Raw genomic sequence first — 57,671 nt, forward strand, 5'->3', positions numbered from 1 at the left:
CATGCGACTAAAGATGAAAAAGATACTACCAGGGCCCGTGCCAATGCTCTTCGGGAGTTTTTAACAAATTCTGGTAAACCAAACAAATTTGATCAGAAAGAGTTAAAAGAAGTTTTTGATCTGTGCCTCAGTTGTAAAGCATGCAGTAGTGAATGCCCTAGTAATGTGGATGTAGCAATATTAAAGACAGAATTTCTGTATCAATACCAAAAGCAGCATGGAAGTAGCCTACGAGACAGGTTATTTGCGCATAACACACGTTTTAATAAAATAGCAGCTACTTTTCCTTGGTTGTCAAATAAACTTATGAATAATCAGTTATTTGGGAAAATGATCAAAAATAGCTTTGGAATTGCTTCAAAAAGAAAATTTCCAAAAGTATCAAGTATCAATTTCGATAAGTTTTTATATCTAACTAAAAATGAAAAAGTTAGACATAAAAAAATAATTCTTTTTATTGATGAATTTACCCAATATACAGACATAGAAGTAGGTAAAGATGCTATTGTATTGCTGACGCGTTTAGGATATAATATAACCTTATTTTATGGTGAAAGTGGCCGTACCTACCTCTCAAAAGGATTTCTAAAGGCCGCTAAAAGGCTTGCGGTTGATAATGTTGACAGATTAAAAGATCTTATTTCTGATGAAGTCCCTCTAATTGGGCTGGAACCATCAGCTATTTTGTCATTTCGCGATGAATATAAACGATTAGTAGATCGTAAAAATACCAATAAGTATATTTTATCAAACTCTTTATTAATAGAAGAATTCATAGTAAAAGAAGTTCATGAAGGTACTATAACGCCAGATCAGTTCACAAAAGAAAAACAGCAGGTAAAAATTCATGTTCACTGTCACCAAAAAACATTATCAAATCAAAAATATACGTTTGATATGCTGAACCTACCTAAAAACTATACGGTAACCCTTATAAATTCAGGTTGCTGTGGTATGGCGGGATCATTTGGTTATGAAAACGAACATTATGACGTCAGTATGGCAATAGGATCATTAAAACTATTCCCTGCTATCAAAAAAACTGCCTCTGATGTTATTATTGCAGCCAATGGAACTAGTTGCCGTCATCAAATATTAGATGGTACAGGACGTATAGCAAAACATCCGGTTACCATACTTAAAGAAGCATTGCTATAATCGGTATTTAATTTTTGTTTCTCTAATTTAAAAATTACATTTGCTCAAAACGAATAAAAAATGGCAGGCAATTCCTTCGGGAAGTTATTCAAGCTCACAACCTACGGAGAGTCACATGGCATAGCTATAGGAGGCGTCATTGATGGTTGCCCGGCAGGCTTATTGGTTGACCTTAATGCTGTTCAGAATGAGTTAGATCGCCGAAAACCGGGACAATCTGCTATTGTAACTCAACGAAAAGAGTCAGATACAGTACATTTTCTTAGCGGCATTTTTGAAGGGAAAACAATGGGGACGCCTATTGGTTTTGTGATATACAATGAAGACCAAAAATCAAAAGATTATGCTCATATAAAAGATACTTACCGCCCGAGCCATGCTGATTATGTGTATGATCAAAAATATGGTTTTCGAGATTACAGAGGTGGTGGTAGAAGTTCCGCCAGGGAAACGGCGAGTAGAGTAGTGGCAGGAGCAATAGCAAAGCAGCTACTTAAAAAAGTTAAGATTACTGCGTATGTATCCGCTGTTGGAAAAATAGCACTAGACATGCCCTATGAAAACCTTGACTTTTCTAAGACCGAAGAGAATACTGTCCGTTGTCCTGATACTGCCGTAGCTCTTGATATGGAAAGATACATTAAGGAAATACGGAAACAAGGCGATACAGTAGGCGGAGTTATTTCTTGTGTGATACAAAATGTTCCGGTAGGACTAGGCGAACCGGTTTTTGATAAACTACATGCCGATTTGGGAAAAGCGATGCTATCTATTAATGCGGTGAAAGGCTTTGAGTATGGCAGTGGTTTTATGGGAGCCACTATGAAAGGAAGCGAGCATAATGATCTGTATAACAAAGATGGTACTACCAAAACCAATTACTCAGGAGGTATTCAAGGAGGTATCAGCAATGGAATGGACATTTATTTTAAAGTTGCTTTTAAGCCTATAGCTACACTAATTCAAGAACAAATTACCATCAATGACAAGGGAGAACAGGTACAAATGAAAGGGAAAGGGCGACATGACCCTTGTGTAGTGCCAAGGGCGGTCCCTATTGTAGAAGCTATGGCTGCATTGGTGCTGGCAGACCATTATTTATTAAATAAATCGATAACATTATAACTACAGATAGATGAAAAAAATAGCATTGCATTGGCAAATCCTTTTAGGAATGATCGCAGGCGTATTGTTTGCATTTTTAATGACCCAATTTTCTTGGGGACCTAAATTGGTTACCGATTGGGTAAAACCATTCGGCACTATTTTTATAAATGCCTTAAAGTTAATAGCCGTTCCACTTATTTTAGCATCTTTAATCAAAGGGGTCTCTGATTTAAAAGATATTTCCAAGCTTTCAAAGATGGGAGGACGAACTATTGCTACTTATATAATTACAACAGTAATAGCAGTGTCTATAGGATTGACAATCGTTAACCTTGTCAAACCTGGAAAATCTATTTCAGCAGAAACCCGTACAGAGCTTATGGAAAACTATAGAGGAGACGCTGACACAAGAATAGCCCAGGCGGAAAAACAAAAAGAGGCAGGACCTTTACAGCCTCTAGAAGATTTAGTACCAAGCAATATTTTTAAAGCAACAACTGATAATGGAAATATGCTTCAAGTAATTTTCTTTGCTATTTTTTTTGGCATAGGCCTTATTCTTATCCCTGAAGCAACATCTAAACCTGTAAAAGCTTTTTTTGACGGGTTTAATGAAGTGATCCTTAAACTTATTGATATCATTATGCTAGCTGCTCCATACGGTGTTTTTGCATTGTTAGCTGCTTTAGTTGTAGAGGCGCCAAATACAGATTTGTTTGTAGCCTTATTGTGGTATGCATTATCAGTAGTTATTGGATTAATTTTAATGATAGTTGTCTACATTTTCATTGTTTATCTGTTTACGGGAAAAACACCAAAATTCTTTATTAATGGGATTGCTCCGGCGCAATTATTAGCTTTTTCAACAAGTTCTAGTGCAGCCACATTACCTGTAACCATGGAACGTGTTGAGGAACATTTAGGGGTAGAAGAAGAAGTTACCAGTTTTGTGTTGCCTATAGGGGCAACCATCAATATGGATGGAACTAGCTTGTATCAAGCAGTTGCAGCTGTTTTTATTGCACAGGCTTTTGGCATGGAACTAAGTTTCGCAACCCAATTAGGTATTGTTGCCACAGCTACGTTGGCCTCTATTGGTTCAGCTGCGGTTCCGGGAGCAGGGATGGTAATGTTAGTTATTGTTTTGGCGCAGGCGGGCATACCGGAAGCCGGATTGGCACTTATTTTCGCAGTTGACAGGCCATTGGACATGTGCCGAACTACCGTGAATGTAACAGGTGATGCAGCCGTTTCTATGTTGGTAGCAAAATCAGTAGGGAAGCTAGGCGACCCACATGTTAAAAACTGGGATGATCACTACAAAAAGTAAGGTTATAAGAAACGGGCTTTTAGTTCGGGGGTAGGGATCATACAATGCTCTTTTTTGCCAAACCATTTGTATCGGTTTTTTGCGATAATATCATAAAACCAATCTCTTAAGGATGTCGGTAATAACCATTTAAAAACCCTCAATATACTCCATAAGCCTCCAAATTCTTCAGCAATTTCTAAAGCGGCAGTAGAACGGGCATAATATGCAATGCCCGGGTCAATTAAAATAATGGAATCAATGACTGATGTGTCTATGCTCCGTTCTTTTACCAATTGTTCTCCGACTTCACTTTGCAATGCTGCGAACAAAAAGACCTCTTTTTTGTCACGTTTCAGAATAAACCTGACGGATCCGTTGCATAAATTGCACACACCATCAAACAATATTATTTTTTTTCCTTTAGGGATGCTTATCATAATACATTATTTTTTTGTTTCAACAAGCTCTAATTGTCCAACATCAATACTGGTAGTAAACAAACCATAATTTACTATGGCTTTATTTTTTTTAATAATGTCAATACTTCCGATAGCTTTTCCATCAGGAAGCCTCACACGGTCACCAATTTTCAATACAGGCCTTGGCTTATTAATTTCTTCTCGTACGGCTTTTGTTTTTTCTTGTTTTTTCTTTTTTCGGATGCCTGCTATCTTTTTGGTAACCTCTTGGCTTATTTCTTGTTTTTTGATTTTAGCCTCTTTTTTTTCTTTTGGAGTATTTTTTTTACGTTTACTATTTTCTGTTTCTATAATTCGTAAAAATTCTGCAATAAGCGGGCGTCTCTTTTTATCATAAAAATAACGTTCGGATATAGTGTTGATTTTATTTCCAAGAACAATCATCCGCTGATTGTTGTCAAACAATTCCTGATAATTTTCAAGTTTGTTTTTAATTTTTTCATTTAATATTTCTAACCGTTTTGACTCTTCACGGGCCTTTACTTCTTCTTCTTTAAGAGAAGAAGAAGTCTTTTCCATTTTGCTGCGCTCTTTTTGTAGTTTAGCGATAGTAGCATCAAACCGGACTTTTCCACGCTCAATTTTCTTTTTAGCTCGATTTATGAGACCGTAGGGGATACCATTTTTTTGCGCTACCTCAAATGTAAAAGAACTTCCAGCTTGGCCTAAAACTAATTTATAGGTAGGTTGCAATGTCTTGTTGTCAAAAAGCATGTTAGCATTCGTGGTATGAGGCAATTCATTTGCCAACATTTTCAGATTTGCATAATGCGTGGTAATGATCCCAAATGCATTTCGATGATAAAATTCTTCTAAAAACGCCTCTGCAAGGGCACCTCCCAATTCAGGATCACTTCCTGTACCAAATTCATCAATTAAGAAAAGTGTTTTGTCATTACACTTTTTAAGGAAGTAATTCATGTTCTTAAGCCTATAACTATAGGTGCTCAAGTGGTTTTCTATGGATTGGTTGTCGCCAATATCGGTAAGGATACGGTCAAATAAACAAAAAGTACTTTTAGTGTGTACAGGTATCAGTAATCCACTTTGTAACATAACCTGAAGTAACCCAATAGTTTTAAGTGTAATACTTTTTCCTCCGGCATTTGGGCCTGATATCACAATAATCCGGTTTTCTGACGATAGTGAAATGTCTTGAGGAAATGTCTTTTCGCTTTTTTCTTTATTAGTTAGATAGAGTAGTGGGTGGTACGCAGAAATAAGGTTCAGTGTTCTTTCTTCTGTAATTTTTGGCAATAATCCGTTCATTTTAGCTGCATAGGTGGCCTTTGCGGCTACTAAATCGATCGAACTTAGAAAATATTGGTATTTTTCCAATAATTCAACATAGGGTCGAAGAAAATCAGTAAGTACTTTTAATATTCGGTTGATCTCTTCTTTCTCTTCGTATTCTAAGTTATTTAATTCATGGGCATACTTCAAAGTTGTTTCCGGCTCTATGTAAACAATACTTCCTGTTTTAGAACTTCCCATGATGGCGCCTTTCACCTTACGCCTGTACATGGCTTTTACTGCTAACACCCTTCGATTATCGACAACTGTCTCCCGAATATCGTCCAGAAAGCCGGCCGTATGGCTTGTATTCAAGACCTTCACAAAGCTTTCACTTATTTGCCCCCGGACTTTATTAATTGAATTCCGAATGTCTGAGAGCAGTTCAGAAGCGTCGTTTTTGATTTCCCCAAATCGGTCTATGACGCCTTCTATTTCTTTAATAATAGCTTTTGTGTAAGGGATATCCTCTGCCATTTTATGCAATTCAGGATAATATTCTTTAAATTTTTTGTAGAATACAATATGGGTGTTTGCTGTTTTTGACAAGAAGGCAATTTTTTTAAAACCATCTGTCTCAATATGTGTATTTTCAATTTGTATAAGCTTAAGCTCTATAGAAATATCATCATAGCCATGAGCCGGAATACTGTTATTGTTTTCAAAAGAAGAAAGGTATTCAGATGTTTGTGATAGGGCACTCAACATTTCTTCCTTTTTGGTAAAAGGAACTAAATCCTGTGCTTTTTTTTTGCCTAAACCAGTGGAGCATAACATTGATATATGTGCTTTCACAGTATCAAATTCCAAGTCTTCCAAGGTTTTTTGATGAATCTTGTTCATTGTGGTTTTTAACCCTATTTTTGAGAGATACAAAAGTAACGTTTTTTCAATGAATGTACGAATACACCCTAGTTGGAAAGAATACCTACGGCCTGAGTTTGAGAAACCTTATTTCAATAATTTAGCAACATTTGTAAAGAATGAATATGCTACAAACACTTGCTACCCCTCCGGGAAACAAATTTTTGCAGCATTTGATCATTGTACTTTCGATGCTGTCAAGGTAGTTATTATAGGCCAGGACCCTTATCATGGGGCCGGGCAAGCCAATGGGTTGTGTTTTTCAGTAAACACCGGCTTTCCACACCCCCCTTCATTGGTGAATATTTTCAGAGAGATTGAAGATGATTTAGGAATTCCGTACCCATGGAGTGGAAATTTAGAAAGATGGGCAGATCAAGGGGTGCTATTGTTGAATGCAACACTTACAGTAAGAGCAAATCAGGCCGGAAGTCATCAAAATAAAGGCTGGGAACTGTTTACAGATGCTGTGATCAAAGTTGTATCCGACAATAAACAAGGAATTGTGTTTATGCTTTGGGGCGGGTATGCTAAGAAAAAAGGAAGTGTTATTAATAAAAACCAACATCATGTATTGTATTCAGGACACCCTTCTCCTTTAAGTGCCAATAGGGGTTTGTGGTTCGGAAACAAACATTTTAGTCAGTGCAATGCATTGTTAAAGCAGAACGGAAGGCAGGAAATTCAATGGTAAAAAAAAGTGCTCGGTTGTAAAAACAACGTCGCACTCATTTTTCTTTTTAATTATAAGTACATTGATTAATAGCGGTATAAAACTATAAAACTAAGAAGGGACTTTTTAAAATACTCGATGAAGCCATTCGTTTTTTAGTTAAACGTCTATATGAGAACTAGTATAGATTAATTAGTTTGAAATGAAAGTTGAAGCAGCTACTTTTTTATCAATTAAATTCAGTCTAAAAAGTTGTTCTTGTACTTGGAGTATGGTGTCGCTTTCAATTTGGTTTTGGCTCCATTTCGTTATGGAAAGCCATTTTTTTATATCATAGATGTCTTGGTGATATGCATTGGCGAGCGTTCGGTCTATAGATGGGATGTTTTTAAATTCAGAGGTATAACTGTTTATAATACTAAGTATATATGAGATTAATGCTCTATTGGTTTTTATAAATTCATTATTTGCTGCTATTACAAAACAAGGCCAGGGAGTAGGGCAGTCTGCAATTCTTCTAAAGGTTCCATTGTCTACCAAAGGCTTTGTTGTAAAATGTTCCCACATAAAATAATCAGCTGTTCCATTTTTTAAAGCAGTAATAGCTCCATCAATAGTATTGACTACTTCAAAATTCAAAGAGGCCGTATCCCATCCTTGCTGAGAAGCGTTAATATATGCCATAAGATGGCTTCCGCTTCCATAGCGGCTTATAGCAGCTGTTTTACCCTCAAGATCGGTAATTTGTTGATGATCTGAATTTTTATCTACATGAATACCCCAAAGAAGGGGAGAAGCTATATATTTCTGAACAATTTTAGAAGGGTTGCCATTTGTGATATCTTTTACAATGCCTTCTGTAAGAATCACAGCCAGATCGATGAAACCCTCACGGAGTAATTGGCACATTTTCCCGGTTCCTTCAGGAATATCAATCCATTCAACTTCGATACCATTTTGTTCAAATGCTCCTTCATCTATGGCGAAATGCCATGGAAAGTTAAAATGTTCTGGCACACCAGCTATCGTTATCTTCTTCAAAGTTGTTTAGTATTTAAAAAGTAAGACCTCACAAGTTTCATAAGTGATAAGGTCTATTATGTTTATAAAACCAATTTATCTAAGGTATATTTTATAAGACGGTCTATAGCAACATAGGGTTCCTTGGAAAATGTTTTGTTAGATCGATTTGCTAATACACAGTTCATTGATACGGCACGGTGCCCTAAAAGCTTAGCTAATCCATATATCCCAGCAGTTTCCATTTCCAGGTTCGTGATTTTCAACCCATTAAAATCAAAGGATGCAAAAGTATCATTTGAATATTCGTCATCAAGAGTGCTTCTTAGTTTACGTGACTGAGGACCATAAAACCCGGGTGCCGTAACAGTAAATCCCATATGTATTTCAGGAGTCTTTAATTTTGCGCCAAGCTTTTCATCATATTTCACTATATATGGGTCTGCTTTTGCCGGGTGCCAGTTAGCATATTCTTTAAATGCTTTTTGCATTTCAATTTGTTGTACATGTCGGCTATCATAAAAATAAAGGAGTCCATCAAGCCCCATGGCATATTCACTCATAACAAATTGATCAACACCGATAGCCGGTTGCAGCGCCCCGGTGGTTCCTATCCTGATAATATTTAATGGAGTGTGGTTTTGTTTGGCTTCTCGTTTGTAGAGATCAATATTTACCAAAGCGTCCAGTTCATTTAAAACAATATCAATATTATCTGTTCCAATACCAGTAGAAACAACAGAAATACGCTTGCTATTAAGTGTTCCGGTATGCGTTATAAACTCCCTTTTGCCTTTTTTAAGCTCAATGGAATCAAAATATTTAGAAACTTTTGAAACCCTATCAGGATCTCCTACAAAAATGATAGTATCAGCAATATCTTCGGGATGGAGGTTAAGATGGTAAATGCTCCCATCGGGGTTCAATATCAGCTCTGATTCAGGGATTTGCATGCTATAGTTTCAGTAGCTTGTGAGTGTCTTCGTGATATAAAAACCCATATTTTGGAGCCCCTCCTAAATAAGTATCATTATTTTTAATAATAGGATAATAATTCGTACTTTTCTTAAGAACAGCAAGGCCTTGCTTGTTCAATTGAACTGGATTGAATGATTTAAAAAGCGGCTTTAACGCTTCCGTTACTTTTAAAAACTGTGCTTCTCCATATCCGTAAATTCCTTGGTTTTTCAGTAGGTGCGAAATAAGTTTTTCTCTTGATTGAAAATCGTTTTGGGCTACTGTTTCCAATAGTTGGTTTTCAATGTTATTAAGTCCATTTTTCACTGTGGGAAAACGTAATATATGTGCTTTCATTACCTCCGGGAGGTATTCAAATTGAGAGGAGTTAAATTGTGTAAAGGTCTCTATTCTGATGGGATTGTCACCACAATATAATTGCCAAATATAATCGGCATATTCAATGTCATCCTGTGATAGTTCAATCCGGTTTTTATATAACTGTAATAATTTTTTGTTGCTTAGCTCTGATAAAGGGGCAGATATTCCTTTTTTATTGGCCTCTGCATAGTGAATCAAAGATACTTTTCTGTTTTTACGGTGTTTTTTTAACCAGCTAATAAGCGCAATCATATTGATCTGTGAAAAAAGGCTTTGCTCAAACCATAGAACAATTTCTTCTTCTTTTTTATGATTGCATAGCGCCTTGTATTCTTTAAGGTTTAAGTCAACGAAAGCCCGCTTAGTAATTTTATAGGCTTTGTTTAAAAATTGATAACGAACTTTCCAGAAGGGCTCACTACCAACATCAGCAATTGTTTTGCCTTCGCTCAGCATTTCACGCCATGTTATAATTTCACCTTCAATGTTTAGTTTTTCTAGTTTAGAGGTAAGGGCATCTCCGCTTGTAATGTGAAGAATTTTGCTCATTTTTGTCTAAATTGTGGTTGTAAATGTAAAAAATTATACGGTTTAATCAACTTTTTTGAACCTAAATTTAACCTCCAACACGTTTTACTTTATATCCTAACGATTGTAAGATAGCAATTATTTTATCTCGATAATTTCCTTGGACAATAATGTCACTTTCTTTCACAGAACCACCTACACCACACTTAGTTTTGAGCAATTTAGCCAACTTTTTTAATGCTTCTTCACTCCCTTGAAAACCTTTTATGATTGTCACAGTCTTACCTCCGCGTCCTTTATTACTAAAATGCGCTTCCAATCTTTGATCGGCATTTGATAGCGTATTACTTTCATCTGTTTCTGAGGATGATTCAGGTGTAAAATTATCATCTGTTGAAAAAACAAACCCACTTAAATCTTCCAGACTATTTAATTTCTTGGTCATCAGCTATTATTTAATCAATCCTAATTCAATAAGGCGTTCATGCAAAAAGGCTCCCGCAGTAATGTCATCATATAACTTAGGGTGTGTTTCATCAATGCAATTTTCAAGGCAGTCGAGGGGCATTTCACTTACCGGGTGCATAAAGAAAGGAATAGAATAACGGGAAGTTCCCCAAAGTTCACGAGGAGGGTTTACCACTCTATGGATAGTAGACTTTAGTTTGTTATTTGTATGGCGTGATAGCATATCACCTACATTAATCATTAATTCATCCGCTTCAGCGATGGCATCAATCCATTCTCCTTTATGGTTCTGCACTTGCAGCCCACGACCTTGCGCCCCCATCAATAATGTGATAAGGTTGATGTCTCCATGCGCAGCCGCTCTTACTGCATCCTTTGGCTCTTCCGTAATAGGAGGGTAATGAATAGGTCTTAATATGGAGTTTCCATTCTTGATCCATTTGTCAAAATAAGTTTCTTCTAACCCTATATGCAATGCCAATGCACGAAGTACATACTTTGCTGTTTTCTCAAGCATTTTATACGCATCTTTACCTACTTCATTGAATTTAGGCAATTCATTGACTATAACATTCGGAGGGTACTCGCTGGCCAAGCGGCTACCATCTTCTATATATTGGCCAAAATGCCAAAACTCTTTTAAATCTCCTTCTTTTCGCCCTTTAGCATGTTCTTTTCCAAAAGAGGTGTAACCACGTTGTCCGCCGATCCCTTCAATTTCGTATTGTTTTTTAACAGCATCCGGAAGGTTAAAAAAGGCTTTTACCTGATCGTATAAATCGTTTACCAACCGGTCATTCAAAAAATGCCCTTTTAGCGCTACAAACCCAATAGTCTCATAGGCTTCTCCTATTTCGCTTACAAATTTCTTTTTTAATTCGGGAGCATTACTTATAAATTCCCGAAGATCAACGCTTGGTATCTTATTCATAATAATGTGTTAGTACAAATACAATAGACTACAAAAATAATGAAATTACAAATGAGATGCATGTTTGTGGAAGATATGCACAAAACATTCCTTTTATTTTCTAAATTTACTCATTACAAATTTTAGAGAATGAATAACAATATTTCTGAACTGGGGTTTCGTTATGACAGAAAGGGTATTAGTGAGGATACCTTGTTATATTTATATGAGGCATTGTTAAAACCCCGTTTGATAGAAGAAAAGATGCTTATTTTATTACGGCAGGGGAAGATATCAAAGTGGTTCAGTGGAATAGGACAGGAAGCTATTGCCGTAGGGGTGACGGCTGCTTTGAGAGAAGACGAATACATTTTGCCGATGCACCGGAATTTGGGGGTATTCACTACCCGAAAGATTCCTTTAAACCGATTGTTTTCCCAATGGCAGGGAAAGGCAAATGGATTCACTAAGGGTCGCGATAGAAGTTTTCATTTTGGCACACAAGAATATAAGATCGTGGGGATGATTTCACATTTAGGGCCGCAATTGGGAGTAGCGGATGGCATTGCACTGGCAAGTAAACTCCGAAACGATCCAAAAGTATGTGCTGTATTCACAGGTGAAGGCGCCACAAGTGAAGGTGATTTTCATGAAGCATTAAATATAGCTGCTGTGTGGGAATTACCGGTGCTTTTTTGTGTTGAAAATAACGGCTATGGCCTTTCCACGGCTACCAATGAGCAGTACCGGTGTAATCATATAGCTGATAAAGGAATTGGGTATGGCATGGAATCGCATATAATTGACGGGAATAATATTCTGGAAGTATACACCACGGTTTCTGAACTCGCAAAGAGTGTACGAAAGAATCCTAGGCCAATACTTTTAGAATTTAAAACATTTCGTATGCGTGGACATGAAGAAGCTAGTGGTACCAAATATGTCCCAAAAGCGCTCATGGACGAATGGGCTTCTAAAGACCCAATCGCAAACTATAAAAATTACCTGTTTCAAGAAGGGGTTTTAACAAAAGAAAAAGTAATTGCGATAGAAGATGAACTTAAAAACGAAATAGAAGTAAACATACAAAAAGCTTTTGAGGAAAAATCTATAAGCTCTTCTGTAAGTTATGAGTTAGGTGATGTTTACAAAAGTTCTGTATATCAAGAAATTAAACATTCTTCATCGCAAAAAAACATACGTTATGTAGATGCTATTTCAGAAGGATTGCACCAATCCATGGAGCGCCATAAAAACTTGGTCATTATGGGTCAGGATATTGCAGAATATGGAGGTGTTTTTAAGATAACCGAAGGATTTTTAGAGGTTTTTGGGAAAGAACGTGTGCGTAATACGCCTATCTGTGAATCAGGTATTGTATCTGCAGCTATGGGATTGTCTATAAATGGCTACAAAGCCGTAGTAGAAATGCAGTTTGCCGATTTTGTTTCCAGTGGATTTAACCCAATTGTCAATTATCTGGCAAAATCCCATTATCGGTGGGGCGAAAAAGCGGATATAGTAATACGGATGCCTTGTGGTGCAGGAGTGCAAGCTGGGCCTTTTCATTCACAAACCAATGAAGCTTGGTTTACCAAAACACCTGGATTAAAGGTGGTTTACCCTGCATTTCCTTATGATGCAAAAGGACTGCTAACTACTGCTGTTAATGACCCCAATCCGGTCTTGTTTTTTGAGCACAAAGCATTGTACAGAAACGTTTATCAAGATGTGCCTGAAGATTATTTTACACTACCTTTCGGAAAAGCTGCTAAGCTAAAAGAAGGAGAACAAGTATCAATTATTTCTTATGGGGCTGGAGTACATTGGGCATTGGAATTATTAGAAAAATATACTGACATACAAGCAGATGTGATTGATCTAAGGACTTTACAGCCTTTAGATATGACAACAATATACCAATCGGTACAAAAAACAGGAAAAGCCATTATTTTACAAGAGGACACTCTTTTTGGGGGTGTTGCAAATGATATCGCTGCTATGATTATGGAAAATTGCTTTGAGTACCTTGATGCCCCTGTGCTACGGGTAGGTAGCCTAGAAACCCCTGTTCCATTCGCAAAACCTTTAGAAGACCAGTTTCTGCCCAAGAAACGTTTTGAAAAAGCGCTTTTAGAATTAATAGCGTATTAATATCCGCTTAGCAGTTTTAAAAAAGATGATTCATCTTTTTTTTTGTAAATTTAACAAGTAGAGTAAACTCAAATCTTATGAAAAAAATCAAATTTTTAATACCTGTGATGGTTATTGTATGTTCATGTTCTGTTTCAAAGGTAGAACGAAGCGCCCGCAATACGATTGACGGAAACTGGATACTCAATGATATTACGTATAGTAGCACAGGAACCTTTAATATAAAAATGTTCAACGATATCGATGCTTCTTGTCTTGAAGGGAGTAATTGGTTTTTCCGGTCAAATAACAGCACGGGGACTTATGAAGTTACTAATACAGGTTGCCCGACAGGTATAAGATATATACGTTGGGCAGCAGTGGAGACCACAAAAGGTAGCGGGTCTTATGATTTTACTTTTAAGTTTACCGATGAAAACAAAAGAGACCTTCAAAAAAATACAGGCTACCGCTTACAATTAAAATACTTGGACGATAACCGGATGCGGTTGTCACAAACGGTAACTTTTGAAAATAAACCTTTTATTATATCAATGAATTTTAATAGAAAATCCTACTAAAAACATGAAAAAGCAAGTATACAATACTGTATTTTTATTTATATCACTATCGCTTGTTATGGGATGTGGTGCAGTTCAGAACGCAAATAACAAACAGAAAGGAGCTGTTATAGGAGCCACTTCAGGAGCCGTTATAGGAGGGGTTATAGGTAACAATGTCGGGAAAGGTAATACAGCACTCGGAGCTATTATTGGAGGTGTTGTTGGAGGCGCTGCAGGGGCTTATATTGGAGACCGGATGGACAGGCAAGCAGAGAAGATAGAAGAGGAACTCCCCGGTGCTGAAGTAACACGTGTAGGAGAGGGGATCAATGTTACTTTTGATGAATCCAGTGGAGTTTACTTCGAAACCAATAAACACGAATTAAATGCAACCTCAAGGGCAACTATTGATAAATTGGCAGGTATTTTTAAAGAATATCCCAATACCAACATTCTGATAGAGGGCCATACAGATAGCTCAGGAAGTGAAGAATACAATCTTGTTTTATCTCAAAAAAGAGCCCAGTCAGTAGCAGATTATATGGTGAATTCAGGGCTTTCCCCAATCCGTTTTGCCACAAAATGGTATGGAGAGACGCAGCCCAAATACACAAATGACACAGCAGAAGGCCGTTCCGGAAATAGACGGGTAGAGATTGCTATTGTAGCTAATGAACAATTAAAACAAGAGGCCATAGATAAAACCAAGCAATAAAATGAAAACGAACATTCTATTATTAACAGGTATTTTTCTTATTACGGTAATTGCTTGCAAAGAAAAACCAAAAACAGATGTAGCGACTGTAAAAATAAAAGGTGAAGAGGTAACCTATGCAACTGACTCCACTACAATGAACGGGTATATTGCTTATGATGAAAACAAAGAGACAAAACGCCCGGGCGTACTTGTTATCCATGAATGGTGGGGGCATAACGACTATACCCGAAAACGTGCAGAAATGTTGGCTGAACTTGGATATGTAGCTATTGCGATAGATATGTATGGCGATGGAAAACAGGCAAATCATCCACAGGATGCCGCAAAGTTTGCAGCAAGTGTAATGGGAAACCTCCCGGAAGCAACAGCTCGTTTTAATGCCGCATTGGAAGTGCTGAAAAACAATCCTAATGTAGACACAGACAAAATTGCTGCAATTGGTTATTGCTTAGGAGGGAGCATCGCGTTGACGATGGCCAATAACGGAGCTGACCTGGATGCAGTAGCAGCATTCCATAGTGGGGTACAACTCCCTGTAATGCCTACGGATAGGTTAAAAGCTAATGTCTTTGTGGGCAATGGTGCAGAAGACCCATTTATTGCTCCGGAAACAGTTGCTGATTTTAAAAGAGCTATGGACAGTGTTCAAGCGGATTATGAATATGTAGCCTATGAAGGTGCCGTGCATGCGTACACGAATAAAGAGGCAGATTCACTCGGTAAAAAATTCAACTTGCCATTAGCTTATCAAAGAGAGGCTGATGAAAAAGCATGGAAATCACTTAAAAAACTACTTGAAACGAGTTTCAATAACTGATTTTTATCATAGGCAACAGTATTTTTTCAATGTAATTTTAAGGTGTAAATGAGCAAATACCAAAAACAATGAAAAAAATATTGATTCCAACCGATTTCTCTGAAAATGCATGGAATGCATTGCAATATGCACTCGATTTGTATAAAGACGAAACATGCAATTTTTTTATTTTAAACGCATATTCGCCACCTATAGTAAGCCCTACCAACCCTATCACATCTGCCAGTACTACGAAAGTGTTGCTGGATGTTGCAAAAAAATCAGCTGAAGAAGGTTTAGCTGCTGTTATGGCGCGTATAAATGAGTCTTATAGTAGCTCAAAACACCAATTTGAAACAATAGCATCCTATGATTTTCTTGTAAGTGCCGTGAAGGAAACGGTAAAAGAAAAGGAGATTGACATGGTTGTTATGGGAACCAAAGGGGCCAGTGGCCTTAAAGAAGTTATTATGGGAAGTAATACCGCAGGCGTTATTGGTCATATTGAGTGCCCATTATTGGCCATTCCGGAAGAGGCTGTATTTAAACCATTAAAGGAACTGGCTTTTGCCACTGATTATGCGTATTATCATGAACGGTTTGAATTGGCTGAATTACTTGAACTGGCGCAAAAGTACAACGCTTCTATTTGTGTACTGCATGCCTTGGAGCATAAAGACGGGTTGAGTAAAGAACAAGAGTTGGTCCGACAACATTTGGATGAATTGATGGAGCCTATTCAACATAGCTTTCACACCCTTACCAGGGTTTCACTGGAAACGGCCACACGGACATTTACACAGAGCAGGGATATTGATATGTTGTGCATGGTTACCAAACACCATTCTTTTTTAACCCGGTTGTTTGGTAAGCCCCGTGTAGAAGAGATTAGCTTTCATACCAAAATTCCGTTGTTGGTATTAAAAGAGGTAAGTTGACTGCATAGGAGCAAAGTTCAAAATATTTAGGACTCGTTCTAATACTATTTATGAGGTTTTGTACAGAACATCCTTCTTAAAAACACATATCCTTAGCTTCATCTTTTAATTTTTTTCAAAAAGAATAGTAACTTTTTTTTGGTTAAAGAACAAACACTATATTGCGTTTTCGTTTTTAATTTAAGAGCTTCCAAATTTTGAACATGAAAACACTTAAACATGAGTAAAATAAACAACAGCATAACATTAGGTTTAACAATAATTGCATTCATCATAACTACAAATTTAAGGGCGCAGCAAACGGCTATAGAAGATATCCAAGTGAGTTATTACCAAAAAGTACCTATGAGAGATGGTATAAACCTGTCTGCCAATGTTTTTAAACCAAAAGATTTAAAAGAGCCTTTACCGGCTATTATGGTTTTAACACCATATAATAATGACCATAACACCGAGAGGGGTATTTATTTCTCGACCAATGGTTATGTGTTTGTTTCAGTAGATGCCAGAGGGAGAGGAGATTCAGAAGGTACATTTATTCCTTTTGAAAATGAAGGAAAGGATGGCTATGATGCTATAGAATGGATAGCAAAGCAGCCATGGTGCAATGGGAAAGTAGCTGCCATGGGAGGTTCATATAAAGGAATGGTACAGTGGCTTACTGCTAAAGAACACCCTCCTCATTTAACAACTATGGTGCCTACGGCTACTATTGCTCCAGGAATAGATGCGACATGGACCAATAACATTTCACATACTTATAATTTAAATATTTTATCCTATGTTGCAGGAAAAATTACAAACACAAAAAATTTCTTTTCGTCATATAATATGGCTAAGATTGATCAATATTACAGAGACCATGACTTTCCTTATATAAATTTACTAGATGCTATAGATTCTCCAGACAAAAAGATGCAAACTATCTTTAAACGTTGGTTGTCACACCCTACGTTTGATTCGTACTGGAAAAACATCCTTCCAAAAATGGAAGATTACAAAAAAATGGACATTCCTATTTTAACAATTACAGGATATTTTGATGGGGATTTACCAGGAACTTTTTACTATTATAATAACTATCAAAAGTATGCAACTCAAGCGAAAAAAGATAAAACATATATGATTATAGGCCCTTGGGATCACTCTGGAACAAGACGTCCAGTTGATAAGCTTGGAGGTTTAGATTTCGGTGAAAAATCAGTTATAGATATCTTTGAGCTACATAAGGAATGGTTTGATTATACTATGAAAGATAGTGAAAAACCAGAATTTTTAAAAGATCATATCACTTATTTTAAGATAGGCCCCGATGAATGGGATTATGTCCCAGACCTAGAATCTTTGTCTAATGAAAAATATACTTATTATTTATCGTCTCCGAATTCTAACCCTCAGGACATTTTCAACTCTGGTTTATTAATGAAAACACCGGTAAATGAAAAAGATGCCGATTTTGTTATTTACGACCCGTTAGAACCGCGGATATTGATTGAAGATGGTACTAATTATTTAACAACCCAAACCTATATTAATGAGAAAGGACGGTTGTTTTACCATAGCCCTATATTAAATGAAGCAATTGAATTATCAGGCTTTATGGAGCTAAATTTATTTGCTGAAATTAATACGCCTGATACTGATTTAGAGTTTAGAGTTTATGAAATAAAAGAAGATGGAACTAGTGTATGGCTTGGAAGTGGGATTATGCGTGCACGGTTCAGAAATTCAAACGAAGTTGAAGAATTAATTATTCCTGGTAGTGTTAATGAGTATAGAATGAAATCTTGGTTCATGCTTAATCGTACACTATCTAAAGGTAGCAGGATACGTTTAATGTTTGGGTATTTAGACTCTCCGGAATATCAAAAAAATTACAATTCCGGAAAAGATGTTTCTTTAGAAACCTCAAAAGATGCAAGAACAGCTACAATTAAACTATATAAATCAAAAAAATATCCAAGTAGGCTAGTGTTGCCTGTTAAGATTAAAAAATAATTGTTAAGACTAAGCAGTTTGTATGAAACTTAATGTCCTATAATAAGGCTGATTTTTTTATTATCATATGAAGATATAAAGGTGGAGGTATTAGATCTTGTTCTTTATAATTAGTATATTTAGGATTGAATCAATTTATAAAAACCAATGCAGTATGAATGTAAAAGAAGTCAAAGCTTATGGCACCGAATCGCCTGAAGCACTTATAGAGCAAATGAACATTAATCGTAGGGAAGTAACTCCAAAAGATGTTGAAATAGACATCCTTTACTGTGGCGTATGCCATTCCGATTTGCATTTTGCCCGGAACGATTGGGGCTTTAGTGTATATCCTGTAGTGCCGGGACATGAAATTGTAGGCAAGGTTATTAAAGTAGGGGAAGGGGTCACTAATTTTAAAGCCGGTGATATTGTTGCTGTGGGATGTTTGGTTGATTCATGTAGATCGTGCAATAACTGTAAAAATGATTTGGAGCAATACTGTCCGGAGTGGGTTGGTACATATGGAGGGCATGACACGCATTTAGATTCGCCTACATTTGGCGGTTATTCCGAAAGTATCGTAGTTGACGAACATTTTGTTTTAAATATCCCTGAGAACCTTGATCTTGCCGGTGTTGCACCAATACTCTGTGCAGGGATCACCACATGGTCGCCCTTACGGCATTGGAATGTTGGAAAAGGCAGTAAAGTAGCAGTGGTAGGGCTTGGCGGATTGGGGCACATGGCAATAAAGCTGGCAGATGCATTGGGCGCAGAAGTAACGTTATTTTCAAGATCGCCTAATAAAAAACAAGATGCTCTGGACTTAGGAGCCGATCAGGTCATTATATCGACTGATGAAGAGCAAATGACCAGTGTCCAAAACCATTTTGATGTTATTATAGACACTGTGCCATATGCTCATGATATCAATCCATACATAGGAACCTTGAACACAAATGGTACTTTAGTGTTAGTAGGCTACCTAGGGCCTTTAGACCCTATGTTGAATTCAGTCCCTATGATCATGGGACGTAAAACTGTTGCGGGGTCTTTAATCGGTGGTATTGCAGAAACACAAGAGCTCTTGGATTTTTGTGGTAAGCACAACATCACATCGGAGATTGAGGTTATCAATATCCAGGACATCAATACTGCTTATGAACGGATGCTTAAAAGTGATGTACATTACCGGTTTGTAATTGATATGAACTCACTTAAAAGCTAAAAGTTTACCTATTTAAATAGCAAAGGGGTGTTCTGTGTAATTTAATATTGTATTTTACATAATATAAATTATAGAACAAATATTATAATATAACAATTTGTGTACAGCTTGCTGTTTTGCATAATATCAGATATAACAACACGAAGTGTTTTATACTAGTCTCTAATTTGCTCAAATTTCTTTTGAATTCTATTAAGAGATTCTTTACTTACCCCACATTCTTTTGCGATATTAGGCCATTTCGATATAGCATCTTGTACTTCTTCAATTATTTCAGATGGCTTACTAATACTAAACTCTTCGGCTAAAGTCAAAATGTTTTGTCTGCCAGGATTTGCACCTTCACCTGCTACTCTTGTACTGTGTTCATCAATTGCCGTTGATGAATATGTCAAATCATAAGCTGGAGCTAAAGTCCAATTACCAGAATCATCCATTAACCATGAGAAATTTTTAGAATGATCATCTCTATTATGGCTGTAAATATTAAATGCAGCAAGACGTAACACTTTTTTACGAGCAGCAGCAGATTGTTCTAATATATAAGCAGTATCGATAATATGACCATAATCTATACTACTTCTGCGAAAATTGTCATGAGTTAATCCAGCCATTGAATGCATATGAACTCTGTTATTACCAATTCTATCAAAGCGCTTAGTTCCAAATATTTGTAACCCTTTTTTGCTTTCAAGTAATTTACATTCACTCATTTCAATATTTGCAGCTAATGCCATTTTATAATAGGCATATTCAATATTTGCTATATCTAAGGGATCTTCCGAGCTAGGAAACTTGATAATCCAATGTTCAAAATCTTCTGGAAGAATATTATAACCATGCATTAATTCATCTGTTTTCAGGTTGTAACCAACATTCGCTTTAGGCCTTGCTCCTCCCGAAGAACCCCCTAAATGCATTAATTCTTCAATTACTTCTGCACTAGTTCCTTTATAAACTTCATCTATTACTGTTTTTAATCTGTCAATATTAATCTTATCACTAAAGTTTTCTTTATTTTTTATTGCAGGTCTATATATAAGTGCTCCCCTACCTGTTTCACCAATATATGCCAATTGATCTAAGATATTTATATCATTCAATGATAGTCCTTCTTTCTCTAGAGCTCTATTTAATAATAACATTCCCCATCCATCGGGTAATGAATCATCAAAAACCCCAAATATTCCATGAAAAGGATCTGGATTTGCAATTTGAATACTATTGTCAAATTCTAGTCTTATTGGTGATAAATTAAAGCCATGAGCTAAAAATTCATCATCATATTTGAAGTGAACCTTTCTATTGTCTAATATTAACTTTCCAACCGCTATTTCATTTCCAGAAAATTTAATTGAAACATTAATTCGTTTTCTGCGTTCTTCTCTTTTTTTAAGATTTGATTTCCTCATTAATATTGTTAAGATTCAAATAGTTGTTTTATTCTTTGATTATCTTTTGGAGGAAGGAGAATATCTTCAAATTCAGAAAGCCTTTTTAAAGATTCAACAATTTTAAGAAGAGACTCAAGAGATATCTGACCAGTTGTTTCAAACCTCTTAATACTCCCATATGAAACATCTGATTTTTCAGATAATTCCTGTTGAGTCCACCCCTTTTCTTTTCTTAATGCTACAACGTTTTGTGCAATTAATAGAAGAATATCAGACGGTACTTTATTAATACTATACTTTCCCATAATAGATAACATATTGTATAAATATACAAAAATCAAACCAAATGGACAATATATTATCTACTATATTTTATAATTATGTAAAATAAATTGATAATAAAAGAGAACAATAATTAGTAATAAACCTTTTGTCTTGATGCAAAAGAAACAAAAAATCAAGACTGCATATAATTTTGGAAACAGGAACGAACGTTAAGAAAAGGTCTTGTAGACCTTTTTAGTGAAGTTGCCAGCTGGCGCGAGGCGCTCGTTACTTTTATTTGTATCCAAATACAATCATCCACTGGATAATTGCATTTGTATAGCCTAAAATATGGTCGTTACACTCGCCTATTGTTTTAACCAAAATTTTATGAGGTCGTTTTTATAATTTTAAACCTTTTTTTAATTTAATTATTTTCTCAAAATAACCCCTTAATTCTTTATCATTAGGATTTATATAAAGTCCAAAGCCAATTTGTCCAATTAAATGGTCTAAGTAATTTCTTTTATCCATTCCAATTCTTCCTATATGACTATCTAAACCAAATTTATTAATGTAATATAATATTTGTCTCAACTCTCGTCTTTTGTATTTTGTTAGCTGTGGCTTCTTATTAACTAATACGCCTGTAACTATTTGACGTTGACTATTCAGCATAAGTTTGGTCTTATTGTTGTTTAATTTAAATCCCTTGCGGGATAATAAATCTTCCACCATTACCTTTAATTCATTTTCATCAAAATCTCCTGAAAAAGTTAAGTCATCGGCATAACGTGTATATCTTATGTTTCTTTCAATACAATATTCTCCGATTTCTTTATCAATATCTTTCATTATTAAGTTTGAAATATATGGACTTGTTGGTGCTCCTTGCGGCAGAACTTCTTTTAAACAACATAATTTTGAGAGATACTTAGATATTGTATCAGAATATCCAACATCTTTGAAAATATTATAGACCTTATCATAAGTTATAGTTGAAAAAAAATCCTCTATATCAATTGAGTATACTTTTTTTTGATTTTTATGAAATTTTAGATTGTCTTTTAGGCCTTTATTTTTGATGTATGCTTTTGCATAGTTACTTGAATTTATTTTGTAGAGAATATTATATAAAATCCAATGCTGAATATTCTTAAGATTTGGAAGTGGCTCTTGAATTTTTCTGATACCACCATTCTTTTTAGGAATTTTATAATAACGATAATATGCATCCGAATGTTTAGAAACAACGGCTGCTTGAATAATATAATCTCTTTTGAAGCCAGTGAGTTTACTTAAATGAGTTAGGTTGTATATTATTGGAACATTATTATTCCATAATTTTTCAGAGTAAATTAAACATTTTATTATATTCTTTTCAGAAAATCCTAAATTTTTGGCTCCTTCTCTAAATTCTTCCTTATATGTTTTAAAACTAAATATCATAAATCTCAAAAGGGGCTTTAAAGCCCCTGTATTTGGAAGGGCGATTCAAGGGTTTGTGAGTCCTCGAACAAAGCTTTGAATCGCCAATGCTCTGAAAAATATATTCTCTATAATGATGGAGCGACTCGCTCATCGTTACAAATTTAGTCATTTACAATTTAAAAGTCAAGCTCATCCTCTGATGGTATAAATATTTTATTATTTGCAATTAGCTCATCAATTTTGCTTGATATTTTAGGCAAAACAATTTCTTCAAACCCATCATAATTTAACTGCTTACCAAGTTCTTTTTTTAATTCATCACCTTTTTCTGTTAATTTTAATTCATCATTTTCAAATTGAGCATTACCTATTTCTATTTCATTTTTTATTAAACTTTTTATCTTTAAATAATCATACCCTATTTTATTTAAATCATCAATATTGCCGTCATTACCTATTATGGTTAACAACAAATGTTTTATTTCTACAGATAAATTATTTGATTCACTCATTTATTATAAATTTTTCTTCTTGGAAAAGGTGCAGGTATACTTTTTGTTTCATGCCAAAACACAGGTAAAGTATTATTTGGACACTTATTCATTATAGAAATCAAGGCCTGAGACTCCTTATAACCCAAAGATAAATCTATTTGGCATCTCAATGTATCTTCCATTATTTTGACCTTTGCTATATTTAGATCAACTTCCTCCTTTGAATTATAATAATCTGTAATTGCTCTTTCTTTTATTTGAGCTTGAAATACTTTAGTGTTATGTTTTTTAAAAACGTTTTCAATTCCTTGTTTCAAGGATACTAATGACAAAATAATTGTATTTGATGAATCAAATTTTGAAGATTTATAATAATGCTTTAAAATATTGTTTGCAGTATCTCCGGTACCGATAAAATCATCTACTAAAATTAATAAATCTTTTTTTTTGTTAAAAACAGATTTAAACCTGCTGTAATTTTGCGGGAATATAAATTTTGAACTATTACTTAAACCTCGGTATTCAGAATTTTCAATAATAGCTAAAATATTTTCGCCACTTTTATTTTTGGGTCTATCTACAGTTTTCTTAAAAAAAACAGCTTTTATATAATGCCATATATTCAATAATAAATTATTTCCCTTATTGCTTTTTATTAAACTTAATTCTGGTTCAACTAATGGTAATATATATATCTTTTTAGACTCGTTTAAGATTGATATATCAATACTTCTGTATGCTTCAAAAAACAACGAAGTAATTTCAATTAGATCAATCCTATCAAATCTTTCAGTAAGTTCCAGAAAAAGGCTTCGTGTATCTTCAGGCAGTCTTTTTAATCTATCAATATACTTATTGTACAATGATAGTTTCAGTTCTATATCCGGTTCCATTTCCCAGCCTTTATTTTCAAAGATTTGGTCTACCTTTAACGTATATGATGCCTTTAATTTATTTGCTGCCATAAAATTTATTAAAGCTAATCTATGTAAAATAATTTAAATTTAATCATTCCACACACATTCTACTTCCCTCCTGCCGTCGGTTCGTAAAAAGCGTGTTCCATTAACTTTAGTAGAAGTAACTGTTAGGCTAAATTTTTTTTAGAAGCTTATCTGGTAAACTTTCGCTTTTATCCAAATCGAGTTTACGAGATTCATGAACTCAAAAATTTAAAATCATAATTTGTGAATAAAGCTCAAGTTACATAACGCGTGTACATTATAGGACAAATGTTATAATGTAGTAATTTGTGTACAGCTTGCTGTTTTGCATAATATCAGATATAACAACACGAAGTGTTTTATATCGATAGTAATTATGCAAAAAACTATTTGAAGAATTAAAACGCTAACACCATTCGTAGCTTGCATAAGGTACGTACACTATGGTGTACTACCCAATAGCTATTTTACGCTCTGGGTTTGTTTTATATTTATATATGTGTCCGTACAAATAATGTATTTTATTCTTTAGGACTTTCAGTTTTAGTAACACGAACGGCATTCATTCCTTTTAATCCTTTTTCTAGTTCAAAGGTTACGCTGTCATTTTCTGTTACATCATTAACAAAAGAGCTAATATGCGTAAAATATTTTTCTTGGGTTTCAGAGTCAATAATGAACCCATAACCTTTAGCAATATCAAAATAGCTCACTTTACCCCTACGCACCGGGTCAATTTCTTCTTTTATTTTTTTAGGGGTACTTATTTCTATACTATCAATATCTACAGCTATTTTAAGGTTTTTTTCTACAGGCTTATTGGTTAAGGCTCCAAATTGATCAACGTAAGCAAACGGAATTCCGGAATTTTCTTCTTTTGAGGCTTTACGTTCTTCTTTTTTCTTTCTTTTCTCTTTTTGCTTCTTTTCTCTTTTCTTTTCTCTTTCGATTTTACTAAATGATTTTTGTGATTTTGACATTTTTATTTACTACATTAATTATATTGTTTCTCTTAAGTTGCGCTTCCTTTGCTGATTTTTATAAAAAAAGCCATCCTAATTGATGGCTTTTTCGTGTTATTTGAATTGCTTATGCTAATTGCACATTAATAGCACTCAGTCCTTTTTGACCTTTTTCGATGTCAAACTTAACTTTGTCGTTCTCGCGAATTTTATCAATGAGGTCATTTTTATGTACAAAGACATCTTCGCCTGAATCTGCCTGTGAAATAAAACCAAACCCTTTGACATTGTTAAAAAACTTTACGGTACCTTCTTTCATGATTATTACTTTATTTTTATTTATTATGCTATTTATAAATTGTTTTATCATTATTTATATGTTTTAAATTAAATTTCATTTTTACGTATTTCTATAGGTTTTTTACCTAAGCTATGGAGCATTTGTACATGATCTCCTATTGCATGTATAAAACTTCTTTTAACATTATAGGGCAACCCAAATTCTTGTGCTGTTTTCTTTACAATATGGGCTAGCTTTTTATAATGTACATGGCATACATTCGGTAAGATATGATGTTCAATTTGGTGGTTTAATCCTCCTAAAAACCAAAAAAGAATGTTGCTGTTAGGTGAAAAATTAACTGTTGTGGAAAATTGATGCCTATACCAATTATCGTTCATGACCCCTTCTTTATCAGGTAGTGGAAATTCATTTATTGGCATAATATGAGCTACTTGGAATACTAGGCTTACCAATAACCCGGTGACAAAATGCATGCTGACAAATGCAAGTAGGATAACCCACCAGGGCGCGGACAGCATAATCATTGGTATTAGTATAGCGTAGCTAAAATAAAATAGTTTCCAAGCTATCATACTTACAAGGATTTTGTTATAGTCCTCTTTGTTGTCTATATACCCCATATTTCTATAACGTTTTAGACGAACAAAATCTTTAGTTGTAACCCAAGAGAGTGTTGATATTCCATAAAAAAACCATATATATATATGTTGAAACCGATGCACCCAGTAATGTTTCGCATGGGGTGAAAACCGTAAGAAAAACGGTGCATTGAGATCGTCATCTGCATGATTGATATTTGTATATGTATGATGCAACATATTGTGTTGTATTTTCCAAATAGCCGCATTGGCTCCAATCAGGTTAAATGTATATCCTAAAAGAGTGTTAACTTTTTTGTTTTTTGAATATGCCCCGTGTATTGCATCGTGCATTACCCCCATTCCAATACCGGACATGCCTATGCCGCTAATAATATACAATCCAAAAATGATAGCTACAGAAGTTACCATTCCTGTTGAAAGAATAGCTAGAGGCACAAAAAATAGGCTTAGCATAATGATGGTTTTAACTTTCATCGCATCATTTGCATTTTTGCTTTTGCCATTTGTTTTAAAATAGGCATTCATCCTAATTCTTAATGTTTTTGAAAAGTCGGAATGCTTGTTTTTGGGGAATATTGGATTTTTGATAATGTACTTTATAATGTTATAATGGATTAAAACATACCATAAAGTATGCCATAACCGTTTTAAGTTATATACGCTTCATACGCTATAACAATTAAATTATTAAAGAAACAATGGATTGATTAAATTCTGAAGAAAATAAAAAAAGCTACTCTAACAACTAATTTGTGGTAAAGATAATTGAATTCATCTTAGTATTTACCAGAATTACGTTAAATTTTTAATAATGAATTGACGTCATGACTAAATTGTGAAGGTGCTACTATAGTAATACAGTTGTAGATATAAAAGAACAGATCATTTTATGGAGTTACTTTATAATCTCATTTAAAATCTATCTTTTGTCTTGATGTAAAAGAAATATTTACGAACACTTGAAACAATATTAATGCGTGAGCTAAACAAAAATTATGCTTTTATATGTAGTAATAAAACGCTTAAGACACAAAGATGCTTGTCATTATTATATGTGTATTCGTATTCAGTTCTCTTCCTTTAAAATGGTATGGGCCCAATCCGTTTCCTATCTCATCACTAATTAAAAAGCGAACCTGCCAGATATTCCTACCGGTATTATTAATAACTATATTTAATAAATGATCTCCTAAATTGAGAATAGGGGTGCCAATGGTTACCTCCTTGTGAGATTGGTTTGTATTTAAGGTTTTTCCACCAATTCTATTACCATTTATAAAAACTTCTGCCTCGTCATCTACTTCATATAGCGTAATGAACAACCTGCCTCCTGCTCCAAGCCTTATGGAATCTGTGCTATGGTATATTATTCTAGGTCCCAGCCATTCTTTAACACTATTAATTACCATATTGAGGAACTGAGGGATTTCATCAACTACCTTTTTAGCCCCAGTTTTTAAACTTTCTTCAACAAAAGCCTCTCCTATTTCTTCAGGTGTTTTTGCTTTATCAATGACCCTTTCATCATCGTAACTACCCGGAGAAACAGAAGGGGGCGAATCAATAGCTGCTTTATTTGAATCAGTTGGTGTGGACTGATGTGGAGCAGTATTCTCTCCTAGATTATCTTCCATAACTATATCATCAAAATATTGCTATTTATACTTATTCCTTGCAAAATTCACTAGATCTACCATCGCTTTTCCTCCTGAAAAGACTGAGAATCTTTCTGCATCATTGGTTATCCCTGATAATACTCCGATAATCCTAGGCCCATTATCAAATCGCCATAAAGGGCCTCCGGATTGCCCGGATTCTTGATCTGCATCGGTTCCCAATAAAACCCCATGTACTTCAATTTTTGGATCATATTTAGGGCGGCATATTTTTGGCAATGCTTTAATAATGTCTATGTTTTTTTGAAAATGTGGTACTGTCTGAAATCCTGGGTATCCAATATGCGACCATCCAAGGTTTCTGTCTGTTTCATTAAAAACAGAAGTTCCCATCCATCCAAGGTTTTTAGCATTCCCTAGAGGTTTGTCTAATATCAAAATAGCATAATCTACTGCTTTTTCTGTTTCTGTAAGACCTCCATTAGGTACTTTGCACCACCAAAGCGCGGTAACAACTTTCGAGTCTCCATAAGGTTTCGTTGATTTGTATTGTGCAGGTGTGAATCTTGTTGGTAATAACCCACCGCTTTTATTTAATATGACACCATGGTTAGAGGTAAGTACATGTCTTGGGCCAACTAGTATCCCTGTACCCTTAGTGCCATTTATTCCGGGAACAGAATCAACATCAACGATGCCTACACAGCCCCATGGATATACTGGGTTTTCAAAAGGTCTCCTATCATCTTTTCCGAAAATATTTTTAAGCCGTGTATTCATTTCTCCGTCCAAAGGAGTCATGTTTTCATTTCCACTATAATTAGATGGATCTGTTTGATCTTTAGAATCTTGTATATCAATAGTGTTATGCATTTCGTTTAAATATACAGGACCCTTTTCATTACTTATATTTAAATATAATTCTTTCATATACTATTCTTTTTAAATTATAAATATACTGCTAAATATACATTTTTTTCGTTTTTAATAGAAAGAAAAAAAATAATTATTTGTTTAATATACTTACATTTTATATATCATGTATTATCATTTTAACTGTAGAGTACCGAAAAGTTAACTTAAAAGTAGGATCTAAAAATAATAAAGAAATTGATTTAATACTTATTCTTTAACAATAATAAGCGTAGCCTTCCCCCCGGTGGCTAAATTCCATCTATTTGCAGAGATTAGGTTCCCTTGATCGTCATAAACCTGAAACTCTGCCGTATTAGGTCCAGAAGTACCCTGGTTCAATGCCTGGAAGTCAATTTTATTAAAGCCTTCTTCTAAAGGAAGTTCAAAGCTTTTAAACTTATAATCGAGGAAAATCCCCGGTTGCACAATATGGTCGTTGACATAGACACGCACAATATCACCATCAACATATTCGTGGTCCCTGCATATGATTCTTGCTGTTTTCGCATTGCTTTTAAATTCGCCCAGAAACTGACTGGTATTATAAGCCGCATTACCTTCTTTGCTTTCCTTTTTCTTATCAAACTGCTTTTGATACAATACAGCAGGATCTACTAAATTATTTTGTGCAGCCATATTAACCCCTTTTTTATTTTCCGGCAATAGTGATTTATATTCAACAGGAGCTTTCAAATCTTTTAGGCTATTATTTGCTGGGGCATCCTTAGAAAACAAAACGGAAGAAGAAGGAAACGGTTTGTTTTTCGAATCCGGAGGTATATCCTTATCCTGAGCTGTCGCCATCACAAAAAATCCAATAAAACAACTTATTGTCAAATAATACTTAATCACCGCATTTTCATTTATTGAAGCTACTTCAAGAAGTAAGCTTTCATAGTGAAACAAAGATAGTTTTTCTTTTTATATAGACATAAATCATCAAATATCACACCAATTATTTTTGATTTAATAGTGATCAATGATTTTTATCATCTTTCTGTGATTTTTTGCACGATACTTTTGTGTTAAATAATCGTAATAATCAAAAAGATGAGACAAAAATTAATTTTACTCGCTGTAATCTTATGTGCAACTATAGGTGTTTATGCACAAAAAAATAATACGGACACGTCAACATTTAGTAAATGGCAAGTGCGATTGCGGGGAATTGTAGTTACTCCTGATGAAACTGCCTCTATAGAAACTATTGGTGGAGATGTTAATATCTCAACAACTTTTGTCCCTGAATTGGATTTCACCTATTTTTTCACGGAAAACTGGGCAGTAGAATTAATCTTGGCAACTACAAAACACGATGTTAAAGCTGTTAGTACGGCTGCAGGCGATATAGATTTAGGAGATGTATGGTTATTGCCTCCAACCTTAACAGGACAGTATCATTTCACAGGGGGAAATTTCATCCCGTATTTAGGCGCAGGGATCAATTATACCATTTTTTATGGGGCTGATGAAGGACCGGTTGCAAATGATATAGACTATGATAATTCAGTGGGGTTTGCACTGCAAGGCGGGTTTGATTATATGCTAAATGAAAAATGGTTTTTAAATATAGATATCAAAAAACTCTTTTTGCAAACAGACGTTACTGTCAATGCTACAACAGCTTTAGGGGCTACTGTTGGTGCAGATGTGGATATCAATCCTTGGATATTTGGTTTTGGCGTCGGTGTAAAATTATAATACTTAACAAGGGGGGGGGTAGATATAAATCCGTTTATGATATGATAAACGGATTTATTTTTTATATGCTTTTATATCTATATGTTAGTGTTACTTTTGCACTTCATACTATCTTTAATGGAAACACAAGACAAAATACTTCAATACAGTCGGTTATTTTACGACTATTTAGTTGATCGTGGTTATGGGGAAGGTGCAGCAATAAGCCTAAATTTACTGGTGAATGCCTTGGTATTGACACTCACCATAATTATTATCGATCAAATATTGCGAAGGGTCATTATAAAAGCCTTTCAAGTTTTTACAACCAAAACAAAAACTACATTTGATGACTTTTTGGTAAAGAGCAACTTCCCAAAATATGTTGCTCGTGTCATCCCTTTTATTATTATTCAAAGAGCAATCCCCTATGTATTTGTAGATTTTCCGAAAAGTGAGGACATCCTGATCAAGATCACGGATGTTTACCTTATTTTCCTTGTTATATGGATCTTAAGAAGTGTTGTAAGAACCAGTAAACGGTACTTGAAAAATAAAGATTCGTTTAAAGACAAGCCTATGGAGAGTTATGCGCAGATAGTCATGATGTTCTTTTGGTTTATTGGGATCATTTTTATTTTTTCTGAGCTTACCGGTCAATCTATTGGGAAATTCTTAACTACATTAGGTGCTGCATCAGCCATTCTTTTATTTGTGTTTAAAGATACTATACTAGGGTTTGTTGCCAGTATTCAGGTTTCTGTCAATGACATGGTACGGATCGGTGATTGGATTACACAGGAGAAATATGGTGCCGATGGTGATGTGATTGAGATTAATTTAACAACCGTAAAGGTTAAAAATTTTGACCATACAATCACTACTCTCCCTACGTATGCATTGGTTTCCGACTCTTTTAGAAACTGGAGAGGGATGCAAGAAAGTGGTGGCAGGCGTATCAAAAGGGCTATTCATATAAAAGCTTCCAGTGTTCGGTTCCTTTCGGGTGAAGATTTAGATCAGTTTTCTAAAATTCAAGCAGTAAAACATTATATAGCACATCGGCAAAAAGACATTGACAAGTACAATACAGAGCATAATTATGACAAATCAATTGCAGTAAACGGACGAAACCAAACCAATCTTGGGATTTTCAGAAAGTATTGTGATCTATATCTTGAAAATCACCCCGCAACTAATAAAGGGTTGATGATAATGACGCGTCATTTAGCTCCCACACCACAAGGAATCCCTATAGAGGTATATCTTTTCTCAAGTGACAAGCGCTGGGAAAACTATGAGCATATTATGGCAGATATTTTTGAGCATTTGATTGGAGCGGTGTCCTATTTTGATCTGGAATTGTTTGAATTACCAAATAGCAAAGATATAAGAGCATTAACGGCAAAAAGTTAATCACAAGTCTGTTAAAAATTTTTCAACGTCTTATCATTGTCCTTTATAACTTTTACATACAAAAAACCCAAAGGGTTTATAATTCCTTTGGGTCTTTCGTGGATTTAATTTTTATAGTTATTTAGGGTCTAATATATTTGATATACGCTCCTTGATATCTTGTAGATGATAGCGACTCATTCGATCGTTTGTTTTTCCTATAGCAGCGTTTATATTTTGTTTTAATATATTCAATTGAGCCCTAGCAGCAGCTCGTATATCGGATTGACTAACTTCTATTTCTGAGGTATTCCTATTTCCTGTTTGCTCCTGTGTCATTAAATATGATATCCTATCAATATAGGCACGCTGAAGATTTCTTCGGTAAGTATCAATCTTTCTTCCTTGTCTTAGCTCATCAAATATCCCCTTCCTTAAATCATCCATCATATCAATTAGTTTATATGCTTTATCTCCATATAAAGCCTCATTTTCAATTATTCGGGCCATGCGCCCAAAATCAAGAATATTGTATAATGTGCGAACTTGGGTACTTCTAATCCGTTCTACATTTCCATCATGTTCAATTTTATTTAATATACTTGGTTCTATTAACCATTCAGGGGTGTTGAACAGTTCTTTTTGAATGAATTGCATACATTTTTCCTGATGCGCTCTTGGGACATGTGAATAAACAGGGCTTCCTTGATCATAGGTTTTAAAGTATTCATACACTCCTCCTATATTGTTTGAAACATGCCCCATATACCGGTTGTATTGCCCTAAGACTTGACCATAAAGAGTTTCCAAGTCATCATAATTTTTACCTTCTTCTTTTGTCCATTCGATAAGATTTGGAACAATACGCTTTAAGTTTGCTATTCCATAGGTGCTAGCTTTTACTGCGTCATCTCCGAGGTCTTCTGTCTGTGAGCTCGGATCTACTACTCCAAATTGCTGTCGGCCAAACCTATACATTGGGTCATCTTCATGCTCTAATATCCAAGAGTCGAGTATTGGTTTTTCTTCTTCCGCATTTTTATTCAAAATAGGCCTGTATCCCCATTTGATAGCGTGTTTATCATAAATCCCTATGTTTGGCATTAATGCTACTCCTTTATCCTCAGGTTGCGCTACATAATTAAATCTTGCATAATCCATTATAGATGGCGCAGTACCATACTTGTTAGTAAAAGAAGCTGATCTTAAAGAATCAACAGGATACGCAGCACTACTCCCCATATTATGAGGTAATCCTAATGTATGTCCCACTTCATGAGCAGATACAAACCGGATCAACCTTCCCATAATTTCATCTTTAAAGGCTACCCCTCTTGCATCAGGATTGATAGCTGCTGTTTGTACAAAAAACCAGTTTCTAAGAAGAGTCATAACATTATGGTACCAATTAATATCCGATTCTAAAATTTCTCCACTTCTTGGATCACTTACATGGGGCCCATTAGCATTAGGTATTGGAGAGGCTAAATATCTGACTACGGAATATCGTACATCCTCAGGAGACCATTCTGGATCTTCTTCTGATGTAGGGGGGTCTTTAGCAAGAATGGCATTTTTAAAGCCGGCTTCTTCAAAAGCAACTTGCCAGTCTTCAATTCCTTGTTTAATATATTTTCGCCACTTTTCCGGCGTTGCTCTGTCTATATAATATACAATAGGTTTTTTGGGCTCTACTAATTCTCCACGTAGAAATTTTTCTTTATCTTCTTTTTTCACTTCCAATCTCCATCTATCCAAATATCGAACCGTTTTACTTTCTTGCGCTTCCAATCCATAATCCACTTGTCCGCGTGCAAACCACCCTACCCTTTGGTCAAAATAACGGCGCTTCATAGGGCTTTTAGGCAATAATACCATTGAATTGTTCATTTCTACTGTTATGGACCCTAAGCTTTGGTTACTGGGGGGCTCTTTTGCTTTATATGTCTTTACATGCCTAGACTCAATATTCATAGGGTAACTTTTTATACTTTCTATATATGTCCTATCTTTATCTAGGCTTGTCACTTTGTAACGATCTCTATAAAACTTAGGCATTCCAAGTGGTATAACATCATCTGTGAATAGTTTATTTACATTGATAACTGTACTAGTAGAATCTCTTCCATAGGCTTTAATATCAAAGGAATATAATATGGGCTCAAAATTTGAATTAACAACAGCTTCATGTATTGGTAAAGAATCTGAAGCAACTACTTCATGAGAAACAACTCGTAAAAGAATCCGATCAGGTTTCTTTTCCCATCTCAATACTTGTGTATTTACTTTTCCTCCTCCAAAACCTATTTGAGAAGCGGTCTTAGCTATTCGTGTAACCATCAACATTTCTCTTCCAAATAAAGAGTCCGGGATTTCATAATAATAATCTGCTGCAACTTTATGGGTAGAAAATAATCCGATATCTGTTATAGCATCACTTGTAATTACCTTATCATAAGGCTGTATGCCATTCTTGTTTTTTTTGACTTCTTTCTTCTCTGGTTCTTTACTTTTTTTCTTTTTAAATAATTGGGCTTTTAAATCTGGGGTGTTTATAAATAACATGCATATTATAAACAATAAATAATGTTTGTGTTTCTTCATTTTTTTTAAGATTAGTTAAATTTATATATTATTCATATTGTTATTTTGTTTGTAATTGGCATGAGAATAATACTTAAAAAGGCACATTGGTTAATTTAAATAGTAATTAAAAATCTTTCAACGGCCTGCCAATACCCTTTATGGTCATTAAATTGTTCCCACAATGCCCTGGAACCATGATTTCCTTTTGTTTCCGGAAGATAAAAAGCTTTTGATGTACTTGGGATGACATCATATATAGATTGCCAATTACCCTGTTCTTTTTTGGCAGAAGTAATAAACACCGGTACTGTAATATTCTGTGCACTACGTTTAATAAAATCCTGTTCACCAAAATATTCTCCCGGGGCAAATGACAGTATAGCATCTACCATTTCAGGATAATCACCTCCATATTTTAAGACCAATGCAGAGGAATACGAACTTCCCCATATAATAATCTTTTTAGGATTGTGTTTTTCTTTTATATACGCTACACTTGTCTCTATATCTTGATAAGCATCTACATAACCAGTTGTTTTTCCTTTTGTAGTGGCTTCTTTGTAAGTTTCATTTGAAATACTATTAACAGTTCCTCCGGAGCGGAGGTCAACAGCCAAACAGTTATAACCCATTTTAGTAAGCTTAGGTGCTATTTCCAGATATTCCCCCCTGCTCCATCGCGCTTGATGAAAAAGGATGATGAATTTTTCAGAATTAGCCTGTGAATATAAATCGGCAGTTATTGTCAGATTGTCTTTAGAAGGAAAAGTGATGGTTTGCTGTGCCCTTAGATTTGATACTATTCCAATAAGCACAATAACAAGTAGGTGGGTATTAGTTCTCATCTTATTTTTTGATAAATATATTTATTCTAAGAGGGAAGCATTGATTATTTAGAAAATTTTAACAATTATTACAAAGCTTCAGAACAGTTTTTTTGTCCCTTCAAGAAGTGTTTGCGGTATATGGATGTTTACCCCTAGCTCTTTGTTAAGTTTTTCTATGAAGTATGCCGATAAAAGTGGGGATTCTTTTTCCAGGTTTTGGTGTACAAAAAAATGGATATTTTTTAATCCTAAGTTTCTCCATTCTCTGAGGCACTTTGTCCAATCATCCAATCGAGTATAGTCTGTTTCATGGTTTGCCCCAACATAACGGACAAATGCTTCATTATTGGTGAGTCGCATATGCATTAAGTCACGTCTTCCTGCAGTATCTACTAATACATTGGCAATATTGTTTTCTTCTAATAGCTGATACAACTCTTCGGCTACCGTTTTATCATTGAACCAATCCGTGTGCCTAAACTCAATCGCTAAAGGAAGTTCTTTGGGCCATAAGTCAACAAAAGAAATGACCCTGTCAAAATTCTTAGGCGCAAAATTATTGTGCATTTGTAGAAAAATAGTGCCCAGCTTTTCTTTTAAATGGATTACCCCGTTAATGTATTCTTCCAATAGTAATTCTACGTCTAACAACCATTTTCTATGACTGATTAATTGATTTATTTTTGGAAAAAACTTGAACCCTTCCGGTGTTTTTGCATGCCATTTCTCGTATTGTTCGATAGGAAACATTCTATAGAATGTGGCATTTAGCTCAATACAATTAAACTGTGATGCATAGTATTGCAGTTCGTCTTTCGTGCCTCTTGGGTAAAACCCTTTCAAGTCTTGTTTGTTCCATTTAGCACAGCCCACATATACTTTTAGTTCCTCGTCAGAAGTATATCTTTCAATTGCCTTTTTGGTACCGAAATGATCGGGCGGAATGCTGAAATCAATAATTTGAGGGTTATCAACTTTTCCAAATTTCATGCTAGAGAATGTTTATAAGGTGGTGAAAAAGTATTGTTTTGTTGTTGGTTATCCATTCCATTATTTCTCTAACTTTAGTAAAACTTCCATTATGAACAAACGATCTGACGACTTATTGAACATTCGCCCTGACATTCCTTCTGCTATTATTTATGATACTATGAACAATGATGAACGGTTTCAAAATAAAACATTGCGCCCTGTTATAAAGCTTCAGAATGATTTATTACTAGCTGCTTTTAAAAATTACATCAATAAACACAAAGGTGTATTTTATACTTTTTCTCTTGAAAAACGGTTACAATTTATCGAAAATTCTGTCCAAAAGGATATAAAGTTTAGAAATTCTTTGAAGGGAATGGTGATTGGTCAATTTACCATTGAAGAATATACAAGCTATATCCAAAACTCATCTGCATTGAATAAACGAATGATGAATATGGTGATCGAAAGACTGAAAGACCAAGTTCAGTTATTGGAAAAAGAAATAGTCAATGTTGCCTAGTCGATTAGTGATACCCCGTTTAAATCGGTAGTTAAGACATCACTCATATAATCAAAATAAGGCCGAATGGTTTTAAAATCTTCATTTACTTTATAGCTAAAATCAGCAGCGAGTACTTCTTTATCTGTAAACTTTTTGATGAATATATGCTGTTTTTTCTTGATAAGGTCTATGTCAGGGTGTTCTTTGTCAAAACCCTTGGGGGCTGTTTTTACTTCTTCTCCTTCCAACGTTCCCCATACTTTTTTAAATGCAGGATTTTCTATTATCTCTCTGACTTCAGACGCGTCTTGTTCAAACTCTTTCCGGATTCTGAACAAGTCTTCTTTACTGGGTTCCCAGAAGCCACAGGCTATAAACGTATCACCTGGGGCAATATGCAAATAATAACCCCCTCTTAGCCTGGGTTTTGACCTTCTATACCATCCTCCGAAGTGTGTTTTATATGGAGTTTTATCTTTAGAAAAGCGTACATCACGGTATATCCTGAACAGTTTATATGCTTCTATTTCATCATGGGTTTGTAACTGTTCCATGAGTTCTATATAAAAGATCTTTATTTGTGCTTCAATGGCTTTAAATTCTTTTTTGTGTATTTCAAACCACTCCCGGTTGTTGTTCTTTTTTAATTCTTTAAAAAATGTAAAAGTTTCTTTTGGTACTATTGCTTCCATAAAGTAAGCTCTATTAAAATTAGTTCTATGATTCTATCCAACTTGTTTTTTCTTCTATCGGAGTACGCTTAGAAGGTGACACATCATCATCATAGTATCCCATATAGAAGAAGCCAAGGCATTTTTCTGAGGGTTCCATACTTATAAATTCATCCATAAATTCAATAAGTGACGGCGAACTCCAATAACTTCCTATTTCATGTGCTGTAGCTGTTAGCCACATATTTTGAACTGCCATGGCTACAGCGGCTACTTCTTCCCATTCGGGAACACGCTCTAAGCTGTCACGTTTCATAACGATGACAATTATTGTGTCGGCTTTTCGGGGGTTTTCTTGCAATTTAAGATGTTTTCTTTCAGAAAAATTATCATCAATAGTGCTGTCTTTGTATTTTTCAGCAAGAAAATCTGCAAATCGCGCTTTTCCTTTTCCTCTTATGACTTTAAAGCGCCATGGTTCTGTTAGCCTGTGCGTAGGTGCCCGGTTCGCATTTTCGAGGATTTCATTAATAATTTCCTTAGGGATGGGCTTATCATTATACAGAGGAGGATAAACGGCTTTTCTATTTTGTATTGCCTGTGATATTGTCATGATCCTTGATATATATTGATAGGTTAATTCTGTATCTTATTATTGAAGTTTCATTTATCAGAGCCATTTTTTTCGTTTGAAATAAAATAACATCAAGACAAAAATAACTAACATTGCTCCTAAAAGGATATAGTAACTATACTTGTAATGCAGTTCCGGCATGTGTTCAAAATTCATTCCGTAAATGCCTGCAATGAAAGTTAAGGGGATAAATATCGTAGCAATAATGGTCAATACTTTCATAACATTGTTCATTCGGTTACTTACGGTACTCATATACGTATCCATTAAACCCCACACAGTATCCCTATAAATTTCAATGTTTTCGATTATTTGTATAGTATGATCGTATAAATCCCGATAGTAGTCCCTTATGTCTTTATTAAATAGCAAGGAGTCTATTTTTTCCAATCGCCCAATTACTTCCCTTGCAGGAAAAACAGCCCTCCTTATTTTCAATGCCTCTTTTTTGATATCTTGTATCTGTCTTGTTATCGTATCATCGGGTTCATTAAATAACGTATCTTCTATAAGTTCTATTTTTTCTCCAAGTGTTTCGATGACTAAAAAATAATGATCCACAATTGCATCAAGGAGCGCAAACAAAAGGTAATCGGATTTTTCTGTGCGGATACGTCCTTTAGCTTCTTTTATTCGGGTTCTGAGCGGATTAAAGACATCCCCATCGGCCTCCTGAAAAGTCAATACATAATTTTTTCCCAGAACCATGCTTATATGTTCCACATTGAGCACATCATTTTGATAATAAAGCATCTTAAAAACAACGAAAACATACGTGTTGTATTCTTCTATTTTTGGCCGTTGATCGGTGTCCACAATATCTTCAAGAACTAAGGGGTGTAATGAATAGCGTTTTCCTAGCTTTTGTATATCTGCAGTGTTGTTAAGCCCATTAATATTTATCCATGTAATAGAATCAGCAGAAGAAGCTTCAAAAGCCTCTTCTAATTTTGCAAATTCTTTCTCCCGAAAAGTGCTAGGTGTGTAATCAATAAGTTCTATATGGAAGCTTTTATCTTCTTTATATCCTGTGTACGTTATTGTACCCGGACTTTGTCCAATTTTCTTTCTGGAACGAAATACCTTTTTTTTTGGTGTGATTTTTTTTCTTGGCATGGTCAACTAATATCAGTTATATAAAGATAGTATTATTTGTGCCTTTTCTCCAATTGTGATATTACATCTGCTATTCCGTAGCCTTTGGCCTGTAGTAAAATAAGATAGTGAAACAAAAGGTCTGCTGCTTCATTTATGAAAAGGTTGTCATTGGTGTCTTTGGATTCAATAATAGTTTCTACTGCTTCTTCCCCAACCTTTTGTGCTATTTTGTTGATCCCCTCCTTGAACAAGGAAGATATGTAGCTGTTATCATTGTTATATTTTTTTCTGTCAGATATGATTTCTTCCAGTTTGGATAAGAAACCAAAAGAAGCACTGTTTTTTTCATTCCAACACGTATCGGAACCTTTATGACAAACAGGTCCTTGGGGAATAGCCTGAATGAGCAATGTATCATTATCACAATCTGGTCTAATATCGTTTACTTGCAAAAAGTTTCCACTTTCTTCTCCTTTCACCCATAAACGTCTCTTCTTTCTACTATAGAAAGTAACTTTTTTTGTTTCAACGGTTTTTATATATGCCTCCCGGTTCATATATCCTAACATCAAAACACTTTTAGTATTAACATCTTGAATAATTGCAGGAAGCAATCCGTTGTTATTTTTATCAAAATCTAATTTCATAATCGCACAGGTATGTTATTTTTTTTGAGTTCTTTTTTTAAATCATGAATGGTAATTTCTTTGAAATGAAATACACTTGCAGCTAATGCAGCATCTGCATTTCCTTTTTTGAAAGCATCAACAAAATGCCTTTTCTTTCCTGCTCCCCCGGAGGCTATTACAGGAATGTTTACTGTTGCGGCAAGTGTTGCCAGCGCTTCATTTGCAAAACCGTTTTTGGTTCCGTCATGATCCATGGAAGTAAACAAGATTTCCCCTGCCCCTCTTTGTTCTACTTCTTTTGCCCAATCAAATAAATTGATGTTTGTTGCTTTTTTTCCTCCTACCAAATGAACTTTCCACTGGTTATTGACCAGTTTTGCATCAATTGCTATCACAATACATTGGTTGCCAAATTTTAATGCCAACTCATTTATTAATGCAGGATTTTTGACTGCTGAAGAATTAACAGAAACTTTGTCTGCTCCTGCTTTAAGGAGTAGTTCTACGTCCTGAACAGATGATATACCTCCTCCTACAGTAAAAGGAATGTCTATTTTTTCTGCAACATTGAGAACAAGTGGCAATAATGTTTTTCTTCTTTCTTCTGTTGCTGATATATCTAAAAAAACCAACTCATCTGCTTCTTCTGCATATAACGCTGCGAGTGCTACGGGATCTCCTGCATCGCGAAGTTTAAGAAAATTCACTCCTTTTACCGTACGTCCATTTTTAATGTCTAAGCAAGGAATTATTCGTTTAGCTAGCATGATTTGATTGTGTAGTAATATATTTTTCTAATTCTTTCAAGGAAATCTTATTCTCGTAAATAGCTTTTCCAATTATAGCGCCTTCACAACCTATAACAGCTAACTCAGCAATGTCTTCCATGCTGGAAATACCTCCTGAAGCTATCAAGTGTAGATTTTCTATTTTATTTAATACCGATTGGTATAATTTAAATGAAGGGCCTTTCAACATGCCATCCTTACTAATATCTGTGCATATAACATATTTAATGCCTTCATCTACATATCGTTTTATAAAAGGTATTAATGATTCTTCTGAAGTTTCTTTCCAACCATTAATCGCTATTCTCTGGTCATTAACATCCGCTCCTAATATAATATTGCTAGAGCCATATTGTTGAATCCAAGTATTGAATAATTCAGGATTTTTTATTGCTATACTGCCTCCTGTAACCTGTGAAGCACCACATTCAAAAGCTATTTTTATGTCTTCATCAGATTTTATGCCTCCCCCAAAGTCAATTTTCAAATTTGTTCTGGTTGCTATGCGTTCAAGTATTTTGTAATTGACAATATGATGGCTTTTAGCCCCATCTAAGTCCACTACATGTGCATAATGAATACCATGTGCTTCAAATTGTAGCGCCACTTCTAAAGGATCTTCATTGTATATTTTTTGTGTACTGTAATCACCTTTGGTAAGTCGAACACATTTTCCATTTATTATATCAATTGCAGGGATAATCCTCATTACTATTTTATTTTTAAAAAATTCGCTAACACTCTGGAGCCTTCTTTACTGCTTTTTTCAGGATGAAATTGAACCCCATAAAAATTATCTTTATGCAATGCAGAGGCGTATTCAATCCCATAGTAGGTTGTTGAAATAGCATTTTTATGCAGCGGGACATAATAACTGTGTACTAGATACATGTATGCTCCCTCTTCTATTCCTTCAAATAAAGTGGTTTTCAGGTTTGAAATTTTGTTCCACCCTATTTGAGGGATTTTCACATCATTCTTGAATTTCACAACGCCTGTGTTAAAAATTTTTAATCCTTCAGTATTGTTCTCTTCAGAAAAATTACACATCAACTGCATCCCTAAACATATCCCCAGTACTGGTTGTTTTAATTCCGGTATTAATTTATGCAATCCAGAGCTCTTAAGTTTGTTCATCGCACTACTTGCTTCTCCTACTCCCGGGAAAATAACTTTATCGGCATTTTGAATTTCATCAGGCCTACTTGTAAGTGCTGCTTCGTACCCTAAGCGTTGAACAGCAAATTTTATGCTCTGAATGTTCCCCGCACCGTAATCTATAATGGCTATTTTCATTATACTTTCTTTAAATAATACCTTTTGTGCTTGGCAAAACCATTTTCTCTACATCACGTTTTACAGCCATTTTAATAGCCTTCGCAAAAGCCTTAAAGATAGCTTCTATTTTGTGGTGCTCATTAATTCCTTCTGCTTTTATATTCAAGTTGGCTTTCGCCCCATCAGTAAATGATTTAAAAAAATGATAAAACATTTCTGTAGGCATTTTACCAATCATTTCACGTTTAAAATCGGCTTCCCAAACCAACCAGTTACGTCCTCCAAAATCAATAGCTACCTGTGCTAAACAATCATCCATAGGAAGACAAAAACCATAACGCTCTATACCTAGTTTGTCTTCCAATGCTTTATTAAAGACTTCTCCCAAAGCGATTGCAGTATCTTCAATGGTATGGTGTTCATCAACATTCAAATCCCCTTTTACATTAATTTTTAAATCCATTTGCCCGTGTCTTGACAATTGATCGAGCATGTGATCAAAAAAGGCAATGCCAGTGTCTATTTTGCTGTTACCTACTCCGTCAATATTTAACGAAATAGCGATGTTTGTTTCATTAGTTTTCCTGACGATTTCAGCGCTTCTTTGTTTCAGTTTTAAGAATTCATAAATAGTTTTCCAATTATCAGTCTCTAAAGCAATGAACTGCCTTAGTTTCTTGTGGGAGATGGTTGTTTCTTTTTGTCCTAGACTTGTATTATTGTTAATGTATATAGCCTTACTGTTAAGATTCTTGGCTAATTCTACATCTGTCATTCGATCTCCGATTACATATGAGTTTTTCAAGTCATAATCATCTGAAAAAAAATTAGTCAACAATCCGATTTTTGGTTTACGGGTTGGGGCATTATCCTTGGCAAACGTTCGGTCTATAATTTCCTCTTTAAAAATAATTCCTTCGTTTTCCAGTGACTGCATAATAAATTTATGAACCGGCCAAAAAGTATCTTCGGGAAAACTATCAGTTCCTAGGCCATCCTGATTGGTTACCATCACAAGTTCATAATCCAACTCTCGTGCAATTTTTCCCAGATAAGAAAACATATTTGGATAGAATTCCAGTTTTTCAAATGCATCTATCTGTTCGTCACTAGGCTCTTTTATAAGCGTCCCATCACGGTCTATAAACAATACTTTTTTCATTGTTTCATTTCTTTTAAAGCTTTTATTAATTTATTGTTCTCTTCCGGTGTACCAATGGTAAAACGCAGGCAATCTTCACAAAGTGGTTGATTAGAGCGATTACGGACTACAATACCCGCTTTTAGCAATTGGTTGTAACGCGTTGTTGCATCATCCATCTTCACCAAAACAAAGTTAGCCGATGTCGGATATGCTTTTTTAACACACTTTATTTCAGTTAAAGCGCTAAGGAGTTTGTTTCTTTCATTAAGAATAGCATCAACATGCCGTTGTATTTTTTTTTGGTTTAGAATACATGATAATGCGTGTTCCTGAGTGAGTAGGTTCACATTGTATGGTGGTTTTATTTTTTGCAGTGTTTTTATAATCTCTTTTGATGCATAGCATATACCTAAGCGAATACCTGCAGCTGCATAGGCTTTTGAGAGTGTCTGCGTCACAACTAAATTAGGAAATTCTTCCAATTTGGATATCCAGCTATGTTGTAATGAAAAATCAATATAGGCTTCATCAATTATTACAAGTCCATTAAAGCTGTTTAAAATAAATTCAATATCCTTTATGTCAAGTAAATTCCCGGTAGGATTGTTAGGAGAACATAAAAAAATAAGTTTTGTTTGCCCGTCAATGGTGTTTAGTATTTTCTCTACATCAATTTTAAACTCTGTGGTTAAGAATACGCGTCTGTTGTCAATATTGTTTGTATCCGCCAAAACAGCATACATACCATAGGTTGGGGGCAATGTGATAATGTTGTCTTTTCCGGGTTCACAAAAAGCCCTGAATATTAAATCCAAGATTTCATCACTACCATTGCCTAGTAATAGTTGATAAGGGGATATATCTTTTAATTTTGCTAATACATTTTTTAATTCTTTTTGATTTGGATCCGGATAACGGTTAATGCCATTATTATAAGGGTTTTCATTAGCATCTAAGAATACCATTTCTGAAGTTGTGCCCATGTATTCGTCTCGTGCAGATGTGTAGGGTTTCATGTTAGCGACATTAGGTCGTATTAAATTTTTTAAATTAAATGTTCTCATAATAAATCATCGCTTATTGCTTTCAATCGTAGCGAAACAGCTTTTTTATGAGCTTGTAGCCCTTCTGCTTCTGCCATAACTTCAATTGAATTGCCTATATTTTGAATTCCTTTTTTTGTTATTTTTTGAAAAGTCATTGTTTTCATAAAAGAATCCAGGTTTACACCGCTGTAATTTTTTGCATACCCACTTGTAGGCAATGTATGGTTGGTTCCAGAGGCATAATCGCCTGCACTTTCAGGAGTATAATCACCAATAAAAACAGATCCTGCATTTTCAATATTGTTTATATAAAAGTCCTCATTATCGGTACAGACAATGAAATGCTCAGGGGCATAATCATTAATGAAATTAATAGCTGAGACATGATCTTCAAAATAGATTGATCTTGATTTTCTAATTGCTTCCTTAGCTATATTCTTACGAGGTAATTCTTTTATCTGAGCTTCAACTTCCTTTTCTACATTTTCGATTGTTTTTTTTGAAGTACTTACTAAAATAACTTGACTGTCTATGCCATGTTCTGCTTGTGATAATAAGTCCGAAGCAATAAATGAAGGGTTTGCAGTATCATCAGCAATAATTAAAACCTCACTGGGCCCTGCAGGCATATCGATTGCTACTCCATATTTTGTAGCTAACTGCTTGGCTACTGTTACAAATTGGTTTCCGGGCCCAAATATTTTGTATACAGCAGGAATTGTTTCCGTACCAAAGGTCATTCCGGCGATTGCCTGTATACCTCCTATTTTAAAAATTTTGGTGATACCACATAAATTTGCTGTGTAAAGAATCTCATTCGCAATCGTGCCTTTTTTGTTTGGGGGTGTACAGAGAATAATTTCTTTACAACCAGCTAGTTTTGCAGGTATTGCCAACATTAAAATAGTTGAAAACAAAGGAGCTGTGCCTCCAGGGATATACAATCCTATTTTTTGAATAGGTTTTTTCTCCTGCCAACAATTAACTCCTTCTATCGTTTCGACGAAGACGGGGGGTGTTTTTTGAGCACTATGGAATTTTTCAATATTGCTTTTGGCTAGCTGAACAGCAGATTTGACATTTTGAGAAACAATATTTGTCGCTTTCACTATTTCATCATCAGAAACTATATTGTTATTCAATAAAACATTATCAAAAAGTTCCGTATACTTAGTGATAGCAGAATCGCCTTTTAGTTTTACATCATTAAATATTCCTAATACGGTTTTTTCAATCTCATCAATTGTTTGCGTTGGCCTTTTTGTTAGTTCAGGCCATTTTTCTCTACTTGGGTTGTATATCTTTTCCATATTTGGATATTTAAAAACTAAAGCACCATTTTTTCTATTGGACAAACCAAAATACCTTCTGCGCCTGCTTGTTTCAACTCATCTATAACTTCCCAAAATGTACCCTCATCTATTACTGAATGCAATGAACTCCATCCTTTTTCTGCTAAGGGAAGTACCGTGGGGCTTTTTAGCACAGGCAGTATTTTACTTATAGCATCAATCTTATCATTTGGGGCATTTAATAAAATATATTTTGATTTCCGGGCTTTCAATACTGCTTGAAGCCGAAACTGTAACTTATTCAGAATAGCATTGTTTTTTGAAGTTATTTTAGGGGATACCGCCAATACCGCCTCGCTTGCTTGAATGATTTCTACTTCTTTTAAATTGTTTTTAAAAAGTGTGCTACCGCTAGAAACAATATCAACTATAGCATCAGCCAAACCAATGCTTGGAGCTATCTCTACAGACCCATTAATAACATGGATATTGGCTTTTATTTTTTTATTAGCTAAATATTTTTTAACGGTGTTGGGATAAGAAGTAGCTATTCTCTTTCCCTCTAGGTCGTTCATATCATTATATTTAAATGATTTTGGAACCGCTAAAGAAACTCTACATTTTGAGAAGCCCAATCTTTCTGCAATTTTTATATTTTCGCCTTTTTCCGTTAACAAATTATCTCCTACAATAGCAACATCTGCCACTCCATCTCTAAGGTATTGTGGAATATCACTGTTACGGAGATACAATACTTCCATAGGGAAATTTCTTGCGACAGCTTTTAATTGATCTTTACCATTATCAATAGAGATTCCGCAATCCTTTATGATTTTTAAAGAATCTTGGTTAAGTCTTCCTGATTTTTGAATAGCAATTTTAATTCTGGCCATTATAATACTGTGTTTTATTAAAAACTATCATTAAAAAACCCGTTTGAGTTTACTCAAACGGGTTTATGTGCTTTAACAACATGCAACATCTTTCACCTCGCTTGAGCGAACGTGTATAAATGATGATGATGAGTGTATATAAACATAATAATTATTGCAACTTTCAGATGCAAAAATAGTATATTTTAAATTATATAACCCAAAAAAAAATGTTTTCTTCTAAAGTTAGCGATAATATGTAAGAAACAATTTTAATTTGAAAATAAGTCCGAAATTCATACTTTTAGATAGTAAACATGAGAACGGTATATGAGAAACTTTCTTCTCTCATTATTATTATTTGTTTTGTGGTTTTCTTTAGGCATATACATTTATATGTGCCAAATTAAACAATACTGTAATATTATATACCCTGTTCATAAGAAAGAGCAAGTAAACTCCAATGCGGTAGTTGATAGCATCTCTACAAAGGACAATATTGATACTATCAATAGCCCCCCAAGCACTAATGGCACGTACCAAGAAGGAGAAGAGGTGAAAATATTTATTGAAGAAACTCCATTAACTGATATTGTAATATATACCGGATTTGGCTCTAACACATTTGAACCAGATGATTCTTTAAATATTTATATAACTAAATTAATTACCTATTTGGAAAGCCACCCTTTAAAAGCAATTTCAATTATTGGTCATACAGATGATGTGGGGGATCCTGAAACAAATGAATGGATAGGGATGGAACGTGCTAAAAGTGTGTCTGAATATATAGTTTCTCAAGGAGTCCCTGAAGATAAAATAAAAGTCCTTTCTAAAGGGGAGACCTCTCCTATAGTAGAAAACAATAGTTTAGAAAATAGGCGCAAAAACAGAAGAATTGAAATAAAAATAAATTGACCCAAATATTATTATAATGTTAGAAGATATAAACCCTACTGCTTATCATGAGTTTATTATTATTTTTTTGATGTGCTTGGGATCGTTCTTGATCGGTTACATTTCTTCAAGAGTTTATTATAAGAAAAAGTTTAAAAATGAACTGAATGATATTATCATTGAGAAAGGAATGCAATTTAAAAAAGTGGAAGCTTTTAATTCTGACAGTACGATGCTCTCAGAAAATAAAATAAAAGCGGTACAGACTAGAGGAAGAAGAGGAATGGTTGTAAGTGACTCTAATAAAATTATTGATAATGAAAAACCCACACTTAATTTTGAAAGTTTTGGCGTAGCGGATTCTTCTTTCAGAGATAAATTAACAGCTATAAATGGCATTGGTCCTTTTATTGAAGGAAAACTAAATAAGATAGGTATTTATACTTATGAGCAAATAAGTAAATTTAGTGATGATGATATAGAAATTGTCACACAGCTAATTGAGTTTTTCCCAGGACGTATAAAAAGGGATGACTGGAAAGGCCAAGCTTTAAGGTTGATTAAAAAAAGAAAACAGGATACAAGAAACTAATCTCATAAGGTTAAATAAAATTTTTAAATTCTAGAGGAAATTATTTTACAGTGTTAATTTTTAGACTAATGCCGGTTTCTATATCGGGTGCATTATTGACTTTTGTATCTTGTTTGATATATACTGAAAATGCTATTTTTTTTGTTCCATAAGTGTACATTAAACTCCATGTAGTTATATTTTCCAGTGTTTTAGTATAACCATTGTGCCAACCTGCATTTATTTCTTGCCAAAACCCTTTCAAATGAAAAAAATCTTTCTCTTTTCTTGTATTGTATGGGGTTTGTAATTGGTAAAAAAGTGAAATGGTATTATAGTTTTTTTTATCAGTATACATTGTGTATTCTAATACAGCCTCACCACTTGCAATATATTTATTATTCCCAAAATCTACAGGATCTCGAAAGTTTATAAAGTTTTTTCTTAAAGCACTTAAACCAATACCCAATCGTATTTCATTCCGGTCATTATAAATCCATTTTTTTATCCCATTTCCTGAAATACCCACATCAATGGAAGGGTTATACTTTGATGTGTTAATTCCGAGGTGAGAGCCAAAATTAAAATGAAGGTTCTTAGATTTATTACCTAAATATTCTGGGTAGTAAAAATGATTTATTTCAATTCCGCTAAAGATAAATTGATTGTTGCTTAGTTGCATTGTCCGGCCATTCCTATCCTCATAATTTATATTTACTTCATTCAATCCGAAAAATTTTCTACCAAAAGGATCTTCTCCTCCTGCTATATTAGAATGAAACCATTCTATTGTTTTATCACTTGTAACGAAAGAAAATGGATAGGTCCCTTTGGTTGGCATAAATGTTCTTAGCCCTAGTCCAATCTCGTGATTCTCTGATAATGGAATAATATGTTCTAATCTAAAAACCTTATATACAGCATCAATCTCAATATTTATTAGATCGGCAGGAGTTGTTTCCTGATCTATAAATGTAAAAGGCCTCTTGAACCATGTTAAGTTACTGAATTGTTCCCTTATAGTAGGGTCTTTAGGTAAAAAAACTTCCAGCGCAGGATGGAAGATGTTACCACTTTGAACTGTAAGTTGAGTAGTGGATTTCTTTGGAGGCCGGACTTTGAAGTTATGGTTTATACGGGCACTAAATAAGCCAAAATGATGGGTAGAAACCATATTTGATTTATCTATACCATTCTTTATAGAAAGAGAGTCTTTATTTTGGGCGGAAGAAGATTTAAGTATAAAAATTGTAATTATAACAAAGGCCAGTCTTGAAATGTTCATTTTTATGAATTTGGGATAAACATTGTGTCTTATTAGTTGACTAAGCAAAAGATATAGAGAGTTATTTAATTACAATAACCTCTATATCTTAATGTTTTAGTGTCTTTTCGAATAGTCATTATTGATTCCCAAGAATAATAGGCAACCCATCATCTCCACTACCAATTACAATAACTTTACTGTTTGGAGAAGTAGAAAGTTTTAATGTTGCTTCTATTCCCTTTTCTCGAAGTATCTTATCTGTTAAAGAAGCACTTAATATTCTATTGGCATTGGCCTTTCCTTCTGCATCAATGCGTTGGCGCTCGGCTTCTTGCGTAGCTTTTTCTATACGAAACTCATATTCCAATGCTTCTTGTTCTTGTCTTAGTTTCCGTTCAATAGCTTCTTTAATAGTTGAAGGTAATGTAACATCTCTAACCAATATTTCGTTCAGCTGTACATATTGTCCTTTCAAAATGTTTTTTGTCTCTTCTTGGATTTCTTCTTGAATAGCATCTCTTTTTGTAGAGTATAATTGTTCAGGAGTATACCTTCCAACAACACTCCGGGCAGCGGACCTAATAGCCGGGCGAATAATCCGCTCCACATATTTTTCTCCTTTTTCCCTGTGGAGTTTTCCTAAATCTTTATAACTCGGTTGGTACCATGCCGTAGCATCTAATTGTATCTCTAATCCATTGGAGGACAATACTTGCATCGCTTCTGATAGTTCTTGTTGACGTACTTCATAGACAAAGACCTTGTTCCATGGGGCAACTAAGTGAAACCCTTCATTCAATGGAGGTTGATCTGTTACAACACCGCCCCCAAAAGTTTTGTACAAAACTCCTCCTTCTCCAGAGCCTATTGTAATTGTTGATTTATAAATAAAAATAATCCCTATAATGATGATTACGAGTATAGGTAATCCAATTTTTGGAAGTCGATCCATTCTTTCAATGTTTTTAAATTAAATTAATCCTTTATATTTTCTTAGAAACCACTCAGCTGACAACAATAAAACAATAAAAACCAGTAATAGCTTCCAGTCGATCAAAGGTACAACATTTTCACTGCTTTTTTGTATAGGCTTGAATCCTTCATTGGTCAATAAGTCTTCTTTCAATTCCTTTATTTGCTCAGGATAATATATTTTCCCACCAGAATTTTCGGCTAAAATCTTTAATCGCTCTTTATCTGCATTTAAAAATTGTTTCTCTATATCAAAATCAATTATTTTAAATTTTCCAGATTTTGAAAGGTTTTCACCTTCTACTACAATGGTATAGTTATACTCTCCTGCTAACAAATTACTTAAATCTACTTCAAAAAAGTTATTAGATAAGCGCATCGGAATTACTTGTTGTGTTTCTTCTGAACTTTTATTAAGTATCGCATTTAACCTTGCATTAGGGTTAAATTCATAATTATCATTAAAATATTGTGCTGTGATTGCTTTTTTGTTATTACCGTCATAAAATGATTCTGAAAACACTTCTAACCGTTCCTTCTTTTTGTTTGATGATAAATAAAAAATCAACTTTCCCATCAGGTTATCATATGATTCAAAATTTTTATTTTCAAGAAAATTGAAAGCTCGCCATTTCCAGGTGTTTTCACCAAATAACACCGCTCCTCTTATTGAATCTATTTCATAAGTTGCAAGCATTGGTTGTGTCGTTGAAATATTCCTAATCCGTTGCCTTAAAATAATATCAGGGTTTATAGAGAAACTAATATCACCCAGAAAATTGTCTAAAGGAGGATAGTCATAAAAATCAATTTCACTTATATCAAAAGGAGTATAACCCTTCTCTTTTTCCGGCTCTATATTTTCTTTCTGGGCACTCAATTCTTTTCTATAAAAAGACTGAGCAGTGTTTAAAAACCGCCAATCGGTTTTTGTTCCCGTAATTGTAAACACACTGGTATTTGTTTTTTTTATAGTGTCAAATAATGCTTTAAATCGAGCATCAGGTTGATATATAATAATCAATTGGTATTCTTTTACCCCAGAAATAGTTATATCTGCTATACTTTGAATGGTAGCCTCGCGTTGATCATTATTCTCAATACTCTTTTTCAAGGCTCCAAGATCAGGGTGCATAATACTTGAAACAATAAGAACTTTCGTTTTTTGATCAATTATCTCAATTGCAAATTCTTTAATATTATTTAGTGTATTCCTTTCCTCTTCTAACGGACTAATTTCAGCTGTATAGGATTGAACACCTACAGCATTAGCTTTCAACATAGGTGTTACAATACGTGAGTTATTTATATCATCAAATTCAATTTCCTGAGAATGGACAGTTTTACCATCAGATTTTATAACGAAGTTACTCTTGACCTTATTCTTCCCTTGGTAGTTAATGAATAATTCTACAGGAAAGTCATTTTTATGGTAAGCATATTTATTGACATTGATCTGGTTAATTTTTAGATCCGTATATTTAGTAGTATCTCCTATTACTACCGGATATACCTGTTGCTTATAATTGGTACTTAAAAGAGCATAATCCTCCCCGTAGGTTTGATTTCCATCTGATAATAAAATGACCGGAGCTATTGAATTACTAGATGAATTTTCCAATGAATTCAAAACTGAATGTATTTTGGTTTGTTTCTTGTCAAATGTAAGCGTATCCGAAAAAGTGATATTGTCCCCAAAAGTTACGTAGCGAACATCAAATCGTTTATTTAAATCGGCGTTTTCACGAAATTCTTTAATAATAGCTTTTATTTCCTCTGTTTTGTTCAGAAAAGCAATGGATGAAGAGTTATCTGTTGCAATTGTCAAAATCGGTTTTTCGACATAAAACACCGTTTTTTCTATAGCAGGGTTAACAAGCAACAGCATAATTAGAAAAACAGTTATGAAGCGTAGAACTATTAAAAGGACATGATCTTTTATGTTTTTTTTCTTTTTAGCAACATACTGAAACCTTGCAAAAAAAAATGCTGTTACAATAGCTATAATAATATAAGAAATAGTTATGATATCCATATTTTAATAATAAAAACGGATTTTAAAGACAATATGCCAATGTTTAAAATCTCTTGAGGCGCCTATGTAAGCATCCCTCCATCGACATTTAAAACTTGTCCGGTAACATATGTTGAAAGGTCTGAAGCTAAGAAAAGGCAGGCATTTGCAACATCTTCAGGAGTTCCTCCACGCTTTAATGGAATCGCATCTCGCCATCCTTGAACAACTTTTTCGTCTAGTTTTGCTGTCATCTCGGTCTCAATAAACCCAGGGGCTATTGCGTTGCAACGGATATTTCTAGACCCTAATTCTAATGCTACCGATTTGGTAAATCCTATGATTCCAGCTTTTGATGCTGCATAGTTTGTCTGCCCGGCATTCCCTTTTACACCTACAACACTGCTCATGTTAATAATTGAACCTTTTCGTTGCTTTAACATGGTTCGTTGAACTGCTTTTGTCATATTGAAAACCGATTTAAGGTTCACTTCAATTACTTTGTCGAAATCTTCTTCAGATATACGCATCAAAAGATTGTCTTTTGTAATACCTGCATTATTAATGAGAATGTCTACACCTCCAAATTCAGAAACTACATCCTCCACTAATTTTTGAGCTTGTTCAAAATCAGCAGCATTTGATTGGTATCCTTTTGCTTTTATTCCTTGTTCTTTTAACTCGTTTTCCAGTGCAGTTGCTGCTTCCACGGAAGCACTATATGTAAAAGCAATATTGGCGCCATGCATAGCAAAAATAGATGCAATCCCTTTCCCTATTCCTCTGCTGGCTCCTGTTATAATAACTGTTTTCCCTTCTAATAATTTCATATACCTTAAATGTCTTTTATAGTTAGTGAATCAAATATAAGTCTTTTACTTGAGTTCTTTTATAGAAAAATCCCGCTATAAACGGGATTTAACAATTGTTTTTATGCTGTAGTGTTATGCTAAAACTTCAACCACGCGTTTTCCTATTTCAGCCGGAGAATCTACCACATGAATTCCACACTCTCTCATGATCCGCTTTTTTGCTTCAGCGGTATCATCAGCTCCCCCTACAATAGCTCCTGCATGTCCCATTGTACGGCCTTTCGGTGCTGTTTCCCCTGCTATAAATCCAACAACAGGTTTTTTATTTCCATTTTCTTTAATCCATCTTGCAGCATCTGCCTCCAATTGCCCTCCTATCTCCCCTATCATTACTATACATGATGTTTCAGGATCATTCATAAGTAATTCTACAGCTTCTTTTGTGGTAGTGCCTATAATTGGATCTCCCCCTATTCCAATAGCCGTTGTAATTCCTAAGCCTTGGCGTACTACTTGATCAGCAGCTTCATAAGTAAGTGTTCCTGACTTTGATACAATACCTACTTTTCCTTTTTTAAAAACGAACCCGGGCATAATACCTACTTTTGCTTCTCCCGGTGTAATCACCCCCGGACAATTAGGGCCAACAAGCCTGCAATCTTTTTCATTTATGTAATTATATGCTTTTATCATATCAGCAACAGGAATTCCCTCTGTAATAGTTATGATTACCTTTATTCCTGCATTCGCAGCTTCCATAATGGCATCAGCAGCAAAGGCAGGTGGCACAAATATGATAGATACATCCGCTCCTGTTTTCCTTACAGCATCTTCAACTGTATTAAAAACAGGTTTTCCTAAATGTTCTTGACCACCTTTTCCGGGTGTTACCCCTCCAACGACATTGGTGCCATATTCAATCATTTGCTCTGCATGAAATGTCCCTTCACTACCTGTAAAACCTTGTACAATTATTTTGGAATCTTTATTGACTAAAACGCTCATTGCTATTTATTTTAAATGCGGTACAAAAATAGACTTTTGGGTGAAATTTCAGTAATGCTTTTCATTAAAAAAATTTGTAATCCTATTTTTTACTTTTTAATTGCTCTATAATGGAGGGGATTTGACGAATTGCGGCTAATTCTCTATGTTTTTTGCGAATTTCCTCTGCCGGGGTTCCAAAGTACAACTTCCCTTTTTCCAATGTTTTACTTACTCCTGATTGTGCAGATACTACTGCGCCCTCCCCTATTGTTATGCCGCTTGTAATGCCTGCCTGTCCCCACAATGTTACTCCGTCTTCTATAATAACACAACCGGCAATCCCTACTTGAGAAGCAATAAGACACCTTTCCCCTATTACTGTATCATGGCCAACATGTACTTGGTTGTCCAGTTTACTACCTTGTTTTATGGTTGTATTTCCACTTACACCTCTGTCTATAGTACATAATGCGCCAATATCCACATTGTCTTCAATCAGAACACTACCGCCCGATTGTAGTTTATCAAAACCGGAATCTCTCTTTTTGTAATAAAAAGCATCGGCTCCTAAGACTGTTCCTGAATGGATTGTAACATTATTTCCGATGGAGCTATGGTCATAAATGACCACATTTGGGTGAATACAACAATTATTGCCTATTGTTACGTGATTCCCTATAAAAACACCCGGTTGTATAATCGTATTTTTACCTATTGTGGCAGTACTTGCTATTTGAGCAGTAGCTTTTTCAAATGGCTTGAAATAATTTGTAAGCTTATTAAAGTCCCGAAAAGGATCATCTGATATAAGTAATGCCTTGTTTTGAGGACACTCAACTTCTTTATTTATGAGTACTACAGTTGCAGCAGAGTTAAGTGCTTTATCATAATATTTAGGATGATCAACAAAAACGATATCTCCAGGTTCTACAACATGTATTTCATTCATGCCTATAATGGGAAAGTTTGCATCACCTACATACTTTGTGTTTATGATAGTTGCTATTTGTTCTAAAGTATACTGATGGGGAAATTTCATAGTGAATATGTACTGGCTATTCTTTTATACGTTCCATGTAAACTCCTTTTTCTACATCAATCTTTATTTTATCCCCTTCATTTATGAATAACGGAACATTTACCTGTGCCCCTGTTTCTACTGTTGCTGGTTTTGTGGCATTAGTTGCTGTGTTCCCTTTTACTCCGGGCTCAGTATGGGTAACTTCAAGGATAACATGGTTTGGCATTTCTACAGATAAGGGCAATTGGTCTTCGGTATTAATAAGCACTATTACTACTTCTCCTTCTTTCAGAAACTCCGGGGCGTCTAAGGTGTCTCTTTGGAGGGTGATCTGTGTGAAATCTTCCGTGTTCATAAAATGATAGGTATCCCCTTCGTTATAAAGGTATTGAAATGAATGTGTTTCTACGCGTACATCTTCTATTTTATGTCCTGCCGAAAAAGTATTATCAATAACCTTCCCTGTAGTAACACTCTTTAGTTTTGTGCGGACGAAAGCAGGCCCCTTGCCTGGCTTTACATGCAAAAATTCAATTATTTTATAGATATCATGGTTGTATCGAATACAAAGCCCTTTACGGATGTCTGAAGTTGTTGCCATTTATTAATTTGTATTAAAATATCCTTTCATTATACCTCTTTGTGAATCTTTTATGAACTGTAATATCTCATCTCTTTCAGGAGTTGCTTCCATTTCTGCTTCTATAATTTCCACCGCCTGTGAGTTATTATAGTTCATTTGATATAAAATCCTATAAATATTTTGAATTTCCCTAATTTTGTCTGTGCTATACCCTCTCCTTCTTAGGCCTACAGAATTGATTCCTACGTATGAAAGTGGCTCGCGGGCTGCTTTTACATAAGGCGGAACATCTTTTCGTACCAAGGAACCTCCCGTGACAAATGCATGATTTCCTATTGAACAAAACTGGTGAACTGCTGTCATACCGGCCAATACTACGTGATCGCCTATATTAATATGCCCTGCCAATGTACTGTTATTAGAAAAAATACAGTTATCCCCAACAATACAATCATGGGCGACATGGCAATAGGCCATTATTAAACAATTCTTTCCAATAACTGTTTTCATACGATCAGAGGTGCCCCTGTTTATGGTGACACATTCCCTGATAGTTGTATGGTCGCCTATTTCGGCAATAGTTTCTTCTCCTTGAAATTTTAGATCCTGTGGTATTGCAGAGATTACTGCTCCTGGAAATATATTGCAATTTTTTCCTATTCGGGCCCCTTCCATGATAGTTACATTGGAGCCTATCCATGTACCTTCTCCAATTGTTACATTATTGTGAATAGTGGTAAAAGGTTCTATGACTACATTTTTTGCAATTTTTGCTCCGGGGTGGACATATGCTAATGGTTGGTTCATCTTATTTATCTTCTTCTTTAGTTTTTACAATTTGTGCCATTAGTTCAGCTTCTGTAGCCAACTTTCCATTGGCATAAGCATATCCTTGCATATGACAAATCCCTCTTCTTATAGGAGATAGCAATTCTAGCTTAAATATTAATGTATCTCCTGGGCCTACTTGTTGTTTAAATTTAACATTATCGATTTTCATAAAAAATGTCAAGTAGTTCTCAGGATCGGGTACTGTGCTTAAAACAAGAACGCCTCCGGCCTGAGCCATTGCTTCTATTTGTAGTACTCCGGGCATCACTGGTGCTCCGGGAAAATGTCCTATAAAAAAAGGTTCGTTCATAGTAACATTTTTCAATCCAACTACATGCTTATCACTTAATTCCAATATTCTATCTACTAATAAAAATGGAGGCCTATGCGGCAACATTTTCATGATTTGATTTACATCCATCAGCGGAGGTTGGGTTAAATCAACCTTAGGCACCTTATTTCTTTTTTCTATTTTAATAATTTTAGAAAGTTTTTTTGCAAATTGTGTATTAACATAATGTCCGGGTTTATTGGCAATTACTTTTCCCCGGATCCGAGTACCTATTAATGCTAAATCCCCTATAACATCAAGCAACTTATGCCGGGCTGCTTCATTAGGATGATGAAGTGTAAGGTTATCTAATATTCCATTAGGTTTTACAGCAATGTTATCTTTTTTAAAAGCTACTCGGAGTTTTTCCATAGTTTCTTCCGATAGCTCCTTATCCACATACACAATAGCATTATTAAGGTCTCCTCCTTTTATAAGTCCATGCTCTAACAACATTTCTATTTCATGTAAAAAACTAAATGTACGGGAGTCTGCAACTTCATTTTTAAAATCGGATAAATGTTTTAATGTTGCATTTTGAGTGCCCAATACTTTTGTCCCAAAATCGACCATAGTAGTGATTTGGTAATCATCAGCGGGGATTACAGTGATTTCACTTCCAGTTTCCTCATCAATATAAGAAATCACATCCTTTATAATGTATTCTTCACGGTCAGCATCCTGCTCTATAACACCAACTCCTTCGATGGCTTTGACAAAATATTTTGAAGAGCCATCCATAATAGGTGGTTCCGATGCATCTAGTTCTATGATAGCATTGTCTACCTCCATACCTACTAAAGCAGCTAAAACATGTTCTGAAGTTTGTATTTTAACTCCTTTTTTTTCAAGATTGGTACCTCGTTGTGTATTGACTACATAGTTGGCATCTGCTTCTATAATAGGATTACCCTCTAAATCAACTCTAACAAATGCATAGCCATGGTTTATAGGGGCTGGTTTAAAAGTCATTGTAACTTCTTTTCCTGTATGTAACCCTACTCCTTTAAGCGTAACTTCTTTAGCGATGGTCCGCTGCTTAGAAACCGTGTTAGCCATTTTCTTCGTTTGTTTTTTTATCAAGTTTGTGAATGGTTTCTGCTAATTTTGGTAAATTTTTGAAGAGTACATATGATTTATTATAATCACCATAACTTAAGGCCGGAGACCCTTGTAATACTTCATCATCTTTTACATTTCTTCCTATTCCCGATTGTGCTTGGATACGGACCCTGTCCCCAATAGTTATATGTCCTACAATGCCCACTTGCCCTCCTATCATACAATTCTTTCCTATTTTTGTAGATCCTGCTATTCCTGTTTGCGCTGCAATTACAGTATGTTCCCCTATTTCTACATTATGAGCAATTTGTATTTGATTATCAAGTTTTACCCCTTTTCTAATAATCGTAGATCCTAAAGTTGCCCTATCGATAGTTGTGCCCGCTCCAATATCAACATAATCTTCAATAATTACATTTCCTGTTTGCGGTACTTTTTGGTACTCACCATTTTCGTTAGGTGCAAAGCCAAATC

The 57,671-nt window shown here is 34.8% G+C and carries 58 protein-coding genes (2 of these 58 running past the window's edge); 16 read left to right on the plus strand and 42 right to left on the minus strand.

The window, feature by feature from the left end; translation table 11 throughout:
* The 3 genes in view from WBG21_RS00520 to WBG21_RS00530 are tightly spaced (at most 60 nt apart) and all read left to right on the plus strand, a layout consistent with a single transcriptional unit that may run on beyond the window.
* Nucleotides 1-1,158: the 3' portion of an FAD-binding and (Fe-S)-binding domain-containing protein gene (locus WBG21_RS00520; RefSeq protein WP_340073675.1), read on the plus strand. The gene continues 1,749 nt to the left of window position 1, outside the view; the window shows 1,158 of its 2,907 coding nt (coding positions 1,750-2,907); its start codon lies off the left edge, out of view; the stop codon is at nucleotides 1,156-1,158.
* 60 nt (nucleotides 1,159-1,218) lie between these two features.
* The gene (gene aroC, locus WBG21_RS00525; protein ID WP_340073677.1) at nucleotides 1,219-2,283 is read left to right on the plus strand and encodes a chorismate synthase; all 1,065 of its coding nucleotides are present in this window, start codon (nucleotides 1,219-1,221) and stop codon (nucleotides 2,281-2,283) included.
* 10 nt (nucleotides 2,284-2,293) lie between these two features.
* Complete coding sequence (locus WBG21_RS00530) at nucleotides 2,294-3,595, plus strand: dicarboxylate/amino acid:cation symporter (protein ID WP_340073679.1); 1,302 nt, start codon at nucleotides 2,294-2,296, stop codon at nucleotides 3,593-3,595.
* A gap of 2 nt (nucleotides 3,596-3,597) precedes the next feature.
* Here the strand turns inward: WBG21_RS00530 and WBG21_RS00535 are convergent, their stop codons facing one another.
* Both WBG21_RS00535 and WBG21_RS00540 read right to left on the minus strand, forming a co-directional pair.
* Nucleotides 3,598-4,014, minus strand: coding sequence for a thiol-disulfide oxidoreductase DCC family protein (locus tag WBG21_RS00535; protein ID WP_340073680.1), 417 nt, complete (start codon nucleotides 4,012-4,014; stop codon nucleotides 3,598-3,600).
* Nucleotides 4,015-4,020: 6 nt separating this feature from the next.
* Entirely contained in the window at nucleotides 4,021-6,192 is a 2,172-nt protein-coding gene (locus WBG21_RS00540) for an endonuclease MutS2 (protein ID WP_340073682.1), read from the minus strand.
* Nucleotides 6,193-6,241: 49 nt separating this feature from the next.
* Here WBG21_RS00540 and ung point away from each other — a divergent pair, with 49 nt between their 5' ends.
* Nucleotides 6,242-6,907, plus strand: a complete 666-nt coding sequence (gene ung / locus WBG21_RS00545; RefSeq protein WP_340073684.1) for a uracil-DNA glycosylase — start codon at nucleotides 6,242-6,244, stop codon at nucleotides 6,905-6,907.
* Nucleotides 6,908-7,078: 171 nt separating this feature from the next.
* On the opposite strand, the gene WBG21_RS00550 is transcribed toward ung, so the two are convergent.
* The 5 genes from WBG21_RS00550 to WBG21_RS00570 all read right to left on the minus strand — a co-directional run bounded on the left by WBG21_RS00550 (nucleotide 7,079) and on the right by WBG21_RS00570 (nucleotide 11,171).
* Nucleotides 7,079-7,927 carry a substrate-binding domain-containing protein gene (locus tag WBG21_RS00550; RefSeq protein WP_340073687.1) on the minus strand — a complete coding sequence of 283 codons (849 nt, stop codon included), beginning with the start codon at nucleotides 7,925-7,927 and terminating at the stop codon, nucleotides 7,079-7,081.
* A gap of 62 nt (nucleotides 7,928-7,989) precedes the next feature.
* Complete coding sequence (locus WBG21_RS00555) at nucleotides 7,990-8,859, minus strand: nucleoside phosphorylase (RefSeq protein ID WP_340073689.1); 870 nt, start codon at nucleotides 8,857-8,859, stop codon at nucleotides 7,990-7,992.
* A gap of 1 nt (nucleotide 8,860) precedes the next feature.
* On the minus strand, nucleotides 8,861-9,793 hold the full coding sequence (locus WBG21_RS00560) for a DUF1835 domain-containing protein (protein ID WP_340073691.1): 933 nt from the start codon (nucleotides 9,791-9,793) through the stop codon (nucleotides 8,861-8,863).
* 67 nt (nucleotides 9,794-9,860) lie between these two features.
* On the minus strand, nucleotides 9,861-10,217 hold the full coding sequence (locus WBG21_RS00565; RefSeq protein WP_340073693.1) for a translation initiation factor: 357 nt from the start codon (nucleotides 10,215-10,217) through the stop codon (nucleotides 9,861-9,863).
* A gap of 6 nt (nucleotides 10,218-10,223) precedes the next feature.
* Entirely contained in the window at nucleotides 10,224-11,171 is a 948-nt protein-coding gene (locus WBG21_RS00570) for an isopenicillin N synthase family dioxygenase (RefSeq protein ID WP_340073695.1), read from the minus strand.
* A gap of 129 nt (nucleotides 11,172-11,300) precedes the next feature.
* Here WBG21_RS00570 and WBG21_RS00575 point away from each other — a divergent pair, with 129 nt between their 5' ends.
* From WBG21_RS00575 to WBG21_RS00605, 7 genes are all read left to right on the plus strand, one after another.
* On the plus strand, nucleotides 11,301-13,304 hold the full coding sequence (locus WBG21_RS00575; RefSeq protein WP_340073697.1) for an alpha-ketoacid dehydrogenase subunit alpha/beta: 2,004 nt from the start codon (nucleotides 11,301-11,303) through the stop codon (nucleotides 13,302-13,304).
* A 77-nt stretch (nucleotides 13,305-13,381) separates the two neighbouring features.
* Nucleotides 13,382-13,864 (plus strand): lipocalin, encoded by a 483-nt coding sequence (locus WBG21_RS00580; RefSeq protein ID WP_340073699.1) that lies wholly within the window; start codon nucleotides 13,382-13,384, stop codon nucleotides 13,862-13,864.
* A gap of 4 nt (nucleotides 13,865-13,868) precedes the next feature.
* Nucleotides 13,869-14,561 (plus strand): OmpA family protein, encoded by a 693-nt coding sequence (locus tag WBG21_RS00585; RefSeq protein ID WP_340073701.1) that lies wholly within the window; start codon nucleotides 13,869-13,871, stop codon nucleotides 14,559-14,561.
* Nucleotide 14,562: 1 nt separating this feature from the next.
* Complete coding sequence (locus WBG21_RS00590) at nucleotides 14,563-15,381, plus strand: dienelactone hydrolase family protein (protein WP_340073703.1); 819 nt, start codon at nucleotides 14,563-14,565, stop codon at nucleotides 15,379-15,381.
* Between the two features lie 68 nt (nucleotides 15,382-15,449).
* Nucleotides 15,450-16,298 (plus strand): universal stress protein, encoded by an 849-nt coding sequence (locus WBG21_RS00595; protein WP_340073705.1) that lies wholly within the window; start codon nucleotides 15,450-15,452, stop codon nucleotides 16,296-16,298.
* Nucleotides 16,299-16,517: 219 nt separating this feature from the next.
* Complete coding sequence (locus WBG21_RS00600; protein WP_340073707.1) at nucleotides 16,518-18,296, plus strand: CocE/NonD family hydrolase; 1,779 nt, start codon at nucleotides 16,518-16,520, stop codon at nucleotides 18,294-18,296.
* A 154-nt stretch (nucleotides 18,297-18,450) separates the two neighbouring features.
* Nucleotides 18,451-19,506, plus strand: coding sequence for an NAD(P)-dependent alcohol dehydrogenase (locus tag WBG21_RS00605; protein WP_340073709.1), 1,056 nt, complete (start codon nucleotides 18,451-18,453; stop codon nucleotides 19,504-19,506).
* 155 nt (nucleotides 19,507-19,661) lie between these two features.
* Here the strand turns inward: WBG21_RS00605 and WBG21_RS00610 are convergent, their stop codons facing one another.
* The 11 genes from WBG21_RS00610 to WBG21_RS00660 form a co-directional block, all read right to left on the minus strand.
* On the minus strand, nucleotides 19,662-20,918 hold the full coding sequence (locus WBG21_RS00610) for a type II toxin-antitoxin system HipA family toxin (protein WP_340073711.1): 1,257 nt from the start codon (nucleotides 20,916-20,918) through the stop codon (nucleotides 19,662-19,664).
* An 8-nt stretch (nucleotides 20,919-20,926) separates the two neighbouring features.
* A complete protein-coding gene (locus WBG21_RS00615; protein ID WP_340073713.1) occupies nucleotides 20,927-21,205 on the minus strand; it encodes a helix-turn-helix domain-containing protein in 279 nt (92 codons plus the stop codon).
* 361 nt (nucleotides 21,206-21,566) lie between these two features.
* On the minus strand, nucleotides 21,567-22,613 hold the full coding sequence (locus tag WBG21_RS00620; RefSeq protein WP_340073714.1) for a reverse transcriptase family protein: 1,047 nt from the start codon (nucleotides 22,611-22,613) through the stop codon (nucleotides 21,567-21,569).
* Between the two features lie 158 nt (nucleotides 22,614-22,771).
* Nucleotides 22,772-23,107, minus strand: a complete 336-nt coding sequence (locus WBG21_RS00625) for a hypothetical protein (RefSeq protein ID WP_340073716.1) — start codon at nucleotides 23,105-23,107, stop codon at nucleotides 22,772-22,774.
* Complete coding sequence (locus WBG21_RS00630) at nucleotides 23,104-24,054, minus strand: phosphoribosyltransferase-like protein (protein ID WP_340073718.1); 951 nt, start codon at nucleotides 24,052-24,054, stop codon at nucleotides 23,104-23,106. The genes WBG21_RS00625 and WBG21_RS00630 overlap by 4 nt, the downstream gene beginning before the upstream one ends.
* Nucleotides 24,055-24,554: 500 nt before the next feature.
* Nucleotides 24,555-25,013: a cold-shock protein gene (locus WBG21_RS00635; protein ID WP_340073721.1), complete on the minus strand. Its 459-nt coding sequence runs from the start codon at nucleotides 25,011-25,013 to the stop codon at nucleotides 24,555-24,557.
* Nucleotides 25,014-25,122: 109 nt separating this feature from the next.
* Nucleotides 25,123-25,314, minus strand: coding sequence for a cold-shock protein (locus WBG21_RS00640; RefSeq protein ID WP_340073723.1), 192 nt, complete (start codon nucleotides 25,312-25,314; stop codon nucleotides 25,123-25,125).
* Between the two features lie 68 nt (nucleotides 25,315-25,382).
* Complete coding sequence (locus tag WBG21_RS00645) at nucleotides 25,383-26,426, minus strand: fatty acid desaturase family protein (RefSeq protein WP_340073726.1); 1,044 nt, start codon at nucleotides 26,424-26,426, stop codon at nucleotides 25,383-25,385.
* Between the two features lie 497 nt (nucleotides 26,427-26,923).
* Entirely contained in the window at nucleotides 26,924-27,535 is a 612-nt protein-coding gene (locus tag WBG21_RS00650) for a hypothetical protein (RefSeq protein WP_340073728.1), read from the minus strand.
* A 21-nt stretch (nucleotides 27,536-27,556) separates the two neighbouring features.
* Nucleotides 27,557-28,447, minus strand: coding sequence for a trypsin-like serine peptidase (locus WBG21_RS00655; protein WP_340073730.1), 891 nt, complete (start codon nucleotides 28,445-28,447; stop codon nucleotides 27,557-27,559).
* A gap of 192 nt (nucleotides 28,448-28,639) precedes the next feature.
* Nucleotides 28,640-29,338: a hypothetical protein gene (locus WBG21_RS00660; RefSeq protein WP_340073732.1), complete on the minus strand. Its 699-nt coding sequence runs from the start codon at nucleotides 29,336-29,338 to the stop codon at nucleotides 28,640-28,642.
* Nucleotides 29,339-29,482: 144 nt separating this feature from the next.
* Between WBG21_RS00660 and WBG21_RS00665 the strand changes: the two genes are divergently transcribed.
* A complete protein-coding gene (locus WBG21_RS00665) occupies nucleotides 29,483-30,133 on the plus strand; it encodes an OmpW/AlkL family protein (RefSeq protein ID WP_340073734.1) in 651 nt (216 codons plus the stop codon).
* A gap of 117 nt (nucleotides 30,134-30,250) precedes the next feature.
* Nucleotides 30,251-31,528 carry a mechanosensitive ion channel family protein gene (locus WBG21_RS00670; protein ID WP_340073736.1) on the plus strand — a complete coding sequence of 426 codons (1,278 nt, stop codon included), beginning with the start codon at nucleotides 30,251-30,253 and terminating at the stop codon, nucleotides 31,526-31,528.
* Nucleotides 31,529-31,645: 117 nt separating this feature from the next.
* On the opposite strand, the gene WBG21_RS00675 is transcribed toward WBG21_RS00670, so the two are convergent.
* From WBG21_RS00675 to WBG21_RS00685, 3 genes are all read right to left on the minus strand, one after another.
* Complete coding sequence (locus tag WBG21_RS00675) at nucleotides 31,646-34,072, minus strand: zinc-dependent metalloprotease (protein ID WP_413789389.1); 2,427 nt, start codon at nucleotides 34,070-34,072, stop codon at nucleotides 31,646-31,648.
* Nucleotides 34,073-34,206: 134 nt separating this feature from the next.
* Nucleotides 34,207-34,938, minus strand: a complete 732-nt coding sequence (locus tag WBG21_RS00680; RefSeq protein WP_340073740.1) for an alpha/beta hydrolase — start codon at nucleotides 34,936-34,938, stop codon at nucleotides 34,207-34,209.
* A gap of 78 nt (nucleotides 34,939-35,016) precedes the next feature.
* On the minus strand, nucleotides 35,017-35,910 hold the full coding sequence (locus tag WBG21_RS00685) for a DUF72 domain-containing protein (RefSeq protein WP_340073743.1): 894 nt from the start codon (nucleotides 35,908-35,910) through the stop codon (nucleotides 35,017-35,019).
* A 91-nt stretch (nucleotides 35,911-36,001) separates the two neighbouring features.
* Between WBG21_RS00685 and WBG21_RS00690 the strand changes: the two genes are divergently transcribed.
* Nucleotides 36,002-36,415 carry a glyoxalase gene (locus WBG21_RS00690; protein WP_340073745.1) on the plus strand — a complete coding sequence of 138 codons (414 nt, stop codon included), beginning with the start codon at nucleotides 36,002-36,004 and terminating at the stop codon, nucleotides 36,413-36,415.
* Here the strand turns inward: WBG21_RS00690 and WBG21_RS00695 are convergent.
* From WBG21_RS00695 to hisG, 11 genes are read right to left on the minus strand one after another with little or no spacing between them, the layout of a single operon-like run.
* Nucleotides 36,412-37,089, minus strand: a complete 678-nt coding sequence (locus WBG21_RS00695; protein WP_340073747.1) for a DUF2461 domain-containing protein — start codon at nucleotides 37,087-37,089, stop codon at nucleotides 36,412-36,414. The two genes, WBG21_RS00690 and WBG21_RS00695, sit on opposite strands and share 4 nt — an antisense overlap.
* A gap of 25 nt (nucleotides 37,090-37,114) precedes the next feature.
* Nucleotides 37,115-37,681: a nitroreductase family protein gene (locus WBG21_RS00700; RefSeq protein ID WP_340073749.1), complete on the minus strand. Its 567-nt coding sequence runs from the start codon at nucleotides 37,679-37,681 to the stop codon at nucleotides 37,115-37,117.
* A gap of 57 nt (nucleotides 37,682-37,738) precedes the next feature.
* Nucleotides 37,739-38,818: a magnesium/cobalt transporter CorA gene (gene corA / locus WBG21_RS00705; RefSeq protein ID WP_340073751.1), complete on the minus strand. Its 1,080-nt coding sequence runs from the start codon at nucleotides 38,816-38,818 to the stop codon at nucleotides 37,739-37,741.
* Between the two features lie 32 nt (nucleotides 38,819-38,850).
* On the minus strand, nucleotides 38,851-39,447 hold the full coding sequence (gene hisIE, locus WBG21_RS00710; RefSeq protein WP_340073753.1) for a bifunctional phosphoribosyl-AMP cyclohydrolase/phosphoribosyl-ATP diphosphatase HisIE: 597 nt from the start codon (nucleotides 39,445-39,447) through the stop codon (nucleotides 38,851-38,853).
* Nucleotides 39,444-40,196: an imidazole glycerol phosphate synthase subunit HisF gene (gene hisF, locus WBG21_RS00715; protein WP_340073755.1), complete on the minus strand. Its 753-nt coding sequence runs from the start codon at nucleotides 40,194-40,196 to the stop codon at nucleotides 39,444-39,446. The genes hisIE and hisF overlap by 4 nt, the downstream gene beginning before the upstream one ends.
* A complete protein-coding gene (gene hisA / locus WBG21_RS00720; protein ID WP_340073757.1) occupies nucleotides 40,186-40,926 on the minus strand; it encodes a 1-(5-phosphoribosyl)-5-[(5-phosphoribosylamino)methylideneamino]imidazole-4-carboxamide isomerase in 741 nt (246 codons plus the stop codon). The genes hisF and hisA overlap by 11 nt, the downstream gene beginning before the upstream one ends.
* A 2-nt stretch (nucleotides 40,927-40,928) precedes the next feature.
* Nucleotides 40,929-41,513 (minus strand): imidazole glycerol phosphate synthase subunit HisH, encoded by a 585-nt coding sequence (gene hisH, locus WBG21_RS00725; protein ID WP_340073759.1) that lies wholly within the window; start codon nucleotides 41,511-41,513, stop codon nucleotides 40,929-40,931.
* Between the two features lie 10 nt (nucleotides 41,514-41,523).
* Nucleotides 41,524-42,657 (minus strand): bifunctional histidinol-phosphatase/imidazoleglycerol-phosphate dehydratase HisB, encoded by a 1,134-nt coding sequence (hisB, locus tag WBG21_RS00730; protein ID WP_340073760.1) that lies wholly within the window; start codon nucleotides 42,655-42,657, stop codon nucleotides 41,524-41,526.
* Nucleotides 42,654-43,703 carry a histidinol-phosphate transaminase gene (gene hisC, locus WBG21_RS00735; RefSeq protein ID WP_340073762.1) on the minus strand — a complete coding sequence of 350 codons (1,050 nt, stop codon included), beginning with the start codon at nucleotides 43,701-43,703 and terminating at the stop codon, nucleotides 42,654-42,656. Before hisC ends, hisB begins: the two co-directional genes overlap by 4 nt.
* Nucleotides 43,700-44,995: a histidinol dehydrogenase gene (hisD, locus tag WBG21_RS00740; protein WP_340073765.1), complete on the minus strand. Its 1,296-nt coding sequence runs from the start codon at nucleotides 44,993-44,995 to the stop codon at nucleotides 43,700-43,702. The genes hisC and hisD overlap by 4 nt, the downstream gene beginning before the upstream one ends.
* Before the next feature lie 17 nt (nucleotides 44,996-45,012).
* Nucleotides 45,013-45,870 (minus strand): ATP phosphoribosyltransferase, encoded by an 858-nt coding sequence (hisG, locus tag WBG21_RS00745; protein ID WP_340073768.1) that lies wholly within the window; start codon nucleotides 45,868-45,870, stop codon nucleotides 45,013-45,015.
* Nucleotides 45,871-46,179: 309 nt separating this feature from the next.
* Here hisG and WBG21_RS00750 point away from each other — a divergent pair, with 309 nt between their 5' ends.
* Both WBG21_RS00750 and WBG21_RS00755 read left to right on the plus strand, forming a co-directional pair.
* Entirely contained in the window at nucleotides 46,180-46,767 is a 588-nt protein-coding gene (locus tag WBG21_RS00750; protein ID WP_340073770.1) for an OmpA family protein, read from the plus strand.
* Between the two features lie 16 nt (nucleotides 46,768-46,783).
* Nucleotides 46,784-47,338: a hypothetical protein gene (locus tag WBG21_RS00755; protein ID WP_340073772.1), complete on the plus strand. Its 555-nt coding sequence runs from the start codon at nucleotides 46,784-46,786 to the stop codon at nucleotides 47,336-47,338.
* A gap of 40 nt (nucleotides 47,339-47,378) precedes the next feature.
* Here the strand turns inward: WBG21_RS00755 and WBG21_RS00760 are convergent, their stop codons facing one another.
* The 10 genes from WBG21_RS00760 to lpxD form a co-directional block, all read right to left on the minus strand.
* Nucleotides 47,379-48,602: a hypothetical protein gene (locus tag WBG21_RS00760; RefSeq protein WP_340073774.1), complete on the minus strand. Its 1,224-nt coding sequence runs from the start codon at nucleotides 48,600-48,602 to the stop codon at nucleotides 47,379-47,381.
* Between the two features lie 118 nt (nucleotides 48,603-48,720).
* Entirely contained in the window at nucleotides 48,721-49,536 is an 816-nt protein-coding gene (locus tag WBG21_RS00765; protein ID WP_340073776.1) for a prohibitin family protein, read from the minus strand.
* An 18-nt stretch (nucleotides 49,537-49,554) separates the two neighbouring features.
* Nucleotides 49,555-51,591, minus strand: a complete 2,037-nt coding sequence (locus WBG21_RS00770; protein ID WP_340073778.1) for a VWA domain-containing protein — start codon at nucleotides 51,589-51,591, stop codon at nucleotides 49,555-49,557.
* Nucleotides 51,592-51,653: 62 nt separating this feature from the next.
* The gene (gene fabG / locus WBG21_RS00775) at nucleotides 51,654-52,400 is read right to left on the minus strand and encodes a 3-oxoacyl-[acyl-carrier-protein] reductase (RefSeq protein WP_340073781.1); all 747 of its coding nucleotides are present in this window, start codon (nucleotides 52,398-52,400) and stop codon (nucleotides 51,654-51,656) included.
* A gap of 114 nt (nucleotides 52,401-52,514) precedes the next feature.
* Entirely contained in the window at nucleotides 52,515-53,387 is an 873-nt protein-coding gene (gene sucD / locus WBG21_RS00780) for a succinate--CoA ligase subunit alpha (protein WP_340073783.1), read from the minus strand.
* An 82-nt stretch (nucleotides 53,388-53,469) separates the two neighbouring features.
* Nucleotides 53,470-54,408, minus strand: coding sequence for a UDP-3-O-(3-hydroxymyristoyl)glucosamine N-acyltransferase (locus WBG21_RS00785; RefSeq protein WP_340073785.1), 939 nt, complete (start codon nucleotides 54,406-54,408; stop codon nucleotides 53,470-53,472).
* Between the two features lie 16 nt (nucleotides 54,409-54,424).
* The gene (gene efp / locus WBG21_RS00790; protein ID WP_340073788.1) at nucleotides 54,425-54,991 is read right to left on the minus strand and encodes an elongation factor P; all 567 of its coding nucleotides are present in this window, start codon (nucleotides 54,989-54,991) and stop codon (nucleotides 54,425-54,427) included.
* Nucleotides 54,992-54,994: 3 nt separating this feature from the next.
* Nucleotides 54,995-55,780, minus strand: a complete 786-nt coding sequence (gene lpxA, locus WBG21_RS00795; RefSeq protein WP_340073790.1) for an acyl-ACP--UDP-N-acetylglucosamine O-acyltransferase — start codon at nucleotides 55,778-55,780, stop codon at nucleotides 54,995-54,997.
* 1 nt (nucleotide 55,781) lies between these two features.
* Complete coding sequence (locus WBG21_RS00800; protein WP_340073793.1) at nucleotides 55,782-57,194, minus strand: bifunctional UDP-3-O-[3-hydroxymyristoyl] N-acetylglucosamine deacetylase/3-hydroxyacyl-ACP dehydratase; 1,413 nt, start codon at nucleotides 57,192-57,194, stop codon at nucleotides 55,782-55,784.
* Nucleotides 57,187-57,671, minus strand: partial view of a UDP-3-O-(3-hydroxymyristoyl)glucosamine N-acyltransferase gene (gene lpxD, locus WBG21_RS00805; RefSeq protein WP_340073795.1) — the 3' portion only. It continues 547 nt past the right edge of the window; 485 of the gene's 1,032 nt are visible here — the last part of the coding sequence; its start codon lies beyond the right edge, outside the window; the stop codon is at nucleotides 57,187-57,189. Before lpxD ends, WBG21_RS00800 begins: the two co-directional genes overlap by 8 nt.

The organism is Leptobacterium meishanense (assembly GCF_037645805.1).
Classification (GTDB): Bacteria; Bacteroidota; Bacteroidia; order Flavobacteriales; family Flavobacteriaceae; genus Leptobacterium_A; species Leptobacterium_A meishanense.

What these genes read in the sequence shown, in the direction of transcription:
- WBG21_RS00600 (WP_340073707.1), top strand. Translation starts at nt 16,518, where the DNA reads ATGAGTAAAATAAACAACAGCATAACATTAGGTTTAACAATAATTGCA.
- WBG21_RS00675 (WP_413789389.1), bottom strand. Translation starts at nt 34,072, where the DNA reads ATGTTATTTATAAACACCCCAGATTTAAAAGCCCAATTATTTAAAAAG.
- corA (WP_340073751.1), bottom strand. Translation starts at nt 38,818, where the DNA reads ATGCCAAGAAAAAAAATCACACCAAAAAAAAAGGTATTTCGTTCCAGA.
- WBG21_RS00650 (WP_340073728.1), bottom strand. Translation starts at nt 27,535, where the DNA reads ATGGAAGATAATCTAGGAGAGAATACTGCTCCACATCAGTCCACACCA.
- hisB (WP_340073760.1), bottom strand. Translation starts at nt 42,657, where the DNA reads ATGAAAAAAGTATTGTTTATAGACCGTGATGGGACGCTTATAAAAGAG.
- WBG21_RS00535 (WP_340073680.1), bottom strand. Translation starts at nt 4,014, where the DNA reads ATGATAAGCATCCCTAAAGGAAAAAAAATAATATTGTTTGATGGTGTG.
- WBG21_RS00595 (WP_340073705.1), top strand. Translation starts at nt 15,450, where the DNA reads ATGAAAAAAATATTGATTCCAACCGATTTCTCTGAAAATGCATGGAAT.
- hisC (WP_340073762.1), bottom strand. Translation starts at nt 43,703, where the DNA reads ATGAGAACATTTAATTTAAAAAATTTAATACGACCTAATGTCGCTAAC.
- WBG21_RS00640 (WP_340073723.1), bottom strand. Translation starts at nt 25,314, where the DNA reads ATGAAAGAAGGTACCGTAAAGTTTTTTAACAATGTCAAAGGGTTTGGT.
- WBG21_RS00685 (WP_340073743.1), bottom strand. Translation starts at nt 35,910, where the DNA reads ATGAAATTTGGAAAAGTTGATAACCCTCAAATTATTGATTTCAGCATT.
- hisG (WP_340073768.1), bottom strand. Translation starts at nt 45,870, where the DNA reads ATGGCCAGAATTAAAATTGCTATTCAAAAATCAGGAAGACTTAACCAA.
- WBG21_RS00670 (WP_340073736.1), top strand. Translation starts at nt 30,251, where the DNA reads ATGGAAACACAAGACAAAATACTTCAATACAGTCGGTTATTTTACGAC.
- fabG (WP_340073781.1), bottom strand. Translation starts at nt 52,400, where the DNA reads ATGAAATTATTAGAAGGGAAAACAGTTATTATAACAGGAGCCAGCAGA.
- hisA (WP_340073757.1), bottom strand. Translation starts at nt 40,926, where the DNA reads ATGAGGATTATCCCTGCAATTGATATAATAAATGGAAAATGTGTTCGA.
- WBG21_RS00635 (WP_340073721.1), bottom strand. Translation starts at nt 25,013, where the DNA reads ATGTCAAAATCACAAAAATCATTTAGTAAAATCGAAAGAGAAAAGAAA.
- WBG21_RS00570 (WP_340073695.1), bottom strand. Translation starts at nt 11,171, where the DNA reads ATGAATAAGATACCAAGCGTTGATCTTCGGGAATTTATAAGTAATGCT.
- WBG21_RS00610 (WP_340073711.1), bottom strand. Translation starts at nt 20,918, where the DNA reads ATGAGGAAATCAAATCTTAAAAAAAGAGAAGAACGCAGAAAACGAATT.
- WBG21_RS00800 (WP_340073793.1), bottom strand. Translation starts at nt 57,194, where the DNA reads ATGGCTAACACGGTTTCTAAGCAGCGGACCATCGCTAAAGAAGTTACG.
- aroC (WP_340073677.1), top strand. Translation starts at nt 1,219, where the DNA reads ATGGCAGGCAATTCCTTCGGGAAGTTATTCAAGCTCACAACCTACGGA.
- WBG21_RS00620 (WP_340073714.1), bottom strand. Translation starts at nt 22,613, where the DNA reads ATGATATTTAGTTTTAAAACATATAAGGAAGAATTTAGAGAAGGAGCC.
- WBG21_RS00760 (WP_340073774.1), bottom strand. Translation starts at nt 48,602, where the DNA reads ATGAACATTTCAAGACTGGCCTTTGTTATAATTACAATTTTTATACTT.
- WBG21_RS00575 (WP_340073697.1), top strand. Translation starts at nt 11,301, where the DNA reads ATGAATAACAATATTTCTGAACTGGGGTTTCGTTATGACAGAAAGGGT.
- WBG21_RS00560 (WP_340073691.1), bottom strand. Translation starts at nt 9,793, where the DNA reads ATGAGCAAAATTCTTCACATTACAAGCGGAGATGCCCTTACCTCTAAA.
- lpxA (WP_340073790.1), bottom strand. Translation starts at nt 55,780, where the DNA reads ATGAACCAACCATTAGCATATGTCCACCCCGGAGCAAAAATTGCAAAA.
- WBG21_RS00785 (WP_340073785.1), bottom strand. Translation starts at nt 54,408, where the DNA reads ATGAAATTTCCCCATCAGTATACTTTAGAACAAATAGCAACTATCATA.
- WBG21_RS00680 (WP_340073740.1), bottom strand. Translation starts at nt 34,938, where the DNA reads ATGAGAACTAATACCCACCTACTTGTTATTGTGCTTATTGGAATAGTA.
- WBG21_RS00690 (WP_340073745.1), top strand. Translation starts at nt 36,002, where the DNA reads ATGAACAAACGATCTGACGACTTATTGAACATTCGCCCTGACATTCCT.
- WBG21_RS00700 (WP_340073749.1), bottom strand. Translation starts at nt 37,681, where the DNA reads ATGACAATATCACAGGCAATACAAAATAGAAAAGCCGTTTATCCTCCT.
- WBG21_RS00750 (WP_340073770.1), top strand. Translation starts at nt 46,180, where the DNA reads ATGAGAAACTTTCTTCTCTCATTATTATTATTTGTTTTGTGGTTTTCT.
- WBG21_RS00630 (WP_340073718.1), bottom strand. Translation starts at nt 24,054, where the DNA reads ATGGCAGCAAATAAATTAAAGGCATCATATACGTTAAAGGTAGACCAA.
- WBG21_RS00615 (WP_340073713.1), bottom strand. Translation starts at nt 21,205, where the DNA reads ATGGGAAAGTATAGTATTAATAAAGTACCGTCTGATATTCTTCTATTA.
- hisF (WP_340073755.1), bottom strand. Translation starts at nt 40,196, where the DNA reads ATGCTAGCTAAACGAATAATTCCTTGCTTAGACATTAAAAATGGACGT.
- WBG21_RS00585 (WP_340073701.1), top strand. Translation starts at nt 13,869, where the DNA reads ATGAAAAAGCAAGTATACAATACTGTATTTTTATTTATATCACTATCG.
- WBG21_RS00625 (WP_340073716.1), bottom strand. Translation starts at nt 23,107, where the DNA reads ATGAGTGAATCAAATAATTTATCTGTAGAAATAAAACATTTGTTGTTA.
- hisIE (WP_340073753.1), bottom strand. Translation starts at nt 39,447, where the DNA reads ATGAAATTAGATTTTGATAAAAATAACAACGGATTGCTTCCTGCAATT.
- sucD (WP_340073783.1), bottom strand. Translation starts at nt 53,387, where the DNA reads ATGAGCGTTTTAGTCAATAAAGATTCCAAAATAATTGTACAAGGTTTT.
- ung (WP_340073684.1), top strand. Translation starts at nt 6,242, where the DNA reads ATGAATGTACGAATACACCCTAGTTGGAAAGAATACCTACGGCCTGAG.
- WBG21_RS00770 (WP_340073778.1), bottom strand. Translation starts at nt 51,591, where the DNA reads ATGGATATCATAACTATTTCTTATATTATTATAGCTATTGTAACAGCA.
- WBG21_RS00765 (WP_340073776.1), bottom strand. Translation starts at nt 49,536, where the DNA reads ATGGATCGACTTCCAAAAATTGGATTACCTATACTCGTAATCATCATT.
- WBG21_RS00565 (WP_340073693.1), bottom strand. Translation starts at nt 10,217, where the DNA reads ATGACCAAGAAATTAAATAGTCTGGAAGATTTAAGTGGGTTTGTTTTT.
- WBG21_RS00530 (WP_340073679.1), top strand. Translation starts at nt 2,294, where the DNA reads ATGAAAAAAATAGCATTGCATTGGCAAATCCTTTTAGGAATGATCGCA.
- hisD (WP_340073765.1), bottom strand. Translation starts at nt 44,995, where the DNA reads ATGGAAAAGATATACAACCCAAGTAGAGAAAAATGGCCTGAACTAACA.
- hisH (WP_340073759.1), bottom strand. Translation starts at nt 41,513, where the DNA reads ATGAAAATAGCCATTATAGATTACGGTGCGGGGAACATTCAGAGCATA.
- WBG21_RS00540 (WP_340073682.1), bottom strand. Translation starts at nt 6,192, where the DNA reads ATGAACAAGATTCATCAAAAAACCTTGGAAGACTTGGAATTTGATACT.
- WBG21_RS00655 (WP_340073730.1), bottom strand. Translation starts at nt 28,447, where the DNA reads ATGAAAGAATTATATTTAAATATAAGTAATGAAAAGGGTCCTGTATAT.
- WBG21_RS00645 (WP_340073726.1), bottom strand. Translation starts at nt 26,426, where the DNA reads ATGAATGCCTATTTTAAAACAAATGGCAAAAGCAAAAATGCAAATGAT.
- WBG21_RS00555 (WP_340073689.1), bottom strand. Translation starts at nt 8,859, where the DNA reads ATGCAAATCCCTGAATCAGAGCTGATATTGAACCCCGATGGGAGCATT.
- WBG21_RS00695 (WP_340073747.1), bottom strand. Translation starts at nt 37,089, where the DNA reads ATGGAAGCAATAGTACCAAAAGAAACTTTTACATTTTTTAAAGAATTA.
- efp (WP_340073788.1), bottom strand. Translation starts at nt 54,991, where the DNA reads ATGGCAACAACTTCAGACATCCGTAAAGGGCTTTGTATTCGATACAAC.
- WBG21_RS00605 (WP_340073709.1), top strand. Translation starts at nt 18,451, where the DNA reads ATGAATGTAAAAGAAGTCAAAGCTTATGGCACCGAATCGCCTGAAGCA.
- WBG21_RS00755 (WP_340073772.1), top strand. Translation starts at nt 46,784, where the DNA reads ATGTTAGAAGATATAAACCCTACTGCTTATCATGAGTTTATTATTATT.
- WBG21_RS00665 (WP_340073734.1), top strand. Translation starts at nt 29,483, where the DNA reads ATGAGACAAAAATTAATTTTACTCGCTGTAATCTTATGTGCAACTATA.
- WBG21_RS00580 (WP_340073699.1), top strand. Translation starts at nt 13,382, where the DNA reads ATGAAAAAAATCAAATTTTTAATACCTGTGATGGTTATTGTATGTTCA.
- WBG21_RS00590 (WP_340073703.1), top strand. Translation starts at nt 14,563, where the DNA reads ATGAAAACGAACATTCTATTATTAACAGGTATTTTTCTTATTACGGTA.